The sequence below is a fragment of the Caulobacter sp. Root1472 genome (genome assembly GCF_001426985.1).
GTDB lineage: Bacteria > Pseudomonadota > Alphaproteobacteria > Caulobacterales > Caulobacteraceae > Caulobacter > Caulobacter rhizosphaerae.
This window is the reverse complement of record NZ_LMFX01000022.1, coordinates 1-55128: the sequence shown is the minus strand read 5'-3', so window position 1 is coordinate 55128 and position 55128 is coordinate 1. Positions and strand designations below refer to the sequence as shown.

Here is a 55128-nt window from a genome sequence, read left to right as displayed (position 1 = left end):
GGTCTGGGCGGGGTCGGGCGCCAGGTGGAGGTAGGTGAACAGGATGTGGCGGGGCGTCAGGCGCTCCCACTCGACCTTCTGCGGTTCCTTGACCTTGATGATCAGCTCGGCGCCCGCGAACACCGCGTCGGCGTCGGGCGCGATGGTCGCGCCGGCCTTGACGTAGAGGTCGTCGCCATAGCCGGCCCCCAGGCCCGCGCCGGCCTGGACCAGCACCGCGTGGCCATGGCCCACATACTCGCGCACGGCGGTAGGGGTCAGGCCGACGCGGTGTTCGCCCGGTTTGATCTCGGAAGGCACTCCAACGCGCATGATCGTCTCCTCCAAAAGGTCTTTGACGCTGGTTTACGCCTGGGTGAACGCAGGTTCCCGGGGAGTTTCATGCGCCCGTAACCGTGGTATGCAGGATCCCATCACGATGGAGCCCTTTCGGTGAAGAAACCTGCGGCCAACCTCGACGCCTTCGACCGGAAGCTGCTGAACCTGCTCCAGAGGCGAGGCCGGGCCAGCTATGTGGAAATGGCCGAGGCGGTGAATCTTTCCGAATCCGCCTGCCTGCGCCGGGTGAAGGCGTTGGAAGAAACCGGGGTGATCGGGCGCTACGCCGCGGTGATCGACGAGCGGGCGGTGGGCCTGCCGCTCAGCGTCTTCGTCACCGTCACCCTGTCGTCCCAGGCCGAGGCGACGCTCAGCGTCTTCGAGAAGGCCATCGCCAATGTCCGCGAGGTGGCCGAGTGCTACCTGATGACCGGCGGCTCGGACTATCTGCTGCGGCTGGTGGTGGCCGACGTCGACGACCTGGAGCGGGTGCACGCCCAGGAGCTGACGCGGATCCCGGGCGTGGTGCGGGTCAGCTCGTCGATCGCCCTGCGCACGGTGGTCAAGCGTGTCGAATTGCCGCTTTGAGGCGAGCCCGCCGTTGCGGCGGGATTAACCTTCCCCTGGCAGGACTGTAGGCCACCGCGTTGCACTCGTCGGGGGATGAGATGGTTTCGAGACGTCTGCTGCTGGGCGCCCTGGCGTCCGGCCTCGCCGCGCCGGCCCTGGCCTGGGCCGAGGGCGACGATCCCGCCACGCCATCGATCCTGACCCGCAAGGGCCGGCGCACGCGCCGGGCCCTGAAGTCCCAGCCCACCGACAAGGCCGCGCTGGACAAGGCCCTGGCCCAGGTCAAGCCGCTGGAAGCGCCCGATGCGGTCGAGCCGGCCGAGGTGCATCCGCCCCAGCTGGTCAGCCCCGACGAGGCGCTGGGCCGCCTCAAGCAGGGCAACGCCATCTTCGCGCGCGGCGGCGCCAGCATCGTCCTGCCGACCATGGTCCGCATCGCCGAGCTGTCCAAGGGCCAGAAGCCGTTCGCGGTGATCGTCGGCTGCAGCGACAGCCGCGTCGGTCCGGAACTGGTCTTCGACTGCAATCTGGGTGAGCTGTTCGTGGTCCGCGTGGCCGGCTCGACCGTCAGCCAGGAGGGCCTCGGCTCGATCGTCTACGCCGTCGAGCACCTGGGCGCGCCGCTGGTCGTCGTCCTGGGCCACAGCAAGTGCGGCGCGGTCGGCGCGGCGGTGGACGTGGCCACCAAGCACAGCGAACTGCACGGCTCGCTTTTGAACATGGTGCTGCCGATCATCCCCGCGGTGCTGGAGGCGCAGGAGACCCACCCGGCCGACCTGCAGGACGCGGCGATCCATCAGAATGTCCGCGACGTCGCCGCCCGCCTGAGGGTGGCCGACGGGACCCTGGCCGAAAAGCTGAGCGAAGGCCGGCTGAAGATCGTCTCGGCCACCTACGACCTGGCCAGCGGCGTGGTGGCGTTCGACGCCTAGACCCCGTTGACCCCTTCCCCGGCTTAGGTTCAAGTCCCCCCGACACGCTAAGGTTGGGGAGGCAGGGATGTCGACGGACGAGACGCCGCCGCAAGGCGGCCATGAGCCCAAGACGTCCCGCTGGGCGGCCTTCAAGGCCGGGATCCCGGCCGGGCTGAAGTCGCCGCTGGTCGCGGTCGGCGCAGCCGCCCTGGTGGCCGGCTTCGGCGGCGGTTTCGCGGTCGGCAAGGTCGCCGATTTCGGCTGGTTCGGCCACAAGGCGGCGACGGCCGAGGCCCCCAAGGGCCAGGCCTGGTCGCTGTTCGGCAAGCCCCGCTCGGCCAGCGCCCCGCGGCGCGGTATCCCCAAGCCGGAAGGCTTCGCCGTCTGGCGCAGCCGCATCGACAGTTCCGGCGCCGAGCCGATGGCCTGTGTCCAGATGAGCAAGCCGCTGGACCCGTCCAAGGCCTATGCCGACTTCGTGCTGATCTCGCCGGACCTGGGCCGACAGCCGGCCGTGCGGGTCAAGGACGACGAGCTGTGCATCGGCGGCGTCGGCTTCACCGACCACCGCGTCACCCTGCTCAAGGGCCTGCCCGGTCGAGGCGGCGAGACCCTGGCCGCCAACGCCGACGTCGACTTCACCTTTGGCGAGAAGCCGCCCTATGTCGGCTTCGCCGGCGACGGCGTGATCCTGCCGCGCGAGGAGTCCGACGGCGTGGCCCTGGAGACCATGAACGTCTCCAAACTGGCCATCGAGGTCTGGCGGGTGTCGGACCGCAATCTGGTGCGCAAGTCGATCGGCGCCCCCGACCCGACCGGCGAAGGCGACTACGCCAGCGACTATGGCGATGACAGCCCCGACGACGAAGGCCGCCAGGTCTGGAAGGGCGTGATCGACGTGCAGGGCGCGGCGGGCCAGAAGGCTACGACCGTCTTCCCGCTGGGCGCGGTGCTGAAGGAAATGAAGCCCGGCGGCTATGTGATCAAGGCGCGCGACGCCTCGGGCGGCCGCGACCCGACCGGCGAGGGCGACCCCACCCCGGCCCAGGCTCGCCGCTGGATCATGTTCACCGACATGGCCTTGATCGGCTACGACGGGGCCGAATCCCTGGACGTGGTGGTCCGCTCGCTGAAGAGCGCCAAGACCGTGGCCGGCGTGCGCGTGGCCCTGGTGGCCAAGGACGGCGAGGACCTGGCGGTGGCCAAGACCGACGCCGACGGCCGGGCGCGCTTCGCCCACGCCCTGCTCGAGGGCGACGGGGCGGCGCGGGCCAAGATGGTCATGGCCTATGGCGACCAGGGCGACCTGGCGGTGCTGGACCTGGATCGCTCGCCGGTCGACCTGTCCAAGCAGGGCGTCGGCGGCCGCACCGAGTCCGACGGCGGCCGGGCGCTCAGCAGCGACATCGACGGCTATCTCTACGCCGATCGCGGCATCTACCGCCCCGGCGAGACCGTGCACCTGACGGCCATGGTCCGCGATCGCCTGGCCAAGGCGGTCAACGACCGCAAGGGCTACATTCTCGTCAAGCGGCCCTCGGGCGTGGAGTTCAAGCGCTACAACTTCAGCCGCGCCGACGCCGGCGCGGTGCTGGCCGACATCGCACTCCCCCGGAGTGCTCCGCGCGGCCGCTGGACGGCGGTGCTGAAGATGGAAGGGTCCGACGCCGAGGCCGGGTCGTTCAGCTTCAGCGTCGAGGACTTCGCCCCGCAACGACTGGCGGTCACCGCTACGGGCCAGGAGTCCGTGCCGGTCGCGGCCGGCCAGGAGCGCAAGATCGACGTCTCGGCCCGCTTCCTCTACGGCGCGCCGGGCGCGGGCCTGCAGACCCAGGGCGAGGCGCGACTGCGCACCGACACCGACCCCTTCCCGCAGTACAAGGGCTATGAGTGGGGCGACGACCTGGCGCCCTTCGACGAGAAGTTCATCGAGCTGGGCACGACCGTCACCGACGGCGACGGCCACGCCATGCTGAACCTGGGAACGGGCGAAGCCGGCGACACCGCCCAGCCGCTGGTGGCGGCGGTGACGGCCTCGGTGTTCGAGCCGGGCGGCCGTCCCGTGCGCGAGGGCCTGGAGCTGAAGGTGCGCGGCAAGCCCGTGTACTATGGCGTCAAGGTTGAGCAGGGCGACGCCGGGAACGGCGATCCGCCGGTCAGCCTGGAGATGATCGCGGTCAACGCCGCCGGGGCGCGGATTTCGTCGACGGCGACCTACACCCTGATCAGCGAGAACTGGAACTACGACTGGTTCCAGCAAGACGGCCGCTGGCAGTGGCGGCGCACCAGCCGCGACGCGGTCGTGGCCAAGGCCACGGTCAATATCGGCGCCGGCGCCCCCGCGCGCTTCAACCGCCGCCTGGGCTGGGGCGACTACCGCCTGGTGGTCGAAGGGCCGGACGGCGCCAAGTCCGTGACCAAGTTCTCGTCGGGCTGGGGTTCGCCGGCCAAGGAAGGCGAGGCGCCCGACTTCGTGCGGGTCAGCGCCGGGACCAAGGCCTACGCCCAGGGCGACACGGTGGAGATCACCCTGAAGTCGCCCTATGCCGGCCAAGCCCAGGTGGCGGTGGCCACCGACCGGCTGATCGACTTCAAGACGCTGAGCGTCGGCGAGAACGGCACGACCGTGCGCCTGAAGACCTCGGCCGCCTGGGGCGGCGGGGCCTATGTGATGGTCACCGTGATCCAGCCGCGCGACCCGGTCAGCTCGCCCAAGCCCAAGCGGGCCCTGGGCTTGATCTACGTGCCGCTGGAGCCCAAGGGCCGCAAGCTGACGGTCGACATCGGCACGCCGGTGAAGCTGGACAGCAAGGCCCCGGTCGACGTGCCGATCAAGGTCCAGGGCCTGGGCTTCGGCCAGAAGGCCAAGGTCACCATCGCCGCCGTCGACGAAGGCATCCTGCGCCTGACCCGCCAGGACAGCCCCGATCCGGCCAAGTGGTATTTCGGCAAGCGGGCCCTGACCCTGAACTATCGCGACGACTACGGCCGCCTGCTGGATCCCAACATGGGCGCGCCGGCCAATGTCAATTTCGGCGCCGACGAGCTGGGCGGCGAGGGCCTGACGGTGACGCCGATCAAGACCGTGGCTTTGTGGTCGGGGATCGTCGAGACGGGGATGGACGGCAAGGCGGTGGTCAAGCTTCCCGCAGCCGACTTCAACGGCGAGCTTAGGATCATGGCCGTGGCTTGGACCGACAACGCCGTCGGCTCGGGCTCCAAGGCCATGACCGTGCGCCAGCCGGTGGTGGCCGACCTCAACCTGCCGCGCTTCCTGGCCCCCGGCGACAAGCCGATGGCGACGCTGGAGCTGCACAATGTGGAGGGCAAGGCCGGGGCCTATACGGTCGAGGCCAACGCCACCAACGGCATCGCCGTGGCCTTCAGGAAGGTGATCACCCTGGTCCTGGGCCAGCGGATCGCCGAGAAGATCCCGTTCCTGGCCCCGACCGTGACCGGGATCGGCAAGGTCGGCTTCAAGGTGTCCGGCCCCGGCTTCCAGACGGCCAAGGACTATCCGATCCAGACCCGCCTGGGCTGGGGCGACGTGGTGCGCACGACGACCGAACTGCAGCAGCCGGGCATGAGCTACACGCCCAGCGCCCAGCTGCTGTCGGGCCTGGCGGCCGGCGACATCACCCTGCAGGTCAGCTACTCGCCGTTCCGGGGCTTCGACCCCTCGGCGATCGCCGTGGCCCTGCAGCGTTACCCGTACGGCTGCACCGAGCAGCTGGTCTCGACCGCCTATCCGCTGCTGTACGCCCAGGGCGTCTCCAGCGATCCCAAGCTCAAGCGCAATCCGGCCATCCTGGCCGGGGCGGTGGGCAAGCTGCTGGATCGCCAGACCCTGGACGGGGCCTTCGGCCTGTGGCGGGTGGGCGACGGCGAGGCCGACGCCTGGCTGGGCGCCTACGCCACCGACTTCCTGGTCGACGCCAAGGCCCAGGGGATCGCCGTGCCGGACGAGGCGATGGACAAGGCGCTGAACGCCATGCGCCAGATCAGCCGTCCCGACGGCTGGAGTTCGGTGTCCTATCGCCTGGAATATCCCGAATGGTGGGGCCGCACGCCCGACGACTCCAAGAAGGTCACCGAGCGCATGCGTCGCCGGGCCAGCGCCTACGCCCTCTATGTGATGGCCAAGGCCGGACGCGGCGACCTGGCGCGGCTGCGCTGGTGGCACGACGTGCAGATGAAGGACGAGGACCAGCCCCTGGCCAAGGCCCAGGTGGCGGCCGGCCTGGCCCTGATGGGCGACCAGGCCCGGGCCCGCTCGGCCATGCGCCAGGCGGTCCGCTCGCTGGGCTGGCGCGACGACGCCGACTGGTACCAGAGCCCGCTGCGCGACGTCGCCGCGGTCACCGCCCTGGCGGTCCAGGCCGGCCAGGGCGACATCGCCCGCCAGCTGCAGGGCCGCTTGGAGAACGTGGTCAAGGATCCCGACGCCCTGAACACCCAGGAGCAGGCGGCGGTGCTGTCGGCGGCCTACCAGCTGCTGAAGGCGGCCGGGCCGATGACCATCGACGCCCAGGGCGTGACCGCCTTGCCGCCGGCCGGCGGCGCCCCGCGCTGGGCGGTGGGCAAGCTGGCGGACGCCCGCTTCGTCAACAACGGCAAGGGCGCCCTGTGGAGGACGGTCAGCGTGCGCGGCACGCCGGTCGCCGCCCCGGGGGCCGAGGCCAACGGGATCTCGGTGTCCAAGCGCCTGTTCTCGATGAACGGCGGGGCGATCGACCCGGCCCAGATCCACCAGGGCGACCGGGTGATCGTGCTGGTGTCCGGCCGCTCGATGCAGGCCCGCTCGACCGCCCTGGTGGTCGACGACGCCCTGCCGGCCGGCTTCGAGATCGAGACCACCCTGGGCGCCGACGACGCCCAGAACGGGCCGTTCAAGTTCCTGGGCGAGCTGACCAACCCGGATGTCCAGGAGAGCCGCGACGACCGTTACATCGCCGCGCTGGACCTGGGTGGCGAGAAGCCGTTCGCCATGGCCTATGTGGCGCGGGCCGTGACGCCGGGCGAGTTCTTCCTGCCTGGGGCGATCGCCAAGGACATGTACCGGCCGAGCCTGAACGCACGGTCGGAAGCGGGACGGATTACGGTGGCGGCGGGGCAATAGGGGTGTTCTGACTTGCCCCACCTGGCGGCTTCGCCGCCTGTCCGCCCCCATTGGGGCGCGGAGCCTTCGGGCTTGAGGCTCTTCCCCCTCCGGGGGAAGACGGTCGCGAAGCGACCCGTAGGGGGCAAGGTGAGTCGGCCGTAGCGAACATGACCACGATCCCCCGCCTCACCCGCGTCCTCGTCGCCTTCGTCGCCGTCCAGGTGCTGCTGTTCGCCCTCAGCGCCGCCTTCCCGCCGGACATGGCGCGGGCGAAACGCTCGTCGCCCGTGGTGCTGGACCATCGCGGCGCCTGGCTGCGGGCCCTGCCGGTCGAGGACGGGCGCTGGCGGGTGCGGGCGGACCTCCAGCGCACCGATCCCACCTTCCAGAAGCGACTGATCGCGGTCGAGGACGCGCGGTTCTACGGCCACCTCGGCGTCGATCCGCTGGCCCTGGTCCGGGCGGTCGGCTCGGCGGCGGTCCATGGCCGGGCCACCTCGGGGGCCTCGACCCTGACCATGCAGACCGCCCGCCTGCTGGAGCCCCGGCCGCGCAATCTCGGCTCGAAGCTGGTCGAGATGGTTCGCGCCGCCCAGCTGGAGGCGCGACTGACCAAGCAGCAGATCTTGGCGCTCTACCTGACCCTGGCCCCCTATGGCGGCAACCTGGAAGGCGTGCGGGCCGCCAGCCTGGCCTATTTCGGGCATGAGCCGACCAGCCTGACCGATGGCGAGCAGGCGCTGCTGATCGCCCTGCCGCAGTCGCCCGAGGCCCGTCGCCCGGATCGCCGGCCCGAAGCGGCCCGCGCCGCCCGCCGCGCCGTGCTGGACAAGATGGTGAGAGCGCGGGTGCTGACCGAGGCCGCCGCGTCAGAGGCCGACGCCGAGCCGATCCCCCGCCGGGCTCCGTTCCCGACCCTGGCCTGGCACGCGGCCGGCGAGCTGGCCCTGGCCGCGCCGCCCGGCCAGCCCAGCGTGGTCTCGACGATCGACGCCGACCTGCAGACGCGGCTGGAGCCGATGGCCGCCGCCGTCGCCGCAGCCCAGGGCCCGGACGTCACCGCCGCCATCCTGGTGGTCCAGATCAAGGGCCGCGCCGTGCGGGCCCTGGTCGGCTCGGCCGGGCGCGAGCGGCCTGGCGGCTGGATCGACCTGACCCGCGCCATCCGCTCGCCCGGCTCGGCCCTGAAGCCGTTCATCTACGCCTTCGCCTTCGACGACGGCGCCCTGGCCCCCGATACCCAGATCGACGACGCCGCCACCCGCTTCGCCGACTACCAGCCCGAGAACTTCGACCACGTGTTCCACGACAAGGTCACCGCCCGCGAGGCCCTGGCCTATTCGCTGAACGTGCCGGCCGTCGCCACCCTGGAGAAGATCGGCCCCGACGCGTTCGCGGCGCGGCTGGAGAGCAGCGGCGTGCGGCTGGTGCGGCCGAAGACGGCGATCAAGGCCTCGGGCCTGGCCCTGGCCTTGGGCGGGGCGGGGATCACGCCGCGCGACATGGCCGTGCTCTACGCCGCCCTCGGCGACGGCGGGGTCGCCAAGCCCCTGGCCTTCACCGAGGCCGAGGCGAAGTCGCGCGAGCACATGGGCGGGACCCGCATCGTCCGCCCCGAGGCCGCGGCCCAGGTGCTGGACATCCTGCGCGAGGCCCCCGCGCCGCGCGGCCGCGCGCCCTCGGCCCTGACCCGCGGCGGACCGGCCATGGCCTTCAAGACCGGCACCTCGTACGGCTTCCGCGACGCGGTGGCGGCCGGGGTGGTCGGCGGCTATGCGATCATCGTCTGGACCGGCCGGGCGGACGGCGGGGCCCGCGGCGGCCTGACCGGCCGCGACGCGGCCCTGCCGCTGCTGTTCGACGTCGCCGACGTGATCGACGCCCCGACCCTCGCCCCCCGCGCCATCGCCCCCAAGGCCGCCCCCGGCGCGCTGCAACGGCTGCAACAGGTGTCCGAAGGCCCGCGGCTGATCTTTCCGCCCGACGGCGCGACGGTGCAGGTCGACAGCGTCGGCCCCGGCGCGCGCGGCCTGGTCATGGCGGCCGGCGGCGAGGACCTGACCTGGTACGTGGCCGGCGCGCCCCTGTCGGTCGACCCGGTCAGCGGCAAGGTGATCTGGCGGCCCGCCGCGCCGGGCTTCTACCGGTTGAAGGTCGTGGACAGCCAGGGCCGGGCGGCCTCGGCGCGGGTGCGGATTAAGGCGCCGACCGGCTGAAAGTTGCCATTTGGCAGCGTATGAACTATATTCGGCCAGAGAGGTATTCCGCATGTCCCTGGTCACCCTGGTCGACACCGAGCCCAAGGCCTTCGCCGCCGAGCCGATCTCGGACGAGGAGGCGGCGGCCATGTTCCGCGCCGCGGTCAACCTGCTGAAGCTGTGGGGCGTCACCGACGAGGAGGCCGCCGTGCTGCTGGACATGCCGGTCCGGTCCTACCGCCGCTGGAAGGCCGGCGAGATCGGGCGGGTCGACCGCGACGGCAGGGCGCGGCTGTCGAACCTGATGGGGATCCACAAGGCCCTGCGGCTGATCTTCCAGGAGCCCCAGCGCGGCTACGCCTGGATCAAGGCGGCCAACACCGCGTTCGGCGGGCGATCGGCCCTGCAGGTGATGCTGGGCGGCGAACTGACCGACCTGATGCGGGTGCGCCGCTACCTGGACGCCGAGCGCGGGGCCTGGTGATCGACCTTTCGGCCATCCCGCGCGCGCCGATCGTCTGGCGCGGCGCGGTCCGGATCATCCGCAGCGCCTGGCCGCCGATCGACCTGTTCGAGGACATCGCCGACCCCGCCGACTGGCCGCTGCTGATCGCGGCCGAGCAGAAGACCAATCCGCGCCTGATGGAGACCATCGGCAACCTCGACCTGGTGCCGCAGGACCGGCGGGTGGCCGGGGCGGGGGCCAGCTATCTGATGGCGCCGTTCACCCACGTCAGCCCCGACCGGCCCAGCCGGTTCAGCGCCGGGGCGTTCGGGGTGCTGTATGTCGCCGACCGCTTCGAGGTCGCCCTGTCCGAGACCATCCACCACCACGCCCTGTTCATGGCCGCCACCGCCCAGGCGCCGGGCTGGACCTCGCAGTTCCGCGAGATCCTGCTGGACGTGCGGGCCGCGCTGCACGACCTGCGCGGCGGCGACCCGGCGTTCGCGCCGGCGCTCGATCCCGACGACTACCGGCCGGGCCAGGCCCTGGGCGCGAGGCTTCGCGCCGCCGGTTCGGAAGGCGTGGTCTATCCCAGCCAGCGCCACCGGGGCGGCTGGTGCGTGGGGCTGTTCTACCCGGATCTGGCCGCGAACGCCGTCCAGGGCCGGCATCTGGACTACCACTGGGACGGCGCCCGCGTGGACCTGATCCGCGAGCCGGCGACGGGGAAGGTGTTCCGGGTGGAGGCTCCCGGTCCAACAGCGTCCGAAAGTCTTCCGGACGAGGCGTTCGGGCCTTGACCTTGGCTGGGCGCCGCCCCTCTTTTCCCGCATGAGGCCGCGCCCCGAGACCGTCATCGCCCAATATTCCCTCGCCAAGGTCTCGGCCTGGGTCGGCGGCGTTCTGGGATTGGGCGCCTGTCTTTGGGCCTATGTGGCCGTTTCGGTCGCGTACGGCGTTCGCGAGCGCCATCCCTCGGACTACGCGGTCGCAACGGGCCTGGCGCTGATTTTCGTGACGGCGGCCGGTGTCGTCGCCCTGGGCGTGGCGCTTACGGGCGGGGTCGCCATCGCGGTCGTTGAAGACACTTTCGTGTTCAACTTCCTGTTTTCGCGTCGGCGGGTCTCAAGGGACGACGCCAAGGAAGCCCTGGCGGCGCAATATGTGAATGACACGCCCTTTCGAGGGGGCGCGGGCTATCAGCCGCCGCCAATCATCCTGCCGCAACTGACCTTGCGACGGCGTGGTCAGGCGGATCTGACGATGCGCACCGCCCTTATGAAGGAGACCGCAGAGACGATCGCCGCGCGCATGAACGCGGTGATCCGGCCGACCGAATAGGCGCTGCCCACGTCGCCTCAGCCTGCCCCGCTGGCGACCCGCTCGTAGTCTTCCAGGCTGGAGATCCCGACGTTCAGGTCCGTGACCAGGCCGTTGCCCAGCGCATAGACCCAGCCGTGGACCGACAGCGGTTGGCCGCGCGCCCAGGCGTCTTGGACGAAGACGTCGGAGGCGACGTTGCGCACCTGGCGGATGACGTTCAGCTCGCACAGGCGGTTGAGCTTGTCCTTCTGGGTCGGCAGGGCGTCCAGTTCGTGCTTGTGCTCGGCATGGACCTCGCGGATCGGGTGCAGCCAGTGGTCGACCAGGCCGCGCCGCTGGCCGTCGATGGCCGCCGCCACGCCGCCGCAGCCATAGTGGCCCACGACCATCACGTGCTTGACCTTGATCACGTCGACCGCGAACTGCAGCACCGACAGGTAGTTGGCGTCCTGCGGCGGGGCCAGGTTGGCGACGTTGCGGTGAACGAACAGCTCGCCCGGGTCCAGGCCGACGATCTCGTTGGCCGGCACCCGGCTGTCGCTGCAGCCGATCCACAGATATTCCGGGCTCTGCTGGCCCTCCAGGCGTTTGAAGAACTGGGGGTCGGCCTCGGTCTTGCGCAGCGACCAGGCCAGGTTGTTGCTTTTCAGGTCTTCAAGCATGGATGGCGTCCGGCTGTTGGTTGGGGTGGGCGGCCGCGAAGGCCGGGTGCGCACGGGCGCGCTCGGCGACCGCGCGGATGGCGGGGAACGGCGCCAGGTCGGTCCTGAAGCGCTCGGCGTTGTAGACCTGCGGGACCAGGCAGCAATCGGCCAGGGTCGGCGTGTCGCCGAAGGCGTAGTCGCCGCCGTGGCGGGCGACCAGCGTCTCCAGGGCGCTGAAGCCGTCGGTGATCCAGCGCCCGATCCAGGCCTCGCGGCCCGGCTCGTCGACGCCCAGGTCGGTCAGGGCGCGCAGGATGCGCAGGTTGTTCACCGGATGGATGTCGCTGGCGACGATCTGGGCCATCGACCGCACGACGGCGCGGTCGAACGGATCGGCCGGCAGCAGGGCGGGCTGCGGAACGGTCTCGTCCAGCCACTCCAGGATCGCCTGGCTCTGGGTCAGGGTCCTGCCGCCCACTTCAAGGGCGGGTAAAAGCCGTTGCGGGTTCAGGGCGGCGAAGGCTGGCGCCTGATGCTGGTTGGCGACCAGGTTCACCGGCGCGATGTCATAGGCCAGGCCCTTGAGGTTCAGGCCGATCCGCACCCGGTAGGCGGCGCTGGACCGCCAGGCGCTGTGGAGGGTGAGCTGCATGGCCCGCCTCAGACGACGGTGAAGGCGAGCTTGCCGACGCCCTCGACGGCGCCCTCGACCCGGTCGCCCCGGCCCAGGGCGCCCACGCCCTCGGGGGTGCCGGTGAAGATCAGGTCGCCGGCCGCCAGGGGCCACAGCTTGGAGGCCTCGGCGATGATCTCGGGAACGGTCCAGATCATGGCGGCGATCTGGCCGCTCTGGCGAAGCTGGCCGTTGACCGACAGGGTGATCGCGCCGTCCGGCCTGGCCCGCTCGGCCGGGACAATGGCGCTGATCGGGGCGCTGGCGTCGAAGCCCTTGGCCGCGTCCCAGGGATGGCTCTTGGTCTTGGCGGCGGCTTGCAGGTCGCGCCGGGTCAAGTCGACGCCCACGGCGTAGCCGAACACGTGGCCCATGGCCTCTTCCACCGCGATGTTGGCGCCGCCCGACTTCAGGGCGACCACCAGTTCGATCTCGTGATGCAGCTCGTGGGTGGCGACCGGGTAGGGGACCTTGTCGCCCAGGACGATGGCGTCGGCGGGCTTGGCGAAGAAGAACGGCGGATCGCGCTGGTCGGCGCCCATTTCGCGGGCGTGGGCGGCGTAGTTGCGGCCGACGCAGAGGATCCGGCGCACCGGAAAGACGGAGTCGCCGCCGTCGACCGGAACCGTGGGTTGGGCGGGCGGGGAAAAGGCGAAGGTCGTCATGGCGCCTGATTAGACCCAAACCCGCTTCGCCAAAAGTCACCTTCGTGAGGACATGATCGTGCAACACGCTGGCGATCACATCCGTCTAAACGTTCTTTCACTTGCCCCGACCGGCGGCGACAAGGCATGACGGTCGGGCAATTGTGGCGAAAACCCGCCATGCCGACGTCGAAGGGGCTTGCGACCGACGATGCTGATCATCGAGAACCTGACTCACGTCTACGCCAACGGCGTGAAGGCCCTCGATGAGGTCAACCTGACGATCCCCCGCGGCATGTACGGCCTGCTGGGCCCGAACGGCGCGGGCAAGTCGACCCTGATGCGCACCGTGGCCACCCTGCAGTCGCCGACCTCGGGCCATATCCGCTTCGGCGACATCGACGTGCTCAAGTCGCCCGACCAGCTGCGCCGCATCCTGGGCTACCTGCCGCAGGACTTCGGCGTCTATCCGCGCGTCTCGGCCTACGACATGCTGGACCACATGGCGGTGCTGAAGGGGATCGCCGGGACCAGGGAGCGCAAGGACGTCGTCGAGAGCCTGCTCAACCAGGTCAATCTGTGGAACGTGCGCAAGAAGGCCATCGCCGGCTTCTCGGGCGGCATGCGCCAGCGGTTCGGCATCGCCCAGGCCCTGATCGGCGACCCGCGCCTGATCATCGTCGACGAGCCCACCGCCGGTCTCGACCCGGAGGAGCGCAACCGCTTCCTGAACCTGCTGGCCGAGATCGGCGAGAACGTGGTCGTGATCCTGTCGACCCACATCGTTGAGGACGTCTCCGACCTTTGCCCGGCCATGGCGATCATCTGCGACGGCCGCATCGTCAAGGAAGGCGCGCCCGCCGACCTGGTCCGCCAGCTGTCGGGCCGCATCTGGAAGAAGGTCATCGACAAGGCCGAGCTCGAGGCGGCCAAGGCCCGCCACCAGGTGATCTCCACCCGCCTGCTGGCCGGCCGCACGGTGATCCACGTCCTGGCCGACCAGGACCCCGGCGACGGCTTCGACCTCGTGGAGGGCGGGCTGGAGGACGTCTATTTCTCCACCCTGTCCAACACCCGGTGCGCGGCCTGATGGGCATGGAAACGGGGCGCGCGGGCATGTTCGGAAAAGTCGCCGCCTTCGAATTCCGCTACCAGGCGCGCCAGCCCGTGTTCTGGGTCGGGGTGATCATCTTCTTCCTGCTGGCCTTCGCGACGGTCGCCGCGCCCAATATCGTCCAGTTGGGCTCCACGGCCAATGTGCACAAGAACGCGGCGACGGTGATCGCCAACGCCAACCTGTTCTTCGCCCTGGTCTACATGTTCGTCACGGCCGCCTTCGTGGCCAACATCATCGTGCGCGACGAGGACACCGGCTTCGACGGCATCCTGCGCTCCACGCCGCTGACCAAGTTCGACTATCTGTACGGCCGGTTCGTCGGCGCCTTCGCCGCCACGGCCCTGTCGTTCCTGGCCGCGCCCGCCGGCATGGCGCTGGGCGCGGTGATGTGGTGGGTCGACCCCGACAGCGTCGGGCCGTTCGTGCTGAACCACTATCTGTTCGCCTATTTCGTCCTGGCCCTGCCGTCGCTGCTGCTGACCTCGGCGACCTTTTTCGCGGTGACCACCGTCACGCGGTCGATGATGTGGACCTATGTGGGCGTCATCGCCTTCATGGTGGCCACTTTCATCAGCGGCTCCATGCTCAGCCAGCCCGGCCTGGAGAAGGTGGCGGCGCTGTGGGAGCCGCTCGGCGGCGGCGCCTACGGCCTGGCGGTGCGCTACTGGACGGCGGCCGAGCGCAACACCCAGATCCCGCCCCTGACGGGCTACCTGCTGGCCAACCGGCTGATCTGGATCGGCGTCTCCCTGGCCCTGGTCGCCGCGGCCTACTGGCTGTTCGACCTGCGCAAGGGCGACGGGGCGACCCGGGTCCGGCGCGACAAGTCCGGGGCCGACGCCGCGCCGCGCCCGACCGAGGTCGTCCATGGCGTCCCCCGCTTCGACGCGCCGTCCCGCTGGGCCCAGCTGTGGGCCCGCACGCGCCTGGACGCCCGCCAGGTGTTCGTCAGCCCGGCCTATCTGGTGCTGGTCGGCCTGGCCGCGGCCCTGTCGATCTTCAACCTGTGGCGCGTGGCCGACGACAGCCTCTATGGCGGCGCCATCTATCCGGTGACCCGGGCGATGATCCGGGCCCTGAACGGCATCTTCCCGTTCATTTCGCTGATCATCGCTTCGTTCTACGCCGGCGAGCTGGTCTGGCGCGAGCAGGACCGGCGCACGCACGAGCTGATCGACGTCACCCCGATCCCCGACTGGGCCTTCGTGGTCCCCAAGACCCTGGCCATCAGCCTGGTGCTGCTGTCGACCTTCCTGGCCGGGGTGGCCGTGGCGGTGACCATTCAGCTGATCAAGGGCTACACCCACCTGGAGCTGGTCAACTACCTGGTATGGTGGGTGCTGCCCCAGGCCGCCGACTGCGTCCTGCTGGCGGCCCTGGCGGTGTTCATCCAGGTGCTGTCGCCGCACAAGTTCATCGGCTGGGGCCTGATGGTGCTCTACATCATCGGCACCATCGTCGCCGCCAGCTGGGGGCTGGAGCACAACCTCTACCTCTATGACGGCGCGCCGGTCGCGCCGATCTCCGACTTCAACGGCCTGAGCCGGTTCTGGATCGGGGCCTGGTGGTTCCGCCTCTACTGGGCTGCGTTCGCGGTGGTGCTGCTGGTGCTGTGCCACGTGTCGTGGCGGCGCGGGACCGAGGGCCGGCTGTGGCCGCGCCTGGCCGCCGCGCCCCGCCGGCTGATGGGGCCGCCCGGCCTGATCGCCGCCGGCGCCCTGCTGACCTTCGCCGGCGTCGGCGCCTTCATCTACATGAACACCAACGTCTGGAACGCGTACCGCACCACGATCAGCAACGAGCGCTGGACGGCCGACTACGAGAAGGCCCTGCTGCCGTTCGAGAACACGCCCCAGCCCAAGATCGCCGCGGTCAAGCTGGACGTCGACATCCATCCCTGCGCCCCGCGCATCGACACCAAGGGCGTCTACGAGATCGAGAACCGCACCGACAAGCCGCTGCGCGAGATCCACGTCCGCTTCGACCGCGACCTGAAGGTGCTGGCCCTGTCGATCGAAGGCGCCCGGCCCAAGCGCACCTTTGAGCGGTTCAACTACCGGATCTTCGCCTTCGACACCCCGATGCAGCCGGGCGAGCGGCGCTCGATGTCGTTCACCACCGCCCGCGTGGCCCTGGGCTTCCCCAACAGCGGCCCCGACACCCGCATGGTCGACAACGGGACCTTCATCAACGACCAGCAGCTGGCCCCGTCCCTGGGCATGGACCGCAACGGCCTGCTGACCGACCGCAGCAAGCGGCGCAAGTACGGCCTGCCGCCCGAGCTGCGGCCGGCGAGGCTGGGCGACGTCGCCTCGCGGCAGTTCAACGGCCTGCGCCGCGACAGCGACTGGGTGACCGCCGACATCACGGTGACCACCGACGCCGACCAGACGCCGATGGCCCCGGGCTACAAGGTGGCGGAGCGCATCTGGCGCGAGTCGGCCGACATGAGCGGTCCGGTCGGCAAGGCCGGCGACCGGCGCACGGCGCGGTTCGTGACCGAAGCCCCGATCCTGCACTTCTTCTCGATCCAGTCGGCTCGTTACGCGGTGCGGACCGAGCCCTACAAGGGCGTCCAGCTGGCGGTCTACTACCACCCGGCCCACGCCTGGAACGTCGACCGGATGATCAGTTCGATGAAACGGTCGCTGGACTACGACCAGGCCAACTTCAGCCCCTACCAGTTCCGCCAGCTGCGCTACCTGGAGTTCCCGGCCTACGAGAACTTCGCCCAGTCGTTCGCCAACACCATCCCATGGTCCGAGAACCTGGGCTTCGTGTCCAAGTACGAAGACCCGACCAAGATCGACATGGTCACCTATGTCGGGGCCCACGAGGTCGCCCACCAGTGGTGGGCCCACCAGCTGATCGGCGCCGACCAGCAGGGCGGGGCGGCCCTGTCCGAGACCCTGGCCCAGTACTCGGCCCTGATGGTGATGAAGAAGACCTACGGCGAGCCGATGATCCGCAAGTTCCTGAAGTACGAGCTGGATCGCTACCTGCGGGCCCGGGGCGGCGAGGTGATCGAGGAGCTGCCGCTGCGCCAGGTCGAAAGCCAGCCCTACATCTACTACAACAAGGGCTCGCTGGTGATGTACCGGCTGGCCGACGAGATCGGCGAGGACAAGGTCAACGCCGCCCTGCGCGAGATGCTGGCGACCTACGCCTTCAAGGGCCCGCCCTATCCGACCGCCCTGGACCTGGTCGCCGCCCTGCGCCGCCACGCCCCGGCCGACAAGCAGGCGCTGATCTCCGACCTGTTCGAGAAGATCACCCTCTATGACCTGAAGACCACCATGGCCACGGCCCGCAAGCGGCCCGACGGCCGCTACGACGTCACCCTGACGGTGCAGGCGAAGAAGCTCTACGCCCAGGGCCGCGGCCAGGAGCAGGAGGCGCCGATGAGCGAGCCGATGGCCGTCGGCCTGTTCACCCTGGAGCCGGGCAAGAAGGGCTTCGGCGCCGACAAGGTCATGGCCTTCGAACGCCGGACGATCCGCTCGGGGACCCAGACCCTGACCTTCGTGACCAGGACCTTGCCCAAGGCGGCGGGGGTGGATCCCTACAACATGGTCATCGACCGCAACGGCGATGACAACACCACCAAGGTCGAACTGAGGTGAGCGCCGCGCCCGATCCCGCGACGCTGAAGCTCGACGCGGCGGCGCTCAACGCCTTCCTGGCCAAGGCCTTTCCCGAGGCCGAGACGCACCGTCCCGAGGTGGTCGAGGCCGAGCCGGGCCGGGTGCTGGTGCGCCAGGCCTTCGCCAGCCGAACCCTGCGGCCGGGCGGGCTGATCTCCGGGCCGGCCCAGATGGGCGTGGCCGACGTGGCGGCCTACGCCCTGGTCCTGGCCCATATCGGCGAGGTGGCCATGGCGGTGACCTCGTCCCTGACCATCCATTTCCTGCGCGGCGCCAAGCCGGGCGACCTCCACGCCGAGGGGACCCTGCTGAAGCTCGGCCGGCGGATCGCGACGGTCGAGGTGCTGGTCTGGTCGGAATCGCGCGAGCGAGCCGCCGCCAAGGCGACGGTCGCCTACGCGATTCCGTAGCCAGGCGCGTTAGTCGGCCTTGTCGAAGCCCTTCTTCAGGCCTTCGGCTTCGTTCAGATGTTCCTGCACGGCCGGGGCCGTGGCGGCGGCGAAGGCCTTGATGGCGGCGGTGTCGCCGTCCTGGGCGTAGCGCTGCATCAGGTTCAGCGCGGCCTGGTGAACGTCGACCTGGTCATCGGCATAGGTCTTGTCAAAGTCCTTGTCGTCGGCCTTGTTCAGGTCATCCAGCTTGTCCTGCAGGTCGGCCGGCAGGGCGGTCGGCGGGGTCAGGGCCGCGCCCGAGGCGGCGATGGCGGCCTTCAGGTCCTCGGTGGTCTTGGTGTGGGCCTTTTCCATCATCGCGGCGAACTTCTTCACCTGGGCGTTGGTCGAGCGCTTGGCGGCGACCTTGGCGGCCTCGATTTCGTACATGTCGGTGGCGGCGGCCTTCTCGACGAAGGTGGCGGCCTTGGTCTCGTCGGACGGGGTCGGGACGGTGGCCGACGGGTTGGCGTCGGGGGTGGCGGCCTGTTCGGCCGGGGTGGCGGCGCCCTTGGTCTCGTCGGACTTCTGGCCGCAGGCGGCGACGCTGAGGGCGGCGATGGCGGCGCCGACGATGAGAAGCTTACGGGTCATGGCTTTCTTTCCCTGCGCGTTTTTCTAGAACGTTGATGGTTCGGGGCGCCGCGCGTGCGCCGACGTGGCATAAGAACTTCACGCGACCGTGATCGGTTCCGTGATCGCAGGGGAAGGAACGGCATGGCCGACGCGCCGCTGAAGGGCCTGCGGGTCATCGAAATGGGCTCGCTGATCGCCGGCCCGTTCTGCGGCCAGGTGCTGGGGGATTTCGGCGCCGAGGTGATCAAGCTGGAGGATCCCAAGGCCGGCGACCCGATGCGCCAGTGGGGTCGCACCAAGCCCAAGGGCCACTCGCCCTGGTGGCCGGTGATCGGCCGCAACAAGAGCTCGGTGACCCTGGACCTGCGCGCCCCGGAGGGCCGCGACGTCGCCCGCGCCCTGATCGCCACCGCCGACGTCGTGGTCGAGAACTTCCGGCCCGGCACGCTGGAGAAGTGGGGCATGGGCTATGACGACCTGGCCAGCACCAATCCCGGCCTGGTCATGGCCCGGGTCTCGGGCTTTGGCCAGACCGGTCCCTATGCCCATCGGGCCGGCTACGCCCTGATCGGCGAGGCCATGGGCGGGCTGCGCCACATCACCGGCGAGGCCGACCGGCCGCCGGCCCGGGCGGGCATCTCGATCGGCGACAGCCTGGCCGGCCTCAACGCCGCCCTGGGGGTGATGATGGCCCTGCACGCCCGCCAGCGGACCGGCAAGGGCCAGGTGGTCGACGCGGCGATCTACGAAAGCGTGCTGACGGTGATGGAGAACCTGATCACCGAATACGACCTGTCGGGCTATGTGCGCGAGCGGTCGGGCGCGATCCTGCCCGGCATCGCCCCATCCAACGTCTATCCCACGCGCAGCGGCGAGCTGATCCTGATCGGCGCCAACCAGGACACCCTGTTCAAGCGCCTGTGCGAGGCCATGGGCCGGCCGGAACTGGCGACGGACGAACGCTACCGCGACCATGCGGCAAGGGGACAAAGCCAGCTGCAGCTGGACGCCACCATCGCCGGCTGGACCGTCGAGCACGACATCGAAACCCTGCTGCCGCTGCTGGAGGACGCCGGCCTGGCCGTCGGCCGGGTCTATCGCGCGCCGGACATGCTCAAGGACCCGCAGTTCGCCGCCCGCCAGTCGATCGTCGAGGTCGCCCATCCGGTGTTCGGCACGGTGAAGATGCAGAACGCCTTTCCCCGGCTGTCCGAAACCCCCGGCGGGGTCCGCTGGCCGGGACCGGCCCTGGGCGAGCACACCGACGCGGTGCTGGGCGCGGTGGCCGGCCTCTCGGCCGAGGCGATCGCCGGCCTGCGGGCCAAGGGGGTGGTATGATGACGGACGCCCCCTACACCGGCGGCTGCCTGTGCGGCGCCCTGCGCTACGAGGCCCGCGGCCAGCCGCTGTACATGGGTCATTGCTACTGCGCCGACTGCCGCAAGGCCTCGGGCTCGGGCTTCATCCCGTTCATGGCCTTCGCGGCCGCCGACCTGACCTTCAGCGCGCCTACCCGGACCTTCACCTGCGTCTCGGCGCGGGGCAGCGACGCGGTGCGCAACAGCTGCCCGACCTGCGCCAGCCTGGTGTTCGGCGGGCCGGTGGGCCAGACCGACTCCCACACGATCTATGCCGGCTCACTGGACGATCCCTCGCTGTTCCGCCCCACCATGGCGATCTTCGCCAAGGGCCGCCCCGACTGGGCGGTGATCCCGGAGGGCCTCGAGGTGTTCGAAGGGCTGCCGGACTGAGGCCGGGGACGCGCACTCACGGCAAGGCGTCGGCCGGACGGGCAGGGTGTTTGCGGTGAGTGCGTATCCCCACCTCCCTGTCGGGGACACGCCGCAAGGGCGCGTCCCCAGTCGTGCGCTTATCCTTGGCCTATCGGCGACAGACACGAGCAAAATCAACGCCCTGAACTTTCTCGACCCCAATCTGTCCTCACCCTTCAAACCTCCCTTATCCTGACCCCACCTCGTTGCATGGAAAGGGCGCATGGCCAGCGACCGATGCGGCGGCGGGGGCGATCGAGCGGGACTGGGCTGGAGGGGGTTACTCCAGCGTGTCCGGGGCCTTCCATCGTTGGGAAGCCCGCCCGCCGTCGGCGTCGAACGGGGACNAAAGGGATCGAGACCGGGTCCGGCTAAGCCTCAACAGGGCTGCCCACCGGACGCTGGCGGATAACGAGCGCGCGGAGCGATCGGCTTCGTCGAAACGGTATTTATCAAAGACCTCCGGACGATGTCCGGCGCTCCGCGTCCCTTTCCATACCTTCAGCGGGAGATCGCGTGAGGCGGCCAAGCCGTGCCCATCACATCCTCCCCCTGTGGGGGAGGTGTCGGCGAAGCCGACGGAGGGGGGAGTAATCGGCAGATGGCCACAACCCGGATCTTCGATCCCAAAACTCCCCCCACCGATCGCTGCGCGATCGCCTCCCCCACAGGGGGAGGATCTTCGAAAAGCGGTCCGAAAGTGATGGGAGCCCCTACCGCCCCGTCACCGAGGCCAGGGCCCGGGCGATCTGGTGGACGTTGTAGGGCTTGCGGACGATCGGGGCGTCGAAGCCCATCGGAGCGGCCTTGTCGGCGTAGCCGGTGGCGAACACGAACGGGCGGCCCTCGCGGCGCAGCACCTCGGCGACCGGGGCCACCGACTGGCCGTTGAGGTCGGCGTCCAGGACGGCGGCGTCGAACGTCAGCTCCAGCATCTGCAGCGCCTCGGGCAGTTCCGCCGCGCAGCCCACCACCTCGACGCCGGAATCCTCCAGCCCCGCCTCCAGCTCCATGGCCAGCAGCAGCGAGTCCTCGACGATCAGCACCTTCAGGCCCGCGATATCGCCGGCCCTGAAGGTGTCGTCGCCGCCGCCCACCGTCTCGACGATGCGCTGGTCCGGCGCGGCGGCCGGCTCGTCGGGCTCGGGCTCGTCGACCAGGGCGTCGGGAGCGGCGTGGATCATCGCCGTCACGCCGCTGCGCTTGTATTCGACGGTGGCCCGCCCGCCCAGCTCGCGGCCGACCACGTCCTCGATCAGGGTCATGCCGAAGCCGCGCACCTCCGGCGGCGAGGTCATCGGCCCGCCGGTCTCCAGCCATTCCAGATTGAAGCCGCCGCCGGGCGCCACGCGCCAGACCACCTCGACCCGGCCGCTCTCGACCGACAGCGACCCGTACTTGACGGCGTTGACCGCCAGTTCGTGCAGGGTCAGCGACAGGGCGGCCGCCGCGCGCGGCGTCAGGAACAGCTCCGGCCCGTCCCAGCGCGTCTGGTTCGGAGCCAGCCCGCCCAGCTCGGCCGCCGCGATCCGCGCCAGGGTGGCGCCGCGCCAGCGGGCGGCGCTGAGCAGGTCGTGGGCCGAGCTCATCGCCTTCAGCCGGCCGTTGAACGCCTTAAGGAAACCATCCAGGGACGAGGCCTTGCGGGCCGACTGGCCGGCCACGGACTGCACGGCGGCCAGGATGTTCTTGATCCGGTGGTCCAGCTCGGTCAGCAGGTTCTCGCGCTGGTCGTCGGCGTCCTTGCGGGCGGTAACGTCCTGGACCACGCCGATCAGCCGCAACGGCCTGTCGTCGGCGTCGCGGACCAGCAGCCCGGCCACGCGGTTCCAGATCACCCGGTGGGGATCGGACGACACGCGGCGGAACTCGACCTCGTAGCGGCCCTGGGCCTTCAGCTGAGCCTCGACCTCCTCGCGGACCATCTCGCGGTCGTCGGGATGGATGAAGCCGTACAGCGCCTCGCCGCGTTCGGCCGGCGCCACGCCCTCGGGGACTTCGGTGATCGACGCCATCCGGGCGCTGACCCGCACCGTGTCGGTCGCCATGTCCCAGACGAACTCGCCCAGGTTGGCGGCGTGCAGGGCCAGGGCGATCCGTTCGCTGTCCAGCGCCCGCTCGGCGACGTTGCGGGCGGTCTCGGCGTCGTGCAGCAGCTCTTCCATCGCCAGGGCGGCCAGGTCGGCCAAGGCGTCGGCCAGGCCGGGTTCGACGGCCTCCCGGGGCGCGGGATCCTCGACGGTCAGCAGGCCGACGATCTCGCCCGAAGCGGTCTTAAGGGGCGCGCAGGCGAAAAAGCGGCTGTCGGCGCACCAGGGGCGCAGGGTCTGGTCGGGATCGGCGGCGAGGTCGGGATGGGCCACCACGCCGCTTTCGCGCATCCGTTCGGCCAAGCCGGCGGGACGCGGCTCCTCGATATGACCGAAACCGACCTTGGCCTTCAGCCAGACGCGGTCCTTGCCGACCAGGCGGATCGCCGCCCGCGGCGCGCCGAACAGCCGCGAGGCCAGGCGCACGATTCGATCGAACCGGGGGTCGGCCGGGTCGCCGTCAAAGGCGTGAAGGGCGTCGAGGGCGCGCAGCCGTCGCGCCTCGTGATCGTCCGCCAGCGTTGCGCCCGCATCGTCCATGATTCGACCATAGACCGGGTTCGCCTGACGCGCGAGATCGATAAAGGCGACGCCCGCCGCCCCGCGCCGAAGATCCCCTGTGGTGAAGCTCAAACCTTGAGGCTACAATGGAACTCGTCGCCTCGGCTTCGCGTTGTGCGGGCGCAGCTTTGCAGCTGCCCGCCCCCCGTAAAGTCGAGCCGCGAACCGGAGATCATCATGCCCGATAACGCCCTCAATCCCGCCCTGAAGGAAGCCAACAAGGCCTCGTCGAACGCCGGCGCGGCTCTTGACCATGCCGAGCGCAGCTTCGGCGAGGCGGCCAGCGCCGCCCGCGGCAACTTCGGCGAGGCCGCCGCCGCGGCCAAGGCCAACCTGGCCGACGCCGCCAAGCGCATCGAAGCCTCCCTGACCCAGGGTCTCGAGACCCTGCGCGCCCAGACCCGCACCTATACCGACACCGCCGGCCAATCGGTCGACGAGGCTGGCCGCTATGTCAGCGAGCGGGTCCGCGAGCGGCCGATCACGGCCACCCTCGCCGGCCTCGGCGTCGGCGTCCTGCTGGGCCTGCTGCTGGCCGGAAACCGCGGCGGCCGCGACAAGTGATCTTTGGCAAGACCCTGACGACGCTGGCAGCGGCCGCGGCGATCGCCGCGGCCGCTGCCGTGAGCGTGTTCGCCGCGGCCTTCGCGCTGTTCGCGGTGCTGCAGCCCCATCTCGGCGCCGCCGGCGCGGCGGCGGTGGTCGCCGCGGTCGCCGCCGCCATCGTCGGGCTGGCCGGACTGCTGGCCGCGCTCAAGGCCGAGGAAAAGGCCCGACCCGCACCTGCGCCGGACGCTTTCGCCTTCGCCGAAAAGGCCATCGAGATGGTCAAGGATCGGCCGATCCTCACCGTCGGCGCCGGCCTGGCGGCGGGGATCATCGCCTTCCGCAACCCCGCGCTGGCTGCGATCGTCGCCAAGGCGCTGCTGGATTCGCAGAAACCGCCGCCGCGCTAGCGACAATCGACAAGACGAGCCTTTCCCGCCTCTGGTTTTCTGGGCCTCCCGGCCCATCTTCCGGGGGCGTTTTGCCCTGGAGCGATCATGTTCAAACTCCCCGACCTGCCCTACGCCTATGAAGCCCTGGAGCCGACCATCTCGGCCAACACGCTTCATTTCCACCATGACAAGCACCACGCGGCCTATGTGAACGCGCTGAACGGCCTGCTGCCGGAAGGCGACAAGCGTCCGCTGGAAGCGGTGATCCGCGAAGCCGGCCCCGGCAAGGTGTTCAACAACGCCGCCCAGGCCTGGAACCACGCGTTCTTCTGGGACTGCATGAGCGCCGACAAGGCCGCGCCGTCGGCCGAGCTGACGGCCGCCATCAACGAGGCGTTCGGCGACCTGGCGGGCCTGAAGGAAAAGTTCGTCGCCGAGGGCGTCGGCCATTTCGGCTCGGGCTGGGTGTGGCTGGCCGTGCAGGAGGGCAAGCTGGTGGTGCTCTCGACCCACGACGCCGACGACACCCTGACCAAGCCCGGCGTCACCCCGCTGTTGGTCTGCGACCTGTGGGAGCACGCCTACTACCTGGACCACCAGAACAACCGGAAGGGCTTCCTGGAAGCCTGGTTCGACGTCCTGCCCAACTGGACGTTCGCCGACGCCCAGTTCGCCGCGGCCAAGGGCCAGGGCGCGGCCTGGACCTATCCCGAGCCGGCCTAACCAGCCTCGGCTGTCTAGACCTGCAGCGGCGCGACCTCGGTCGCGCCGCTTTCGTTTGGGCCCTTGGGTACGCAGCGCCGCGGAACCGACCAGGTCCGGAAGGTCACGAACTGGGTGCGCTCGAAGGCCAGGGCCGTGATGCGGATGTCGACATCGTCAACCTCGATCAGGTTGAAGCTGGGCGGCACGCCCCGCTCGCGCACCGACAGCGTCCCCGAGCCGACCGCCTGGGTGCAGCCGTCCGAGAACGGATAGGGATGCACGAACGGCGCGTGGATGTGGCCGGTCAGGACCAGGTCCACCCCGGCGTGGGAGAAGGCCTGGGCGGCCGCCGTGCCGCCATGCACCCGGGCGGTCATCGGCCCGCCGAGCATCTCGATCAGCGGATGGTGGCAGACCACGATCTTCAAGGCCCCGGGGGCGGCGCCCTTCAGGTCGGCGCAGACCTCGCGGACCTGGCGGCGTGAGACCGCGCCCTTCGACCAGTTCAGCCGCAACTGGAAGGCGCGGGCCGAGTTGAGGGTGACGACGGTGGCCCGCGGGTCGTCCCAGTCGCTGTTCATCCGCTCACCGAACCGGTCCTCATACCGCCGCCAAGGCGCGACCAGCCGGGTCAGGATCTCGCGAGGACCCGCGAACGGCGTGTCGTGATTGCCCGGCGTGACCAGTCGCGGGCCCGGCAGGCGGTCCAGCCAGGCCTGGGCGGCGTCGAACTCCTCGACCTTGCCGTCCTTGGTCAGGTCGCCGGCGGCGATCACAAGGTCGGGTCGTTCGGCGTGGATGCGCTCGACCGCCGCCTCGACGGCGGCCTTGTGCTCGCCACCGAAATGGATGTCGGACACCTGGACCAGCTTGAGCGGTCTCATGGGGCGGGAACCAGGGCGCGGAAAGCCTTGGGGCGGAAGCGGATGGCGACGGCGTCGTCCAGCCGCACCGGCTCGCCATCGAGGATGGCCGGGATCCGCCCCCCGGCCCAGACCTTGCCGATCCGGCAGCGGCCGACGATCACCGACGGGTCGTTGCGCCAGTTGCCGGTCACGGTGTTGACCCCAAGGCGGAAGATGTCCAGCGCCCCGGCCGGATCCAGGGCGGCGGCCTCCAGGGCCTGCTCGTCAGCGTGCAGATCGGCCGAGACCAGGGGGCAGAGCAGGCTGAGGGCCTCGGTCTTGCCCTTGGGGCGGCCGTCCAGCACGTAGCGCAGCCGGCTGGAGAAGGCGCGGCGCATGGCCCGGCGGGCGCGCAGCAGCGCCAGGTCGGCTCGCCCCGCCCGCGCCGCCTCGCGAGCCTCGGCCCACAGGGCGGGACTGCCCAGGATGGCGGCGACGAAGAACAGCCGGCCGTTGATCTCGCCGCCGGAGATCATCCGTTCCTGGCCGCTCTTCAGGCAGTTGGCCATGGCCTCTGGCCAGGGGATGGCGCCGTACAGGGCGTGGGGCAGCATGTTCATGGTGCCGCCCGGCAAGGGTGCGATCATGGGACCGTCGGGGCCGGCCATCTCCGCGGCCGCCCGGGCGGTGCCGTCGCCGGCCACCACCAGCAGGGCGTCGGGCCGGGAGTCGAGGGCGTCGCGCAGGCAGGCGGTCAGCTCGCCTTCGCCGGGGGCGTGGACTCGTCCGGTGACTCCGTGTTCGGCCAGGATGGCCTCGGCCTGGGCCGGAGCCTCCCGGCCCACCGAACCGGAAGCGATGTTGGTGACGACTTCCACACGCATGCAGGATTCCAGGGAGCGCGAATGCGCAAGGAAGGTTCGAGACCACAAACGGCGGCGCTTGGCTGGGGTTCCCGGAACCGTTGAGCCGCGCGGCTCGTTTGCAGCGTGGGACAAGCTCGAACGGAGAGCCACGATGAACAAGACCTTGATCGCCCTCTTGGGCGTCGGCGTGCTGGCCAGCGCTTGCACCGCCACCGGCAACACCGAACGCAACGCCGCCGGCGGCGCGGCCCTGGGAGCCCTGGCGGGCGCGATCGTCGGCAACAATGTCGGCGGCGGCAGCGCCACTACGGGCGCGGCGGTTGGCGCGGCCCTGGGCGGCACCGTCGGGGCCGTGAAGGGCTGCCGCGAGGACGGCGGTTGCGGCGCCACCAACGTCAATCGCCGTCAATACTATGACGAGCGCGCCGGACGGTATTACTACTACGACTCGCGTAGCGGTCGTTACTACTGGGAAGACGGCAGCCCCCGTTAAGTCGGGCCAGGCCGAACCCTCGTAAAGGCGGTCGGCGCGCGTCGGCCGCCTTTTGCGCGCCGTGGCGTCAGAGAGGGCAAGATGAAGACGATCGGACGGGCGATAATCGGCGTGGCGGTCCTGGGGGGGCTGGTGGCGGGATGCGTGAGCCATCCCGGACCCAAGTCGCGGTCCCAGATCGTGCAGATGGCTCCGAGCTGCGAAGACTTCTCAGTCCAGATCTATTTCGAAAGCCGCTCGGCCCAGCTAACCGACGAGGCGCGCTCGGTGCTGAAGGGCGCCGACGCCCTGGCCACGGGCTGCAAGGTCGCCTCGGTGAGGGTCGTGGGCCTGGCCGACGCGGTCGGCGCTCCCGACGCCAACCTGGCGCTGTCCAAGCAGCGCGCCGAGGTCGTGACGCGGGCCTTGGACAAGATGGGCTACAGCAACGTAGCTTTCGATGTCGGGGCTGCGGGTGACGCCGGCGCCATGACCAACGACGGCGAGAACCGGCCCCTGCGGCGGCAGGCCGACATCCGTTTTGATCTGGACGGAAAGTTGCGCTAGCGGAGATTTTCCGCAAGCGCGCATGAAAAAGGCGGATCCGATGGGGTCCGCCGAAAGGCCTTACAAGGGATAGGGTGCGGAGGCGGCAGGCTGGCTTTCACCAGCCTCAAGTCGGGGGGGCGTCGCCGCCTCCGCAATTCAAAAACGTCGCGCCCCGAGAGCGGTTCCCGCCGCCCGAAACTTTTTTCGCCCATGCCGCGATTATTTTCGCGGCCGGTCCCCGCGACCTCGGAGAGGCCGGAGGGAACGGCGCGGAGAACGACACGTTGATTTCCCGAAGGCCACCTTGGCCTCGCACAGGGGAGCAACGTTCGTGATCCGCACCTATCAAGCCGAGCATGGTGGACCGATCTTCGACAGCGCGCGAACGCGTCGGCGGAGAGTCCAGCGCAATCGGATGATGGCCTTGGCGGTAATCGTCGCCATAGCGGCGTCAGCGGGCGTTCTCCAGCACTTCAACGACAACCTCGCTCCCAGCGGCCCGGTGAAGTCCGGCTCGGGAGTCTATTCCGCCGCCCGCTAAGGAGGCTATGAGATGCCCGCCGACCTCGAACACCCTCATCCCGCCGTCAACGCAACCCGCGCTCGCCAAGGTCGCTGGGGCAAGCATGTCTTCTGGGTGCTGGTTATCTCAACCGTGCTGGCCGCCGCGGCGCTGTTCGGGGCCTGGGGGTTGCGCTCGGGCGATATCGCCCGGGTCGAGCACACGCGCGGCGCGACGACCACTCAGGAAGCCGAGCATTATTCCACCGGTCAGGCGCCGGTGAAGCAAACGCCCTCCAGCTAGCCTGACGTCACGGCCCCGATGTCGCGTTCAAGAAAAAGGCCCCGGTGAAAACCGGGGCCTTGTCGTTTCGCACCTGAGTTCGGCAAGGGGCGGGATCAGGCCGCCTTCTGCGTCCGGCGCGGGTGGAAGAACAGCGCTTGGCCGATCGCCGCCTTGACCGTCTCCGGCTGGAAGGGCTTGGTGATCAGGAACGTCGGCTCTGGGCGTTCGCCGGTCAGCAGTCGCTCAGGGAAGGCGGTGATGAAGATCACCGGCACGTCCAGGCGGGCCAGGATGTCCTTGACGGCGTCGATGCCAGACGAGCCGTCGGCCAGCTGGATGTCGGCGAGCACCAGTCCGGGTGTACGGCGCGTCACCGCATCGACCGCCTCGCCGCGGGTGGCGGCGATGTCGATCACGTCGTGACCCAGTTCCTTGACGAGCGCTTCGATGTCGGCCGCGATCACGGGCTCATCCTCGATGATCAGGACCTCGGTAGCGAGTTCGGCGTCGATTTCGGCCTGGGCTTCGGCGATCAGCCGCTCGACCTCGGCGAAATCACAATCCAGGATCTGCGAGGCTTCCGTGGGGGTGAAGCCCTCGAGAGCGGTAAGCAGGAAGGCCTGGCGCGACCGCGGCGCGATCCGCATCAGGCGCTGCGAAGCGTCGTCGGCTGCGTTGGCGACATCATCGCGCCGAGCCTCCAACTGAGCGCCCGAAGACAACCAGATCGCATGGAACACGCGATACAGCGCGACCCGCGGCGACAAGTTGACATCCAGCGATCGTTCGCCAGCGGCCAGGGCTTCGAGGGCGACGCGAACATAGTGGTCGCCAGTGGTCTGGTCGCCGGTCAGCGCGCGGGCATAGCGACGAACGTAAGGCAAGTGCGGCGCCAGCCGGGCAAGAAGACTCATGACCCCTCCCGTGTGAGTGTCTTCGGATACAAAAAAAGCCTGCGGTGCGGCAAAGCTACGCCGTTTGGCTATCCGAACATAAACGCGACCCTTGGACGCCGGTTCCATGGCGGCTTCCGGCGCGATAACAATTTTGCCATCATATGCTCAAGCTTGTGGAACCCCATAGGGAATCCGACGTTGTCATCCGGCGTACACTCATTCGGCCAAAGGGGGCGGGCGCCACGTCTTGTCGGCGTCGAGGACATGATCGAACACGTACCCATGGAAGATCACCGCAAAGGGGCGGCCGCGCTCGACGAGGCGCGGCTTCGCCAGCAGGCTATTGGCGTCAAGCTTCGTCAGATGTTCGACGAAGTGGTGAACGAACCGGTGCCCGACGAGTTTCTGGACATCCTGCGCAAGGCCGAAACGCCTTCGGGAGAGCGTTGAGCATGAGCGAAACGCAAGTTGGCCGGTCACCGTTCGATCCGGCCCGTGACGAGACCTTCAAGAAGGAGCTCGTCACGCTGATTCCGCATCTTCGCGCCTTCGCCCGTACGCTGACCGGCGACCCGACTGCGGCGGACGATCTGGCGCAGGACGCCATGATGAAGGCCTGGGACGCCCGCGCCAGTTTCCAGCTCGGCACCAACATGAAGGCCTGGACCTTCATGATCCTGCGCAACCAGTTCTATTCCGAGAAGCGCCGGTCCTGGCGTCAGAGCCAGCTCGACCAGGAGGCGGCCGAACGCACCCTGGTGGCGGTGGACGACCCCGAGGCGCCGGTCGCCCTCGACGAACTTCGGCTCAGCCTGTCCATGTTGCCGCCGGAACAGCGCGAAGCCCTGATCCTGGTCGGAGCCGGCGGTTTCGCCTACGAAGAGGCCGCCGAGATCTGCGGCTGCGCCGTGGGTACGGTGAAGAGCCGGGTCAGCCGGGCGCGGCGAGCCCTGCAGGCGATCCTCGAGGCCGGCGCCTATGACCGCGACGGCGCCGCCGCCGGCGACGCCATGTACGCCATCCTGGCCGACGCGGAGAGACTGAGCACCCTGCGGTGAAGCCCCTCCCCAGGCGAGGAGCCGGAGCGGTCGGGTCCATTCGGGTCCGGCTTGCCGGCGCATTGTTTCTCGCCCTATTGCCGGTTCTGATCCTCGGCGTGCTGCAATCGGTCTTCGCGTTCAAGGCGGAGGCCGATTCGCGCCGCCAGAGCCTGGAACTGGCGGCCGGCCGAAGCGCCGCGATCGCCCGCGCCCGCATCGAAGCCGCCGGCGTCCTGCTCCAGACCCTCGGACCGGGTTCCGTCGGGCTGGAATGCACCCAGCGCCTGGACACGGTGAAGCAGCGCCTGCCCGGCTACGCCAATCTGATCCGGTTCGACGCCTATGGCCGGGTGTCGTGCGCGGCCGCCACGACGCCGCCCGACGCCATGCGGGCCAATCGGCGGTGGTTCCAGCGTCTCGCCGCCGGGTCGCACATGGTGGTGGCCAGCATCCCCGGCGTGACCTACGCCGACGAGCCCGCCGTCCTGACCGCGGTTCGAGCCGAAAAGCGCGATGGCCGCTTCGACGGGGCCATGGCCGCCGTGCTCACCCTGTCGACCATCCAGCCCGAGACCGCCAACCGCTATCTGCCGGGCGGGGCGGAGGTGGCCCTGGCCGATTCCGAAGGCCATGTGTTCGCGGCCACCAACCGGCGAGCCTTCGGAACGCCGTCCACGGCCTGGCGGGACCAGACCCTCAGGAGCGGCTCGGCGCTGTGGTCGGGTCGCGACGCCGACGACCGTCCGCGGGACTTTTCGGCCGCGCCTTTGGTCGGGCAGGAGGTGTTCGTGATCCTGTCGGCCAAGGCCCCGGGCCTGGCCTCGTGGGCCTGGCTGAACCCGATGCTGCGCCTGCTGGCGCCGCTGCTGGCCTTCGTCCTGGCCCTGGCGGCGGTGCTCTACGCCACCGAGCAGGCGGTGATCCGCTGGATCGTCTATCTGCGGCGGGTCGCGGCCATCTACGCCCGGGGCCGGTTCACCGTGCGGCCCCTGCAGGCCGAGCGCGCGCCGCCCGAGATTCGCGAGCTGGCCGCCACCCTGGACGACATGGCCGCCGGCATCGTCGCCCGTGACGCCTCCCTGCGCGACAGCCTGGGCGAGAAGGACGCGCTGATGCGCGAGATTCACCATCGGGTGAAGAACAACCTGCAGATCATCTCCAGCCTGCTGAACATGCAGCAGCGCGCCCTGACCGATCCCGCCGCGCGCACCGCCCTGAACGACACCCGCCAACGGATCACCGCCCTGGCCCAGATCTACCGCGCGCTCTATCAAGGCCCCGACCTCAAGCGGGTGGACCTGCGGCCGTTCCTGGAGGAACTGACCGCCCTGCTGCTGGCCGGGGACATGTCGAGCGGCGGGGCGATCCGCACCGAGGTCCACGCCGATCCGCTGGTCATCGACCCGGACCGCCTGGCGCCCCTGGCGCTGTTCGCGGTCGAAGCCATCACCAACGCCCAGAAGCACGCCCTGGCCGAACGCGGCGGCACGCTCACCGTCGACTTCTTCGTCCGCGGCGAGGAGGCGGAGCTGGCGATCGGCGACGACGGCCCGGGCGCGCCCAAGGGGCCGGTGGAGGGTGTCGGCCGAACCCTGATGACCGCCTTCGCCCGGCAACTGCGCGGCAAGCTACTGTTCGACACCTCGCCGGCCGGCGGCCTGCTGGTGCGCCTGGTGTTCCCGACTCCGGAAGCGCCGCCGGCAGAGCCCGCCGCCGCCGGAACCTAGGCGGGAGCCCCACGTTCAAGAGGGGCAATACCTTGGACGCCCATTCGGGCGATCACCGGAGAAGACCCATGCGCAAGCTCATCATTCTGGCCGCGATCGCCGCGAGCCTCACCGTCGCCGCCTGTAACACCGTCGAGGGCGCCGGCAAGGACGTCTCGTCGGCGGGCGCCGCCGTCAGCGACACCGCCAAGGACGCCAAGTAGTTCCTGGCCAAAATCCAAAGACACGGTCCTGAACGAGCCCGCCGATCCTGGATCGGCGGGCTTCTTCATGGTGCCGATCATCAGACCCGCTTTCGTTTCGGCCATGCAATTTCGAGTCGATCTGGCGACTCATGGCCAGGGTTGGTGACAAGCCAGCCCAGTTGTGGCGTCCGGGTTACAAATCTCCCCTAAACTTGACCTGAACCGATATCGGCAAGCCAAGCTGGCCCTTCAGCCTGTGGTCGTCTGTCCCACGGGTGTGATCTCCAATTGCCGCGTTCCTCGTCCGCGCCGATCTTCGTCCATAGCGGCTGGCGGTGTTCCAGCACCTATGTTTGGCACCGCTTCCGGGCCGTCCCCACGGTGACGGCCTATTACGAGCCGTGGCACGAGCAACTGGCAGGGCTGACGCCGGAACGGATCGAGCGCGAACGGCCGGCTACCAGCGGCCTGCGCCACCCAAACGAGGGCTTGCCCTACCTGTCGGAATTCGCCGGCTTGCTGCGGCCGGATGGCGGCGTCCACGGCTTCGAGACGCGCTTGGCGCTGGACGAATATTTCCTGACCGCCGACCAGGAGGACCCAGGCCAAGCCGCCTATGTCGAAACGTTGATCGCGGCGGCGCGGCGTGAAGGGCGAACGCCGCTGCTGGCCTGCTGCCGGACGCTGGGCCGGATCTGCTGGCTGCGGCGGCGGTTCGGCGGCACTCATATCGTGCTGATCCGCGATCCGGTGCAGCAGTGGCGATCGTTCTACTCGCTGCGCAAACGGCCCCGGCCGACCTATTTCGAGCTCTGCCAATACGTGATCCTGTCCGAGGCGGCGGGCGGCGAAGCGGCGGCCCGGCGGCTCGGCCTGCAGGCCGGAAAGGGCGATCTGGCCGACCGCATCCACGCGACTCGCAAGCGGCTGAAGCGGGCCCCCGCCCGGATGTCGTTCGCCGCGTTCCTGGCGGTCTATGTGCTGTCCTATGTGGCGGCCCTGCCGCGCGCCGACCTGGTGATCGACGTCGACCGGCTGGGCGGCGATCCCGAATACGCCCGCACCATGGCCACGGCGATCGAGGTGCTGACCGGGGTGAAACTAGACTTCGCCGACTGCCGCACGCCCCCGCCGCACGCCGGCAGGCTGCCGGTCGACTACCGCAAGGAAGCGGTGGCGATGATCGAGGCGCTGGACCTCTCGGAGGTGCTGACGGCGCCGGGACCGATCCAGACCCTCTATCGTAAGCTGCTCAGGGCGCTGCCGGAGCGCGAGACGGTCACGCCCTGGCGGCGCCTACTGGCGTTCTGGCGCGGCAAGAGGTTGAGCGTCGCCGAGGCCTAGTGGAACGCGACGGCTCAGGCCGCGGCGCGGGTGAACAGGCCTGAGGGTCCCGCGATCGCCTGCACGGCGCTGGTGACGCCCTCCAGGGATTCTCCGCTGCCGACCAGCAGCACGCCGTCGTCTTCCAGGCGAGCGGCGAGGCTTTCGATGACCCGGCCGTGCACGGCCGGGTCCAGGCCCGGCAGGACGTTGCGCAGCAGGATGACATCGAACCGACCCATCGACGACAGGTCGGCCAGCAGGTTGATCCGCCGCCAGCGCACCGCCTGACGGATGCGCGGGGTGATCGCCCACATCTCGTCCTGGTTTTCGAAATGCTTGACCAGCAGCCGGATCGGCAGGCCGCGCTGGACCTCGAACTGCGTGTAGAGCCCGCTCTGGGCCTTCTCCAGGCAGCGGTCCGAAAGATCCGAGCCGAAGAATTCGAACCGGGCGCTGGGGGCGATGTCGCGTCCCTCGGCGGCGGTCATCGCCAGGGAATAGACCTCCTGGCCGGTCGAGCAGGCCGCGCTCCAGATCCGGATCGGACGGTCCCGACCCAGCCTGGACAGGCTGGGCAGCAGTTCGTCGCGCAGGTGGGCGAAGACCTCGCGATCACGGAAGAACGCGGTCTCGTTCAGGGTCAGGGCCTCGACCACGGCCCAGATCAGCCGGTCCTCGCGATGGGCGCGCAGGGCGGCGATCATCGCCTCGATCGACTCGAAGCCTTCCCGGCGGGCCAGGGGATTGAGCCGGCTTTCGACCAGATAGGCCTTGTCGCTCTCGATGCGCAGGCCGGCGCGTTGGCGGGCCAGGGCGGCCAGCAGCTCCATGTCCTCGGGCGTCACAGCAGGCCCGCCTCGGCGAACTTCGCCGCGATGATGTCGCCGTCGAACGGCTTCATGATGTATTCGTCCGCGCCGGCGTCCAGCGCCTCGCGGATGGCCTCGATCCGGTTCTCGACGGTGCAGAAGACCACGGTCGGCCCCTGGCCGCCTGGCTCCTGGCGCAGATGGCGCAGGAACTCGATCCCGTTCATGACCGGCATGTTCCAGTCCAGGAGCACGGCGTCGGGCATCGCCGCCCGGCACCAAGCCAGGGCTTCCATGCCGTCGGCGGCCTCGGCGATCTCGAAGCCTATGTCTTCCAGGACGCGCCGGGCGACTTTGCGGATCACCCGGCTATCGTCGACGACGAGACAGGTCTTCACGGCACGCTCCAATCCAACCCCGCCAGCTTGCGGCGGAGGGAGTTAAGGACCGGTGACGGCGATCGCGTTCTTCGAAGGTTTATGCCTGGAAAGACTCAGGCGGGGACCCAGGCGGCCAGGACGACCTGGTCCTCGCCCAGCTCGACCCCGACCTGGCCGCCAGCCGCGCGGACGAGGGCGTTCAGATAGGCCGCCTGCACCCAGGGACCGCCCAGGCCCTCGGCCAGGGCCTCGCCCTTCAGGCCAGCCAGAACTTCCGGCCGGAGACGGGCGCGTGGGCCGGCGGCGTCGGCGGTGATCGCCACCCGGTCGTCGGCGACCACGGCCCGCAGCGTCGCCTTGCCGCCAGCCGGCAGGGCGCTGGCGGCGATCTGGGCGATGTTGAGGATGGCGCGCGCGGTGGCCTTGTTCATGGTCGAGGGCGGGATCGCCCATTCGAGGGTCGGACGCACATGGGCGAACACGCCCTGGGCCAGCTTCTCTAGCTCTCGCGAGTCGAAGTTCTCGGCCGAGGCGGAGGCGCCGAACGCGACCCGTGTGAACTGCAGCAGGTCGGCCAGCTTGCGGGCGCTGGACGAGATCAGGCTCATGGCGTCATCGCGCATGTCCTGGGCGGAGGGATCCTCCAGCAGGTCCAGGCCCGAGACGATGGCGCTGGCCGGGCTGATGAAGTCGTGGCAGAGGCGCGCGGCCAGGAGGGCGGCGAAGTCGGGGCCTCCGATATCGACCTTTGGGGCGTTCAATTCGGGCGCGGCGGCCTGCGGCGCGGATGCGGCTTCGTCGGTCATGGCGCGATCTTTGGCGTGATTTGGGACTTTGGCAAACGCTGCTGGCGGCCTATCAGGAGCGCGTCATGGATCCGTTTCTCGAGCCGGGCGTCCTCGTGCGCCATCCCGACCAGCCCGATTGGGGCCTGGGCCAGGTGCAGTCGGTGATCGGCCATCGCGTGACGGTCAATTTCGAAGACGCTGGCAAGCAGACGGTCGACGCCACGCGCGTCGCCCTGGTGTTCGTCGGCGACGATCCCCGAGGAAGCTGAATGGCCCATACGAACCCGGCGGACTACGGCCGCGAGCTGGCGACGATCGTCGAGGCGGCCGCCGAAGTCATCCTGCCGTTCTGGCGCACCGAGCTGGACGTGGTCCGCAAGGCCGACGAGAGCCCGGTCACCGAGGCCGACAGGGCCGGGGAGCGCCTGATCCTGGCGCGGCTGGCCGAGTGTTTCCCGGAGATCCCGGCGATCTCGGAGGAGCACGCCTCCGAGTTCGGGACGCCCGACGCCATCGGCCCGCGCTTCTTCCTGGTCGACCCGGTCGACGGCACCAAGGCCTTCGTGCGCGGCGATCCCAACTTCACGGTCAATATCGGCCTGATCGACAACGGCGCGCCGGTGGCCGGCGCCATCTGCGCCCCGGCGACGGGCGAGGTCTGGTTCACCAGCGCCGAAGGGGTGCTCAAGCGAGAGAGTCCCGGCGGCGCCGAGACCCGGGTCCGGGCGCGGGCGTGGCCGGAAGGCCAGGCCCTAGCCCTGGTCAGCCACACGATGAAGGAAGAGCGGGCGGCCGAACTGGCGGCCCAGTACGGCTTTTCCCTGCGCGCCCCGATGGACAGCTCGATCAAGCTGGTGCGCATCGCCGAGGGCGCGGCCGACATCTATCCGCGCCACGGGCCGACCATGGAGTGGGACACCGCCGCCGGCCACGCCATCCTCGTCGCCGCGGGCGGTCGCTTCACCACGCCGGAGGGCGAGACCTTCACCTACGGCAAGGCCGATCAGGGCTTCCGCAACGGCTGGTTCGTGGCTCGCGGGGCCTAGGCCTTACGGTTCAAGGCGCCGCCCAACTCCGAGGTTAATTGGTCGCTCAGGCTCCGCAGGGTCGAGCCCAGCAGGCGCGCCAGCAGCGCCTGGCTGTTCGAGGGCGGAGCAGGAAGCTCACCGATCTGGTCCGGCCGGAACGCTGGCGGTCGCCGTTGGCTGGCGGCGCGCAGTTCGTCGGCGGAGAGTTTCATATCGCTGTCGCGGTCGGCCGACTTGATCAGGTCGCTGACGGCGGTCGGATCGAGATTTCGGGACTTGGCCGCCGACGTCAGTTCGTCGGCCGAAAGGACGCCATCGCCGTCATCGTCATGGCGCGCGGCCAGGACGTCGATCGCTTGGCTGCCGTCGCCGAAACGGAAGATCTGGGGAGCGGCTTCGAGCTTGGCCGCAAGCTCCGCCGCCGACAGTCGGCCGTCCCGATCCGCGTCCGTCCCGCCGAACATCTCGGCGTTGACCTGTTCGATTGAGTCCCAAGCGCTCTGGCCATCTGCGCCGATCCGGCTGGAGCGGATGCTGGGCGAGGCCACGCCGGCATACTCGTCAGTGGACAAGGTCCCGTCACCGTCGGTATCGGCCCGAGCGATCAGCCAGTCGGCGACGCCCGCCTCGTCCTGCACCCCGAGCAGGGCCTTGAGGTTCTTGCCGTCGAGGAGCCTGGAGGCGCCGAACTCGCCGGAATCCAGCGCGCCGTCGCCATTGCGATCGAACGCGGAGGCCACGGCCTGCTTGTCGGCAAGCTTGCCCGGGTCGTTATTGCCGAGCTTGGCGATCTCCTGCGCTGAGACCTTGCCATCCTGGTCGGCGTCGAAAGCCTTGAACACCTGGTCCTTGACGGCCGCCAGTATCGCGGTTCCGGCCCTGTCGAAGGGCTGCGCGGTCAGCAGAAGGCCTTCGCCCGTGAAGGACCGGTAGGCCGCCGCTGTTCCGCTGCTCGCGCCGATGTCCATGCATGACCCTCCTGTTCGAAGGTCATGCAGCAAGTTCGGCGCCAGAGGTTGCGTTGAACCCTAGGTGTCTTGGTCCGCCAACGCCTTGCAAAAGGCCGCCGTCTCGTCGTCGGCGGGGAACATGCACTCCACCCTCAGCTCCTCCAGCGTGATGTCGCGCGAGGTGCCGAACGTGGTCAGGGTCGAGAAGAAGGTCAGGCGTCGGTCGCCTTTGCGGAAGGTGACGGTCATCAGGGGCAGGGGCGTGGCGCCCAGCTCGCGTCGCTCCCAGCGGGCCGGTACGTCCGGATAGGCCAGCACCTCGTCCAGCAGGGCGCGCGACGTCCGGTCGGTGGCGGCTTCGTGATGCAGGTGGCGGATCAGGTCGCCGGCCACCTCCTCCCAGTTCTCGACGAAGGGCCGCATGTCGGCCGGGTCGAAGACCTGATGCATGATGTTGCCGTGCGGCTGGACCCCGTCGCGCAGCCAGCCGAACACCCGCCCCAGGCCTTGGTTGGCCATCAGCACGTCCCAACGCCGGTTCACCACGAAGGCGGGATAGGGCTCCTGCTGGGCCAGGATGAACGCAATGGCCCGCCGCATCAGGGCCATCTGTGGATCCGTCAGGGCGGTTTCGCGATAGGCGGGCGCGTAACCGGCCACGACCAGCAGGGCGTTGCGGTCGCGCATGGGCATGTCCAGCGCCCCCGCCAGCAAGGCGATCAGCTCGCGGCTGGGCCGGGCCTTCCCCGTTTCGACATAGCTGAGGTGGCGGGTCGAGATCCCGGCCTCCAGCGCCAGGTCCATCTGGCTCATCCGGCGCGCGCTTCTCCATTGACGCAGCAGGTCGCCGAGAGGGTGGGCGGCCAGGGCGGGCGCAGGGCTAGACGGCGGCGAAGTCAGCGTATTCATGGCGCGACACTAACCGCCCGGGACATGATCGCCATAACCTTCCAGGTCATGGAGTCGGTGATCGAGCGGCCCTAGTCCTCCGTCATCGGGGCTTTCGTCCCGCCCGGAGGATCGAACGATGCAAAGACGACAGTTCCTGACCGCCGCCGCCGGTCTTGCCGCCTGGGCGGCCGCCGAGGCGGCCCCTGCTGCAGGCGCGTCGCCTCGGGCCGAGGACGACGTGCGGGCCGCCCGCGCCTGGAACGCGTCGCGCCGCCATCAGGCCACCCGGTTCGGCGACATCGCCTATGTCGAGCGCGGGACCGGCCCCGTGGCCTTGTTCCTGCACGGCTTTCCGCTGAACGGCTTCCAGTGGCGCGGGGCCTTCGACCGACTGTCCGGCCAGCGTCGCTGCATCGCGCCGGATTCGATGGGCCTGGGCTTCACCCGGGTCGCGGCCGGCCAGGGCGTGACCCCGTCCGACCAGGCCGACATGCTGGCCGCGTTCCTCGACAAGCTGGGGATCGCCTCGGTCGACCTGGTCGCCAATGACAGCGGCGGGGCGGTGGCCCAGATCTTCGTCACCCGTTTTCCGGACCGGGTGCGCACCCTGCTGCTGACCAACTGCGACGTCGAGCCCGACAGCCCGCCGCCGGCCCTGCAGCCGGTCCTGGCCCTGGCCCGCGAGGGGACCTATCCGGACCAGTGGCTGGTTCCCTGGTTCAAGGACTCGATGCTGGCGCGTTCGCCGCAAGGTTTCGGCGGCATGTGCTTCTCTGACCCGAGCCAGCCCACCGACGCGGCGGTCGCCATGTATTTCGGCCCGCTGGTCGCCGCCCCGGCCAGCAAGGCCCTGGTCAACGCCTACGCCCTGGGCCTGGACCCCAATCCCCTGGCCGGGATCGAGGCGGCCCTGCGCCGGTGCAGGGTGCCCACGCGCATTGTCTGGGGCATGGCCGACGACATCTTCGCCAAGGAAAGCCCGGATTATCTGGACCGTGTACTGCCGAACTCGCGCGGCGTGCGCCGTCTGCCCAGGGCCAAGCTGTTCTGGCCCGAGGAATATCCGGATGTCGTCGCCGACGAGGCCCGGACACTATGGGGCGTATGAGAGCGGCGTCGCCGAAACCGGACGCCAGACATGGAAACGGCCGCTCCCTTTAGGGAAGCGGCCGTCTTGGTGGAGCTAAGCGGAGTCGAACCGCTGACCTCTTGAATGCCATTCAAGCGCTCTACCAGCTGAGCTATAGCCCCAAGGTTTTCCCAAGTTTCCCAATGGGAAGCGTTGGTATTCCTCAGTCTCTCCAGCGGTTCCGAGTGGGTGGCCCCCGAAGAGGCGCGGAACCTATGCCGGGAGGATTTTTGGATCAACCCTCCCGGCGAACTTTTTTCGGAAAAATTTTCGAACCATTGTTCTGCAAAATTTCCGAGAGATGCGGACGAGCTTTAGTCGTCGTCGTCCGCGCCCGGCAGGCCCTCGATCTCGTCGTCCAGGACGTCTTCGTCGTCTTCGTCCTCGAGGAACGGAACGTCGTCGGCTTCGTCCTCGGCCAGGTCTTCGTCTTCCGAGAAGTCGACGCCCAGGTCGTCGGCGGCCGGGGCCGGGGCGACGGTCGGATCGGTGTCGTCGTCGTCGGGCTCGACGACCTCCTCGGCGGCCTCATCGATTTCCGGGGTCTCGTCGACCTCGTCCTCGTAGCCATCCTCCTCCTTGGGAGCGGGGGCGGGCTTCTCGTCCTCGGCGTCGTAGTCCGGCGTGACGGCGCGAGCACGGACGCGGCGCGACTTCAGCGCCTCTTCCGGATCAAACGTCTCCCCGCACTTGGGACAGACGGCCGGGCGACGGCCCAGGTCGTAGAATTTCGATTGGCAGTTGGGGCAAATTTGTTTTGCGCCCAATTCGGGATTGGCCAAGGCGGCGACCCTTTGATCCAGATGGGAAAAGCGGCCGGTCACTTGCCATGACGAAGGGCCGCTGTCAAAAGCAATCCCCTCGCGAAAACCACCATGACCAAGGAGCCGGTTTCGGCATGACGGCGGCTGGACTGAAGAGCACGCCCGGCGGGGCCTTGCGGGGAACCGTCCGGGCCCCCGGCGACAAGTCGATTTCCCACCGTTCGATGATCCTCGGCGCCCTGGCTTCGGGGACCACTACGGTCGAGGGCCTGCTGGAGGGCGCCGACGTGCTGGCGACCGCCCAGGCCATGCGTTCCTTCGGCGCGCGGGTCGAGCAGGAGGGCGTCGGCCGCTGGCGGATCGAGGGCCATGGCGGCTTCGCCGAGCCGTCGGACGTGGTCGACTGCGGCAATGCCGGCACCGGCGTGCGGCTGATCATGGGCGCGGCGGCGGGCTTTGCGCTGTGCGCCACCTTCACCGGCGACAGCTCCCTGCGCGGCCGACCGATGGGCCGAGTGCTGGATCCGCTCGCCCGAATGGGCGCCACCTGGCTGGGCCGTGACAAGGGTCGCCTGCCGCTGACCCTGAAGGGCGGCAATCTGCGTGGCCTGTCCTACAAACTGCCGATGGCCTCGGCCCAGGTGAAGTCCGCCGTGCTGCTGGCCGGCCTGCACGCCGAGGGCGGCGTCGAGGTGATCGAGCCGGAAGCCACCCGCGACCACACCGAGCGCATGCTGCGGGCCTTCGGGGCAGAGGTGATCGTCGAGGATCGCGCCCACGGCGACCATGTCGTGCGTCATATCCGCTTGCCGGCGGGCCAGAAGCTGGTCGGGACTCACGTCTCCGTGCCCGGCGACCCGTCGTCGGCGGCCTTCCCGCTGGTGGCCGGCCTGATCGTGCCGGGCTCGGAGGTGACGGTCGAGGGCGTGATGCTCAACGACCTGCGCACGGGCCTGTTCACGACGCTGCAGGAGATGGGCGCGGACCTGACGATCGCGAATGTTCGGGAGAGCAGCGGCGAGCAGGTCGGCGATATCACCGCCCGCTACTCGCCGAGCATGAAGGGCGTCGTCGTGCCGCCCGAGCGCGCGCCGGCGATGATCGACGAATATCCGATCCTGGCGATCGCGGCCGCCTTCGCCACGGGCGAGACGATCATGCGCGGCGTCGGCGAGATGCGGGTCAAGGAGAGCGACCGCATCGCCCTGACCGCCGCCGGCCTGGAAGCCTGCGGCGTCGACGTCGAGGAGGAGCCCGAGGGGTTCATCGTCCGCGGCACGGGCCAGGCGCCGCGCGGCGGGGCCATGGTCGAGACCCATGGCGACCACCGGATCGCCATGAGCCACCTGATCCTTGGCCTGGCCGCCCAGGCGCCGGTGTCGATCGACGAGCCGGGCATGATCGCCACCAGCTTCCCCGGCTTCGCCGAGATGATGCGCGGCCTGGGCGGCGATCTGGTCGAGGCCTGATCGTGGCCTTCGTCATCGCCGTCGACGGTCCCGCCGCCTCGGGCAAGGGCACGATCGCCTCTCGCTTGGCCGAGTTCTACGGTTATCCGATGCTCGACACCGGCCTGCTGTATCGCGCGGTTGGCGTGCGCCTGCTGGACTCCAGCGGCGACCTGGACGACGCTGTCGCCGCCGAGGCCGCCGCACGGGGGCTGGCGCTGGCCGAACTGGAAAAGGCCGAGGTGCGCACCCGCGCCGCTGGCGAGGCGGCCAGTCGGGTGGCCGTGCATGCGGGGGTGCGCGCCGCCCTGTTCGACCTGCAGCGCGACTTCGCCTTGCGCGAGCCCGGCAGCGTCATCGACGGTCGCGACATCGGCACGGTGATCGCTCCCGACGCCCAGGCCAAGCTGTTCGTCACCGCCAGTCCCGAGGTCCGCGCCGACCGCCGCTGGAAGCAGCTGCTGGGCCAGGGCGAAAGCGTCGCCTTCGATGAAATCCTGGCCGACATCCGCAAGCGCGACGAGCGCGACAGCGGTCGCGCGTCGGCCCCGCTGACCCAGGCCTCCGACGCCGTCTTGCTTGATACGTCGGAAATGACTATATCCCAGGCCTTCGATGCGGCCCGCCGCATCGTCGAGACGGCGCGCGCCCGGTGGGGAAACCCCAAGGGCTAATCCACCGCCCGCCTCGCCGCCGTTCAGGACACGGCGGTCCGCATCAGAAATCCATATCACCGGAATCCCGAGAACCGTCACATGGCGGCGCTCATCGCAGGGTTTCCCACAACCTAGAGACCGAAGATCAGCATGGCTGACGATATGAGCTTCAACCCCACGCGCGACGATTTCGAAGCGCTCCTCAACGACTCCATGGGCGGCCGCGACTTCGCTGAAGGCACCGTCGTCAAAGGCAAGGTCGTTGGGATCGAGAAGGACTTCGCGATCATCGACGTCGGTCTGAAGACCGAAGGCCGCGTCCAGCTGAAGGAATTCGGCGTCGACGAAGCCGGCAAGGCCACCGTGAAGATCGGCGACACCGTCGAAGTCTTTCTGGAACGCCTCGAAAACGCCCTGGGCGAAGCGGTCATCAGCCGCGAAAAGGCCAAGCGCGAAGAAGCCTGGACCCGTCTGGAAGGCGTCTACGCCAAGAACGAACCCGTGCTCGGCGCCATCGTCGGTCGCGTCAAGGGCGGCTTCACCGTCGACCTGGGCGGCGCCTCGGCGTTCCTGCCCGGCTCGCAGGTCGATATCCGCCCGGTGCGCGACGTCGGCCCGCTCATGGGCAAGGAACAGCCCTTTGCCATCCTCAAGATGGACCGTCCGCGCGGCAACATCGTCGTCTCGCGCCGCGCCATCCTGGAAGAAGCCCGCGCCGAGCAGCGCACCGAACTGGTGTCGCAGCTGCAAGAGGGTGAAATCCGCGAAGGCGTCGTCAAGAACATCACCGACTACGGTGCGTTCGTCGACCTGGGCGGCATCGACGGCCTGCTGCACGTCACCGACATGAGCTGGAAGCGCGTCAACCACCCGAGCCAAGTGCTCGCCGTGGGCGACACCGTGAAGGTCCAGATCGTCAAGATCAACCCGGACACCCAGCGCATCAGCCTCGGCATGAAGCAGCTGCAGTCGGATCCGTGGGACGGCGTCGAAGCCAAGTACCCGGTCGGCGCCAAGTTCACGGGCCGCATCACCAACATCACCGATTACGGCGCCTTCGTGGAGCTGGAAGCCGGTGTCGAAGGCCTGGTGCACGTCTCGGAAATGTCGTGGACCAAGAAGAACGTCCACCCCGGCAAGATCGTGTCGACCTCGCAGGAAGTCGACGTGGTCGTGCTGGACGTCGATCCGTCCAAGCGCCGCGTTTCGCTGGGCCTGAAGCAAGCCCTGGCCAATCCGTGGGATTCGTTCCTCGAAACCCACCCGGTCGGCTCGACCGTCGAAGGCGAAGTCAAGAACGCGACCGAATTCGGTCTGTTCATCGGCCTCGACAACGACATCGACGGCATGGTCCACCTGTCGGACATCGACTGGAGCGCGTCGGGCGAGGAAGCCATGGCTCGCTACAAGAAGGGCGACGTCGTCAAGGCCAAGGTCCTGGACGTCGACGTCGAGAAGGAACGCATCTCGCTGGGCATCAAGCAGCTGGGCGGCGATCCGATGTCGGGCGACACCTACCGCAAGGGCCAGACGGTCACCGTGACCGTGACCGAAGTCACCACCGGCGGTATCGAAGTGCGCTTCGGTGAAGACGACGCCCTGATGACCGCGTTCATCCGCAAGTCGGATCTGTCGCGCGACCGTCAGGAACAGCGCCCCGAGCGCTTCGCCGTGGGTGACCGCGTCGACGCTCAGATCACCAACATCGACAAGGCGGCTCGCCGCGTCTCGATGTCGATTAAGTCGCTGGAAATGGCCGAAGAGAAGGAAGCCATCGAGCAGTTCGGCTCGTCGGACTCCGGCGCTTCGCTGGGCGACATCCTCGGCGCCGCCCTGCGTGAGCGGGCCACCAAGGACTAAGCCTTCGCCTCACTGCGAAGACCAAGAGCGGCGGCCGGAGCGATCCGGCCGCCGTTTTCTTTTGGGCCGCCGTTAACCGGTCCGGTCGCAAACCCGACGCCGATATCAAGCTTTCCCCTTGAAGACTCAGGCTTGCTTGGGCAAAGGTCGCACGCGCGTCGGGTCCTGCCTCCCCAGGACCGCCAAGTCGCGTCGGGGATATCGATGATCAAGTCCGAACTCATCGCCAGGCTCGCGAACGAGAATCCGCACCTGACCCAGAAGGATGTCGAGCGCGTCGTCGGCGTCATTCTCGAGCGCATGATTGGTTCGCTCGAAGAAGGTGGAAGAGTGGAGCTCCGGGGCTTCGGCGCCCTGTCGGTGCGTTCGCGTCCGGCTCGCGCCGGCCGCAATCCCCGCACCGGCGAGACCGTCGACGTGCGGGCCAAGCACGTGCCGTTCTTCAAGAGCGGCAAGGAACTGCGCGGTCGCCTGAACGCCGACGAGTAGGCCGGTCGAGACTTGACCGCCGGGGGCGAACGCGCTCAGCCTTTCGCGCCAGTCGGAAGAGGTTCAGCATGAGCATCGTCAAGGAATTCCGCGAGTTCATCGCACGCGGCAACGTCATCGACCTGGCGGTCGGCGTCATTATCGGCGCGGCCTTCAACTCGATCGTCAAGAGCCTGGTCGACCAGGTGATCATGCCGCCGATCGGCCTGCTTATGGGCGGGCTCGACTTCTCCAAGCTGCAATGGGTGCTTAAGCCCGAGGACCCGGCGACCCCGGCGGTCGAGTTGGTGGCGGTCCAGTACGGCGCCTTCATCAACACGGTGATCCAGTTCCTGATCGTGGCCGTGGTGGTGTTCCTGCTGGTCAAGCTGGTCAACCAAGTCCGCCGCGCCGACGCCGACGAACCGGCTCCGTCCGCGCCCACGCCGGAAGAAAAGCTGCTGACCGAGATCCGCGACCTGCTGGCCAAGCCGGCGGCGGCCCCCAAGGCTGCGGTCGCGCCAGCAGCGAAGGTCGTGGCCAAGGCTCCGGCTAAGCCCAAGGCCTGACCCTATTTCTGCTCATCCCGGCATTCACCGGCTGAGCGGAGCTTGAGGGCTTAAACTCCCAAGGTCGTCATCGCCTCGCGCGCCGCCAGCTCTCCCGTCTCCCAGGCCCCATGCGCGGTCGAGAAGGCATGGGGCGAACAGGCTTCGCCGGCGAAGAACAATCGGCCGTCCACGGGCGTGGCCAGCACGGCGCGCTCGCCGGCCCGGCCGGGCAGGGCGTGGGAATAAGATCCCCGCGCCCACGGATCGGCCGCCCAGGCGGTTCGCGCCAGTACCGAGACCCGCCGCCGAAGCCCGGTTCCATAGATCCCCGCCAACTCGTCGATGGCGAACGCCGCCGCTGCGCCGGGACCCTCGGCCTCCAGGGCGCGGGCGTGGGCCCCGCCGAAGAAGGCTTCGATGATCGGGCGACCCAGCGGGCGCAGGTGATAGGAGCCCGTCGCCGCCCGGTCGACGGCGCCATAGACCATCGCCTCTACCGCGAAGGCCTCCGGTTCGTCGAGCTTGAGGAACACCTTGTCGGCCAGGCCCAACGGCAGGCCCTCGGCGGCGGCCAGCTTGGCGGGGAGTTCGGGCAGGATCCGCAGGGCGCCGGCGGCCAGCACGGCCGTGGGCACGCAGACGATGGCTGCCCGGGCTTGGACCACGCCCCGGGGCGTCTCCAGCGCCAAGCGGGGCCCGTCATGGCGCAGCAGCCGGACCGGACAGTCGCCGACGATGCGGACGCCTGTCGGCGCTAGGCCGGCGATCGCCGCGCCATAGCCCTCGGCCACCCGCCAGTTGACCTCGCTGTCGTCATAGGCGGCGTAGTCTCGGACCGAGACCTGGTCGAATTCCGCGCCGTTGTAATAGGCGCTGAAGGCGTTCAGCAGCGGGTTCCAGCGGTTGCCGGCCTCCATCAGATCCGAAGCGGGCCGGTCGATCGCGTCGCCGCCCGCCGCCTCGACCCGTTCGTTGAACGCCGCGAACGCCCGGCCATAGGCCTCCCGCTCGGCGGCGCTGAAATTGATCGTGGTTTCCGGATTGGCCCAAGGCGGCGGGGTCTTGTCGATCGTCAGGCCCGAGGTGGCGATCGGTGTGACCAGGGGGTTGCGGTCAGCCGAATGCAGCCACTCGCAGCCGAGGTCCAGCGGCAGGCTGGCCAGCGAGACGGTGTGCGCCCGCCCGCCGATCCGGCCCTGGGCTTCCAGCACCACCACGCTCAGCGGCGCGGTGGCCAGGGTGGCGGCCGCGGCCAGGCCAGCGGCCCCGGCTCCGATGACGGCGACGTCGACCTCTGTCATTGGGCGAGGCTCATGGCGCGACCGGCTCGGTCGGCGGCGCCTGCTCAGGCTCCAGTTCGATCGACTCGCCGGGCTTGAGGCCGCAGGCCAGCAGGGTGGACCACACCGTCTCGGCGCTCTCGGCGAAGCGGAAGAGTTCCAGATCGGCGGGATTGACCATGCCGTGCTCGACCAGGCTGTCGAAATTCACGACCGAGCGCCAATAGGCCTCGTCGAACAGCACGATGGGGATGCGCGGAGCCTTGTCGGTCTGACGCAGGGTCAGGATCTCGAACAGCTCGTCGAAGGTGCCGAAGCCGCCGGGGAACACCACCAGGGCGTTGGCCCGCATCGCCAAGTGCATCTTGCGCATGGCGAAGTAGTGGAAGCGGAAAGACAGGTCGGGCGTGGCGTAGGGATTGGGCCATTGCTCGTGCGGCAGGGTGATGTTGAAGCCCACCGACGGCGCGCCGGCGTCCCAGGCCCCGCGGTTGGCCGCCTCCATCACGCCAGGGCCGCCACCGGTGGCGATGACGTTGTCGCGGACCCCGTCCGTGGCGTGGATCGCTCCGCCGCGCTCCGAGGCGATGCGGCCGAAGCGCCGGGCCTCGGCGTACCAGTGAGGCTGCCGTCCGGGACCGTCCTCGCGCACGCGGGCGCTGCCGAACACCACGATGGTCGAGCGTACGCCCCAGGCCCGCAGAGCCTCGTCGGCCTTGGCGAACTCCAGCAGGAACCGCACGCCCCGCATCGACTCGCCCAGCAGAAAGTCCTGGTCCAGCACCGCCAGCCGATAGGAGGCGGAGGCGAGTTGGGCGGCGCTCGGCGATGCGGGCGGCGGCTCGGACATTTCAACGCTCCACTCAAATACAGCGGCCGAACGCAGCTGACGGGGACATGCTCATGGCATGCCCCCAACCCGCGCGCGTCCGTCTAGTTGCCCTTGCGCAGCGTCGGACTGTCCAGGTCGAGCTGGTCGATCGGAATCTGCAGGGCGGCCGGGACGGCGGTCTTGACCCCTTCGCCCATCGCCTTGGCGTCGCCGACCACGATGACGCTGGTCTGGGCGGGATCGAGCACGGTCTTGGAGAAGGCTTGCACGTCGGCGGCGCTGACCGCCTCGACCTTGCTGGTATAGGCCTGGATCTCGTTCAGCGGGACGCCATAGATCGCCAGGTTGCCCAGGATATCGGCCAGGCCGCCCGAGGTGCCCAGGTCGCGCCCGAAGCCGCCGACCAGCACCGACTTGCGCGCCGCCAATTCGGAGGCCGAGGTCGGCTCGGCGGCCAGCCGGGTCAACTCGTCCTTGATCAGCCCGACCACCTGGGCGGCGGACTCGTTCTTGGTCTGGACGCTGGCCGAAAAGCCGCCGATCGCCGCGCGCGGCGTGAGGCTGGAACTGGCGCCGTACGACAGGCCGCGCTTGATGCGGATCTCCTGGTTGAGGCGGGAGGAATAGCCGCCGCCCAGCACGCCGTTGGTGACGAGGCCCGCATAATAGCGCGGGTCGGCGCGCAGGATCGCCGGCTTGGTCACCACGACCGCGGCCTGACCGGTGCCGGGCAGGTCGACGATCACGTTCCTGGCCGCGTAGCCCATCGGGCCCTTGGCCGAAGCCGGCGGCGGGCCGGCCGGCTTGGCCCAGCCGCCGAACGCCTTTTCCGCCAGGGCGAAGCCCTGCTCGGGCGTCAGGTCGCCGGTCAGCACCAGGATGGCGTTGTCCGGACGCCAGTTCGTGGCGTGCGTCTTGACCAGGGCGTCGCGCTGAATCTTCGGCAGCGAACCCGGCGTACCGCCCGCCACGTGGCCATAGCCCGAGCCCGCATAGATCACGGTCGGTACGACGAAGCCGGCGACCGAGCCCGGCTGCTGGAATCCGACGGACAGACCGTCCAGGGTCTCGGTCTTCACGCGTTCCAGCTCGTCGGCCTTGAAGGTCGGGTTCTGGGCGACGTCGGCCATGATCGCCAGGCCTTGGGCGGCCTTGTCGGCGATGACGCTGAGGGTCAGGGAGGTGGCCTCCCAGCCGGAACCGGCTTCCAGATTGGCGCCGAGCGCCTCGGTGGCGGCGGCCACCTGGGTGGCGGTGCGGGTCTTGGTGCCCTCGGTCAGCAGTTCGGCGGTCAGGCTGGAGACGCCTGCCAGGCCGGCGGGGTCCGCGCCCGAACCGCCGCGCACGGTCAGGTCGGCGGTGATCAGCGGCAGGTCGCTGCTCTTGGCGACGATGACCCGCAGGCCGTTGGCCAGCGTCTTCTCCACGGGCGAGGGAAGCACGGGCGACACCGCCGCGCCCGGCGCGGGCGGAGCGACGCGCTCGGCCGCCGGAGCCAGGGCGGTGACTGGGCCGCTGTAGGTGACGGACGGAGTGGGCTTGGGCCCCTCGAACGGGTCCTTGGCGCCCGCCGGTCTGGTCGATTCGGGCAGATAGCGGATGGTCACCTTACGGTCGTCGGCCAGGTACTTGGCCGCTACGCGCTGGACGTCGGCGGCGGTCACCGCCTGCAGGGCGGCCAGGTCGGTGTTGGCGCGCTGGGCGTCGCCTTCGGTCCGCAGGGCGTAGCCGATCGCGAAGGCGCGGCCGTCGATGGTCTCGCGACCGCGGACGGCGTCGGCCAGCAGGCCGGCCTTGGCCTCGGCCAGCTCGGCGACGGTGGGCGGGGCCGTGCGCAGCTTGGCGACCTGGGCGCTCAGCGAGGCCTCGCCCTGTTCGACGGTCTTGCCGCCCGCCATGATAGCGCCGACGTAGAACAGGCCGGGCTGGGCGTTGTCGGGCGCCGACGAGAAGATCTGCTGGGCGATCTTCTGGTCGTAGACCAGGCTGTCATAGAGACGCGAGGACTTGCCGGCCGACAGGATGGCGTCAAGAACCGCCAGGGCCGGAACATCGGGATCGGCGGCGGCAGGGGCCAGCCAGGTCATGGCCACGGCCGGCAGGGGCACGTTCGGACCGTAGGTGGTGACCACCTTGGATCCGGTGCGGGCCGGCTCGACCGTTGTCACCTGCTTGATCGGCGTGGCGGGGGCCTTCAGCGGGCCGAAATACTGATCGACCCAAGCGTTCAGCTGCGCCTCGTCGAAATTGCCGACCACGATCAGGGCGGCGTTGTCGGGGCGGTAATAGGCCTGGTGGAAGGCGCGGACGTCGTCGACCGTGGCGGCGTCCAGTTCCTCGATCGAGCCGATCCCCGGCCGTTTGTAAGGATGGTCGGCGAACGAGGCTTTTGTGATGTTCAGGGCGAAGAATCGGCCGTAGGGATTGGCCAGGACCCGCTGACGCAGCTCTTCCTTGACGACGTCGCGTTCGGACTTGAACACCGCGTCATCGATGACCAGCGAACCCAGGCGCTCGCTCTCGGCCCACAGCAGGCGCTGCAGGTGGTTGGCCGGCACCACCTCGTAATAGTTGGTGAAGTCGTCGTAGGTGGAGGCGTTGTTGAAGCCGCCGACGTCCTCGGTCAGCCGATCAAAGAACTCGTTCGGCATGTTGCGCGTCGACTTGAACATCAGGTGTTCGAACAGATGCGCGAAGCCCGAGCGACCCTCCGGGTCATCCTTGCTGCCCACCCCGTACCAGACCTGCACCGTCACGTTGGGCGTCGCGGCGTCCCGCGAGCTGAACACCTTGAGACCATTGGCCAGGGTTCGCTCCTTGTAGACGATCGGCGGAACCGCCACGCCGGCCGCCGCTGGAGCCGGCTTCGTCTGGGCTTGAGCCGATCCCGCACCGATCAGCGGCGAAAGCGCGGTGGTCGAAAGGGCCAGCGCGACGAGCGCGGCCTTGGCGGCGGGACGGATCATGAGGACGGCGCTCCGAAAGCTTGAGGGCGCGACCCTAGCATCCGGGCCGAAGGCGCCAAGATTACCGTCTTGTCATGAAAGCCGGCCAGCATAGCCGAAGATCACGCCCAGCCACGGATGGGCGACCAGAACGCGGAAGCGATAGATGTCGGTTCCGTCCTGACCGTCCCGCGCGAACGTCCGGGCCCGAATGCGCGGCGCCCAGGCGCGGGGCAGAGGGATTGGGCCGAGACGCCATCCTTCGAAAGTCCACGAGAAGCCGCCGGGATAGGGCGCGGCGCCAAAACGGAAGGTCAGGACGCCGGCTGTCTCCTCGAACGTCCATGGATCGTGTCGGTCCGCGGTGATGGACGAGGCGAAGGTGCGGACGCCGAAGCGGCGGACCCAGCGTTCGCCGTCCGCCGTCGGCGTGATCGTCACCGCCGTCGCGTGCCGGCCGGTCGGCGGCAGGCCCTGCAGGCGCCGAACCAGGGCGGGGAGGCCGGACGCGCCGCGAGCGCGGGCCTTCCCCCTCAGGGTGACGGGGGTGACACCGGCGTGGACTTGGCGAACGGAGCTGGGCTGGGTGTCCCAGGTGTCGCCCAGCAGACGGGGAAACAGGCCAGGAATCTCTGGGCGCTGGCTTTCCAACCGGGTGCGGATCGGCAGGTCGTCCAACTCGCGGACGATCGCGTCAAGGTCGACCAAACCGACGCAGGGCGTGGCGTGGGGCTCGCCCAGCCGGCCGTCGAGCAGGGCGCGCAACGTGGCGGCCGCAGGGGCGACCGGGGTGTGGGGGCCCGCGGCGGCCTCCGCGACCAGACTCCAGCGCGCCAGGCGTCGCACGCCATTGGCGTCCCGCCCCTCCACGCTCACCACCATGCCGCCGCGATCCGAGCCCAGCGGCGCGACCCAGCCCGCCATCTCTCCCAGCAGCACCGCCAGGGGCTCTAGGGTCGAAGCCAGCCGGCTTCTCCGAAGCAGGCTCAGCGCCCAGAGGCCCAGGTGGAGGATCGGAAGCTCCAGCCCGGCCCGGAAGATCGCGTCGCGGCGGGGGTGAAAGCGGGCGGGCAGCAGGTCGAGGTCCGGCGTCTCGGCGAGGCTGGTCCAGCGACGCCCCAGACCTGGGAAGGGCGTGCGACGCGGTTCGCTCCAACCGGATCGGATGGTCCACCGGCCCTTTTCGAACACCCGCACTGGCGCGCCTGCCCACCCCAGGATGGCGCGGATCACCGAGAGGCCGCGCGGCGCGCGGGCCCCCGGCGAGATCGCCGCCTCGATTCGGTCGATCCGTGTCCAGCCGGCGGTCATGGCGTCGAGGGCGGCATGGCTGAGGGCGGGGGTCGAGCTGGCGCCGGTGATCGCCCAGCGCTGGTCGACGCGGGCCTGGCCGTCGAGCGCGGCCTCGAAGCCGGCCACGAAGTCGCGGGCGTCGGCTAGGTCGACATAGTGGGCTCGGGCCGCGAGCACCGCGCGGGGAAAGGCGTGGTCCTGACCCTGGAACGGCCCGGCCGCGTCGACCACCGCCCAGGCCCCAGTGCGGATAGCCCGACGGGATTCAGGCGATCGAGCTGGGCAACCTCGATCGTCGCGGCCGGCCCAGTCTTGGCCAGCTCGGCCGCCACTGCATCCAGGCGGACGAGGTCGCGGGCCGCCAGCACCAGCACGACGTCGGACCAGCGGGCGATCATCGCCGCCAGTCGCTGTCCGAAAACGCCGCTGGCGCCGACCAGGACGATGCGCTTGCGGTCGTCGCTCATGAAATCGGCGGATCGAGGATGAAGCGGGCCCGCTGCTCGGGCGTCGGCAGCATGCAGGTCGCGCGTCTGCCCATCAGTCGGTAGCGGTTGGCGGCCAGCCAATCATAGGCGCCGTCCAGCCACGCGCGCGGCAAGACGTCGACCACCGCCAGCCACGACCAGGGCGCGCCCAGCCGCCGCAGCAGCGCCAGGACCGCCGCGCTCTTCTCCAGCGCTCGGCCGGAGTCGAGGAACAGGAAGCTGGTCGGCTGGTCCGGGTCGATTCCATGGTCCTGGGCCAATTGTCGTCCATAGGCCGACTGGATCGGGGTGAAGCGGATCAGGCCCTTGCGATCGAGGGCCATCACCGTTCGGACCGAGCCCGAACACAGGTTGCAGATCCCGTCGAAGAGCCAAAGCCCGTCGGGCGATCCGCTCATCGCGCCGCCGCCACGCTTTCGCGGCGCAAGGCTCGCAGGGCGGCGGGGACGTCGCGGCGCATGGCCATGGTGGTCACGCCGCTGGGCAGGCCGAAGGGCGCAGTGGCGCGGTTCTCGTAGGTGACGCGGGTGGTTCGTCCGCCGTCCAGCGGCTCCAGCAGCCACTGGCCCTCGCAATCCTTGATGTCGCCGGTTTCGCAACGGAAGGCGATACGCCGGTAGGGCTCAAGGGTCAGCCGCGAGGTCGAGTGCAGGGCCGGAAGCAGGAAGCTCCACTTGACCACGTGTTCCCGCAGCTCCACCCGGCCGGCTTCGTCGCGCGACAGCACGGTGCACCGCTTGACGCTGGGCGTCATCCGCGCGGCTCGTTCGCAGTCGAGGATCGTGGTCCAGACCACCTGCGGCGGCGCGGCGATGTCGATCATCGCCCGCACCTGGCCGCCGCGGCCCCCAGGGTCGGCGTGGGCCTCCAGGGCGACGTCGCCGCTTTCGATCCGCCGTAGCCAATCGGGGTTGGCTTCTGGCGGTCTGGCGAGCGCGGGGGTCGCCAGCATCACGAACGCAACGACAAGGGCTCGGCCACGCATGGGCCCAGCCTAGCCGAGTTTCAGTGTGCGGCGCATCAGCCCCCTGCGCGATTCTTCACTAGGTCGTCGACCACGGAGGGGTCGGCCAGGGTCGAGATGTCGCCCAGGCTGCCCAGTTCGTTCTCGGCGATCTTGCGCAGGATGCGGCGCATGATCTTGCCCGAGCGGGTCTTGGGAAGGCCGGGGGCCCATTGCAGGACGTCCGGCGCAGCGAACGGGCCGATCTCCTGGCGCACCCAGAGGATCAGGTCCTTGCGCAGCTGGTCGGTCGCCTCGATCCCCGCCTTCAGTGTCACATAGGCGTAGACGCCCTGGCCCTTGATGTCGTGCGGGTAGCCGACCACGGCGGCCTCGGCGACGGTGTCATGGGCGACCAGGGCGCTTTCGATCTCGGCGGTGCCCAGGCGGTGGCCCGAGACATTGATCACGTCGTCGACCCGGCCGGTGATCCAGTAATAGCCGTCCTCGTCGCGCCGGCAGCCGTCGCCGGTGAAGTACTTGCCCGGATAGGCCGAGAAGTAGGTGGCGAAGAACCGCTCGTGGTCGCCGTAGACGCCGCGCATCTGGCCCGGCCAGCTGTCGGTGATCAGCAGGTTGCCCTCGGTGGCGCCCTCCAGGACCTTGCCGTCGGCGTCGACCAGCTGCAGCTTGATCCCGGGCAGGGGCTTGGTGGCCGAGCCGGGCTTCAGGGCGGTGGCGCCGGGCAGGGGCGAGACCAGGATGCCGCCGGTCTCGGTCTGCCACCAGGTGTCGACGATCGGCAGGCGGTCCTTGCCGACCACCCGGTGGTACCAGAGCCAGGCTTCCGGATTGATCGGCTCGCCGACGCTGCCCAGCAGGCGCAGGGACGACAGGTCGTTCTTGGTCACGTGGTCGTCGCCCTCGCGCATCAGGGCGCGCAGGGCCGTAGGGGCGGTGTAGAAGATCTCGACCTTGTGCTTGTCGACCACCTCCCAGAACCGGGCCGGAGTCGGATAGTTGGGTACGCCCTCGAAGATCAGGCTGGTCCCGCCGTTGGCCAGCGGGCCGTAGACGACATAGCTGTGACCGGTCACCCAGCCGACGTCGGCGGTGCACCAGAACACCTCGCCGCGGCGATAGTCGAACACCGCCTCGTGAGTCCAGCTGGCCCAGGCCAGGTAGCCGCCGGTGGTGTGCATCACCCCCTTGGGCTTCCCCGTCGAGCCGGAGGTGTAGAGGATGAACAACGGGTCCTCGGCGTTCATCGGTTCGGGCGCGCAGGTCGCCGAGACGGCGTCCTTGACCTCGTCCCAGACCACGTCGCGGCCCTCGACCACGGGAACCTCGGCGCCGGTCCACCGGATCAGCAGCACCTTGTCGACCTGCGGGCACTGCTCCAGCGCCTTGTCGACATTGGCCTTCAGCGGCACGCGCTTGCCGCCCCGACAGCCCTGGTCTGCGGTGATCACCAGGCGGCTTTCGCAATCCTGGATGCGGCCGGCGATCGAGTCCGGCGAGAAGCCGCCGAACACCACCGAATGGATCGCGCCGATCCGCGCGCAGGCCAGCATGGCCACGGCCGCCAGCGGGATCATCGGCAGGTAGATGGTGACCCGGTCGCCCTTTTTTGCCCCCAGGTCCTTGAGGACATTGGCCATCCGGCAGACCTGCTCGTGCAGCTCGCCATAGGTCACGGTGTAGGAATGGCCCGGCTCGTCGCCCTCGAAGACCAGAGCCACGTCGTCCTTGCGGTGCGGCAGGTGCCGGTCCAGGCAATTGGCCGAGGCGTTCAGCACGCCGTCGGCGTACCAGTGGATATGGAAGTCGTCCTTGGCGAACGAGACGTCCTTGATCTTGGTCGGCGCCTGGATCCAGTCCAGCCGGCCGGCCAGGTCGCGCCAGTAGCCCTCGGGATCGGCCTCGACCCGGGCCACGGCGGCCTCGTAGCCGGCGGCGTCGATATGGGCCTTGCCCGCCCAGTCGTCGGGAACCGGAAAAACCTGTCCGTCGCTCACGCCGCATACTCCCATGATCTCGTTGCGGCGGAGTTATGCGCGGCGAGATGTCCCGCGCAAGAAGACCACTGCGATTTCTCCGAAACGATTGTCCGTGTGTGGACGCCCCGGTCGAAGCAAGTGGTTTTTCGAGATTTCTGACGCTGTCGGTTCAGGTGCTTCCGTGTGTCCGGCCTGTTGATGCGGCTGTTCACACGCCGCTGGCCTGTATGGAGATCGCGGATCGGGTCCAGACCGCTCAGGCGCGCTC

General features: G+C 69.4%; 54 protein-coding genes, 1 tRNA gene and 1 pseudogene (1 of these 56 only partly in view). 32 read left to right on the top strand and 24 right to left on the bottom strand.

Annotated features, from left to right (window positions below):
• Positions 1-312: the beginning of an alanine dehydrogenase gene (gene ald / locus ASD47_RS14950; protein WP_056758102.1), read on the bottom strand. Its footprint begins 801 nt before the window's first position; 312 of the gene's 1113 nt are visible here — the first part of the coding sequence; its start codon is at positions 310-312; the stop codon falls past the left edge of the window.
• 120 nt (positions 313-432) lie between these two features.
• Between ald and ASD47_RS14945 the strand changes: the two genes are divergently transcribed.
• From ASD47_RS14945 to ASD47_RS14915, 7 genes are all read left to right on the top strand, one after another.
• On the top strand, positions 433-906 hold the full coding sequence (locus ASD47_RS14945; protein WP_056758081.1) for an Lrp/AsnC family transcriptional regulator: 474 nt from the start codon (positions 433-435) through the stop codon (positions 904-906).
• Positions 907-986: 80 nt separating this feature from the next.
• Entirely contained in the window at positions 987-1820 is an 834-nt protein-coding gene (locus ASD47_RS14940; protein WP_056758077.1) for a carbonic anhydrase, read from the top strand.
• Between the two features lie 67 nt (positions 1821-1887).
• Positions 1888-6921, top strand: coding sequence for an alpha-2-macroglobulin (locus ASD47_RS14935; protein WP_056758074.1), 5034 nt, complete (start codon positions 1888-1890; stop codon positions 6919-6921).
• Between the two features lie 149 nt (positions 6922-7070).
• Positions 7071-9119: a penicillin-binding protein 1C gene (gene pbpC / locus ASD47_RS14930; protein WP_056758071.1), complete on the top strand. Its 2049-nt coding sequence runs from the start codon at positions 7071-7073 to the stop codon at positions 9117-9119.
• A 52-nt stretch (positions 9120-9171) separates the two neighbouring features.
• The gene (locus ASD47_RS14925) at positions 9172-9585 is read left to right on the top strand and encodes an MbcA/ParS/Xre antitoxin family protein (protein ID WP_056758067.1); all 414 of its coding nucleotides are present in this window, start codon (positions 9172-9174) and stop codon (positions 9583-9585) included.
• A complete protein-coding gene (locus ASD47_RS14920; RefSeq protein WP_056758063.1) occupies positions 9582-10346 on the top strand; it encodes an RES family NAD+ phosphorylase in 765 nt (254 codons plus the stop codon). Before ASD47_RS14925 ends, ASD47_RS14920 begins: the two co-directional genes overlap by 4 nt.
• Positions 10347-10479: 133 nt before the next feature.
• On the top strand, positions 10480-10887 hold the full coding sequence (locus ASD47_RS14915; protein WP_156402258.1) for a hypothetical protein: 408 nt from the start codon (positions 10480-10482) through the stop codon (positions 10885-10887).
• A gap of 17 nt (positions 10888-10904) precedes the next feature.
• Here the strand turns inward: ASD47_RS14915 and ASD47_RS14910 are convergent, their stop codons facing one another.
• From ASD47_RS14910 to ASD47_RS14900, 3 genes are read right to left on the bottom strand one after another with little or no spacing between them, the layout of a single operon-like run.
• Positions 10905-11531 carry a carbonic anhydrase gene (locus ASD47_RS14910; RefSeq protein WP_056758054.1) on the bottom strand — a complete coding sequence of 209 codons (627 nt, stop codon included), beginning with the start codon at positions 11529-11531 and terminating at the stop codon, positions 10905-10907.
• Positions 11524-12165, bottom strand: a complete 642-nt coding sequence (gene maiA / locus ASD47_RS14905; RefSeq protein WP_056758051.1) for a maleylacetoacetate isomerase — start codon at positions 12163-12165, stop codon at positions 11524-11526. Before maiA ends, ASD47_RS14910 begins: the two co-directional genes overlap by 8 nt.
• Before the next feature lie 8 nt (positions 12166-12173).
• Entirely contained in the window at positions 12174-12851 is a 678-nt protein-coding gene (locus tag ASD47_RS14900) for a fumarylacetoacetate hydrolase family protein (RefSeq protein ID WP_056758050.1), read from the bottom strand.
• A gap of 190 nt (positions 12852-13041) precedes the next feature.
• On the opposite strand from ASD47_RS14900, the gene ASD47_RS14895 reads away from it, so the two are divergent.
• Genes ASD47_RS14895 through ASD47_RS14885 form a run of 3 tightly spaced genes read left to right on the top strand, consistent with a single transcriptional unit; the run spans position 13042 to position 18001 of the window.
• On the top strand, positions 13042-13920 hold the full coding sequence (locus ASD47_RS14895) for an ABC transporter ATP-binding protein (protein ID WP_056758047.1): 879 nt from the start codon (positions 13042-13044) through the stop codon (positions 13918-13920).
• A gap of 26 nt (positions 13921-13946) precedes the next feature.
• Positions 13947-17570 (top strand): ABC transporter permease subunit, encoded by a 3624-nt coding sequence (locus tag ASD47_RS14890; RefSeq protein ID WP_056758099.1) that lies wholly within the window; start codon positions 13947-13949, stop codon positions 17568-17570.
• Positions 17567-18001: a PaaI family thioesterase gene (locus tag ASD47_RS14885; RefSeq protein WP_056758043.1), complete on the top strand. Its 435-nt coding sequence runs from the start codon at positions 17567-17569 to the stop codon at positions 17999-18001. Before ASD47_RS14890 ends, ASD47_RS14885 begins: the two co-directional genes overlap by 4 nt.
• 9 nt (positions 18002-18010) lie before the next feature.
• On the opposite strand, the gene ASD47_RS14880 is transcribed toward ASD47_RS14885, so the two are convergent.
• Positions 18011-18616, bottom strand: a complete 606-nt coding sequence (locus ASD47_RS14880; RefSeq protein WP_056758040.1) for a DUF4142 domain-containing protein — start codon at positions 18614-18616, stop codon at positions 18011-18013.
• A gap of 123 nt (positions 18617-18739) precedes the next feature.
• On the opposite strand from ASD47_RS14880, the gene ASD47_RS14875 reads away from it, so the two are divergent.
• Together ASD47_RS14875 and ASD47_RS14870 are read left to right on the top strand one after the other, a co-directional pair.
• On the top strand, positions 18740-19936 hold the full coding sequence (locus tag ASD47_RS14875) for a CaiB/BaiF CoA-transferase family protein (protein WP_056758036.1): 1197 nt from the start codon (positions 18740-18742) through the stop codon (positions 19934-19936).
• Positions 19936-20349 (top strand): GFA family protein, encoded by a 414-nt coding sequence (locus ASD47_RS14870; protein WP_230983735.1) that lies wholly within the window; start codon positions 19936-19938, stop codon positions 20347-20349. The genes ASD47_RS14875 and ASD47_RS14870 overlap by 1 nt, the downstream gene beginning before the upstream one ends.
• Positions 20350-21083: 734 nt before the next feature.
• Here the strand turns inward: ASD47_RS14870 and ASD47_RS14865 are convergent.
• Positions 21084-23000, bottom strand: coding sequence for an HWE histidine kinase domain-containing protein (locus tag ASD47_RS14865; RefSeq protein WP_056758030.1), 1917 nt, complete (start codon positions 22998-23000; stop codon positions 21084-21086).
• Positions 23001-23198: 198 nt separating this feature from the next.
• Here ASD47_RS14865 and ASD47_RS14860 point away from each other — a divergent pair, with 198 nt between their 5' ends.
• The 3 genes from ASD47_RS14860 (at position 23199) to ASD47_RS14850 (ending at position 24682) form a co-directional block, all read left to right on the top strand.
• Positions 23199-23585 (top strand): hypothetical protein, encoded by a 387-nt coding sequence (locus ASD47_RS14860; RefSeq protein WP_056758028.1) that lies wholly within the window; start codon positions 23199-23201, stop codon positions 23583-23585.
• On the top strand, positions 23582-23977 hold the full coding sequence (locus ASD47_RS14855; RefSeq protein ID WP_028040095.1) for a hypothetical protein: 396 nt from the start codon (positions 23582-23584) through the stop codon (positions 23975-23977). Before ASD47_RS14860 ends, ASD47_RS14855 begins: the two co-directional genes overlap by 4 nt.
• Before the next feature lie 87 nt (positions 23978-24064).
• Positions 24065-24682, top strand: coding sequence for a superoxide dismutase (locus tag ASD47_RS14850; RefSeq protein ID WP_056758024.1), 618 nt, complete (start codon positions 24065-24067; stop codon positions 24680-24682).
• A gap of 14 nt (positions 24683-24696) precedes the next feature.
• Here ASD47_RS14850 and ASD47_RS14845 read toward each other — a convergent pair whose 3' ends face one another.
• Positions 24697-25548 carry a metallophosphoesterase gene (locus tag ASD47_RS14845; RefSeq protein WP_056758021.1) on the bottom strand — a complete coding sequence of 284 codons (852 nt, stop codon included), beginning with the start codon at positions 25546-25548 and terminating at the stop codon, positions 24697-24699.
• Complete coding sequence (locus tag ASD47_RS14840; RefSeq protein WP_056758019.1) at positions 25545-26393, bottom strand: diacylglycerol kinase family protein; 849 nt, start codon at positions 26391-26393, stop codon at positions 25545-25547. Before ASD47_RS14840 ends, ASD47_RS14845 begins: the two co-directional genes overlap by 4 nt.
• A gap of 133 nt (positions 26394-26526) precedes the next feature.
• Between ASD47_RS14840 and ASD47_RS14835 the strand changes: the two genes are divergently transcribed.
• From ASD47_RS14835 to ASD47_RS14820, 4 genes are all read left to right on the top strand, one after another.
• On the top strand, positions 26527-26868 hold the full coding sequence (locus ASD47_RS14835) for a glycine zipper domain-containing protein (RefSeq protein ID WP_028040099.1): 342 nt from the start codon (positions 26527-26529) through the stop codon (positions 26866-26868).
• An 81-nt stretch (positions 26869-26949) separates the two neighbouring features.
• On the top strand, positions 26950-27414 hold the full coding sequence (locus ASD47_RS14830; protein ID WP_056758016.1) for an OmpA family protein: 465 nt from the start codon (positions 26950-26952) through the stop codon (positions 27412-27414).
• A 313-nt stretch (positions 27415-27727) separates the two neighbouring features.
• Positions 27728-27937: a hypothetical protein gene (locus ASD47_RS14825; RefSeq protein WP_230983736.1), complete on the top strand. Its 210-nt coding sequence runs from the start codon at positions 27728-27730 to the stop codon at positions 27935-27937.
• 12 nt (positions 27938-27949) lie between these two features.
• Positions 27950-28201 (top strand): hypothetical protein, encoded by a 252-nt coding sequence (locus tag ASD47_RS14820; protein ID WP_056758011.1) that lies wholly within the window; start codon positions 27950-27952, stop codon positions 28199-28201.
• A gap of 95 nt (positions 28202-28296) precedes the next feature.
• On the opposite strand, the gene ASD47_RS14815 is transcribed toward ASD47_RS14820, so the two are convergent.
• Positions 28297-29097: a response regulator gene (locus ASD47_RS14815; RefSeq protein ID WP_056758006.1), complete on the bottom strand. Its 801-nt coding sequence runs from the start codon at positions 29095-29097 to the stop codon at positions 28297-28299.
• Between the two features lie 246 nt (positions 29098-29343).
• On the opposite strand from ASD47_RS14815, the gene ASD47_RS14810 reads away from it, so the two are divergent.
• The 5 genes from ASD47_RS14810 to ASD47_RS14790 all read left to right on the top strand — a co-directional run bounded on the left by ASD47_RS14810 (position 29344) and on the right by ASD47_RS14790 (position 33375).
• The gene (locus ASD47_RS14810) at positions 29344-29529 is read left to right on the top strand and encodes a NepR family anti-sigma factor (RefSeq protein ID WP_028040104.1); all 186 of its coding nucleotides are present in this window, start codon (positions 29344-29346) and stop codon (positions 29527-29529) included.
• 2 nt (positions 29530-29531) lie between these two features.
• Positions 29532-30137, top strand: a complete 606-nt coding sequence (locus tag ASD47_RS14805) for a sigma-70 family RNA polymerase sigma factor (protein WP_056758004.1) — start codon at positions 29532-29534, stop codon at positions 30135-30137.
• The gene (locus ASD47_RS14800; RefSeq protein ID WP_056758001.1) at positions 30134-31846 is read left to right on the top strand and encodes a sensor histidine kinase; all 1713 of its coding nucleotides are present in this window, start codon (positions 30134-30136) and stop codon (positions 31844-31846) included. Before ASD47_RS14805 ends, ASD47_RS14800 begins: the two co-directional genes overlap by 4 nt.
• A gap of 68 nt (positions 31847-31914) precedes the next feature.
• A complete protein-coding gene (locus ASD47_RS14795; RefSeq protein ID WP_056757999.1) occupies positions 31915-32049 on the top strand; it encodes an entericidin A/B family lipoprotein in 135 nt (44 codons plus the stop codon).
• A gap of 270 nt (positions 32050-32319) precedes the next feature.
• Positions 32320-33375 (top strand): hypothetical protein, encoded by a 1056-nt coding sequence (locus tag ASD47_RS14790; protein ID WP_056757994.1) that lies wholly within the window; start codon positions 32320-32322, stop codon positions 33373-33375.
• Between the two features lie 14 nt (positions 33376-33389).
• Here ASD47_RS14790 and ASD47_RS14785 read toward each other — a convergent pair whose 3' ends face one another.
• From ASD47_RS14785 to chpT, 3 genes are all read right to left on the bottom strand, one after another.
• The gene (locus ASD47_RS14785; RefSeq protein WP_056757991.1) at positions 33390-34202 is read right to left on the bottom strand and encodes a protein-glutamate O-methyltransferase CheR; all 813 of its coding nucleotides are present in this window, start codon (positions 34200-34202) and stop codon (positions 33390-33392) included.
• Positions 34199-34576: a response regulator gene (locus ASD47_RS14780; RefSeq protein ID WP_162251648.1), complete on the bottom strand. Its 378-nt coding sequence runs from the start codon at positions 34574-34576 to the stop codon at positions 34199-34201. The genes ASD47_RS14785 and ASD47_RS14780 overlap by 4 nt, the downstream gene beginning before the upstream one ends.
• A gap of 83 nt (positions 34577-34659) precedes the next feature.
• Complete coding sequence (gene chpT, locus ASD47_RS14775; RefSeq protein WP_056757985.1) at positions 34660-35352, bottom strand: histidine phosphotransferase ChpT; 693 nt, start codon at positions 35350-35352, stop codon at positions 34660-34662.
• Between the two features lie 65 nt (positions 35353-35417).
• On the opposite strand from chpT, the gene ASD47_RS14770 reads away from it, so the two are divergent.
• On the top strand, positions 35418-35603 hold the full coding sequence (locus ASD47_RS14770) for a DUF3553 domain-containing protein (protein ID WP_028040112.1): 186 nt from the start codon (positions 35418-35420) through the stop codon (positions 35601-35603).
• Positions 35604-36380: a 3'(2'),5'-bisphosphate nucleotidase CysQ gene (gene cysQ / locus ASD47_RS14765; protein WP_056757982.1), complete on the top strand. Its 777-nt coding sequence runs from the start codon at positions 35604-35606 to the stop codon at positions 36378-36380. It abuts the gene before it with no gap.
• Here cysQ and ASD47_RS14760 read toward each other — a convergent pair.
• On the bottom strand, positions 36377-37330 hold the full coding sequence (locus ASD47_RS14760; protein ID WP_056757980.1) for an EF-hand domain-containing protein: 954 nt from the start codon (positions 37328-37330) through the stop codon (positions 36377-36379). The genes cysQ and ASD47_RS14760 overlap by 4 nt on opposite strands.
• A 60-nt stretch (positions 37331-37390) precedes the next feature.
• Complete coding sequence (locus tag ASD47_RS14755) at positions 37391-38221, bottom strand: helix-turn-helix domain-containing protein (RefSeq protein WP_056757975.1); 831 nt, start codon at positions 38219-38221, stop codon at positions 37391-37393.
• A gap of 118 nt (positions 38222-38339) precedes the next feature.
• On the opposite strand from ASD47_RS14755, the gene ASD47_RS14750 reads away from it, so the two are divergent.
• Entirely contained in the window at positions 38340-39311 is a 972-nt protein-coding gene (locus ASD47_RS14750; RefSeq protein WP_056757972.1) for an alpha/beta fold hydrolase, read from the top strand.
• Between the two features lie 67 nt (positions 39312-39378).
• On the opposite strand, the gene ASD47_RS14745 is transcribed toward ASD47_RS14750, so the two are convergent.
• Positions 39379-39454 (bottom strand) — tRNA-Ala (locus ASD47_RS14745).
• A gap of 192 nt (positions 39455-39646) precedes the next feature.
• Complete coding sequence (locus ASD47_RS14740) at positions 39647-40114, bottom strand: TIGR02300 family protein (RefSeq protein WP_056758097.1); 468 nt, start codon at positions 40112-40114, stop codon at positions 39647-39649.
• Between the two features lie 116 nt (positions 40115-40230).
• Here ASD47_RS14740 and aroA point away from each other — a divergent pair, with 116 nt between their 5' ends.
• The 5 genes and pseudogenes from aroA to mscL all read left to right on the top strand — a co-directional run.
• Positions 40231-41565 carry a 3-phosphoshikimate 1-carboxyvinyltransferase gene (gene aroA / locus ASD47_RS14735; RefSeq protein WP_056757969.1) on the top strand — a complete coding sequence of 445 codons (1335 nt, stop codon included), beginning with the start codon at positions 40231-40233 and terminating at the stop codon, positions 41563-41565.
• A 2-nt stretch (positions 41566-41567) separates the two neighbouring features.
• Positions 41568-42218 (top strand): (d)CMP kinase, encoded by a 651-nt coding sequence (gene cmk / locus ASD47_RS14730; protein WP_056757966.1) that lies wholly within the window; start codon positions 41568-41570, stop codon positions 42216-42218.
• A 132-nt stretch (positions 42219-42350) separates the two neighbouring features.
• Complete coding sequence (gene rpsA / locus ASD47_RS14725) at positions 42351-44060, top strand: 30S ribosomal protein S1 (protein ID WP_056757963.1); 1710 nt, start codon at positions 42351-42353, stop codon at positions 44058-44060.
• 204 nt (positions 44061-44264) lie between these two features.
• Positions 44265-44549, top strand: coding sequence for an integration host factor subunit beta (locus ASD47_RS14720; protein ID WP_056757961.1), 285 nt, complete (start codon positions 44265-44267; stop codon positions 44547-44549).
• 68 nt (positions 44550-44617) lie between these two features.
• Positions 44618-45019, top strand: a pseudogene (mscL, locus tag ASD47_RS14715) (large-conductance mechanosensitive channel protein MscL); the annotation flags it as partial.
• Positions 45020-45147: 128 nt separating this feature from the next.
• Here the strand turns inward: mscL and ASD47_RS14710 are convergent.
• The 8 genes from ASD47_RS14710 to acs all read right to left on the bottom strand — a co-directional run bounded on the left by ASD47_RS14710 (position 45148) and on the right by acs (position 54893).
• Positions 45148-46380, bottom strand: a complete 1233-nt coding sequence (locus ASD47_RS14710) for an NAD(P)/FAD-dependent oxidoreductase (protein WP_056757957.1) — start codon at positions 46378-46380, stop codon at positions 45148-45150.
• A 10-nt stretch (positions 46381-46390) separates the two neighbouring features.
• Positions 46391-47209 carry a TIGR00730 family Rossman fold protein gene (locus ASD47_RS14705; protein ID WP_056757954.1) on the bottom strand — a complete coding sequence of 273 codons (819 nt, stop codon included), beginning with the start codon at positions 47207-47209 and terminating at the stop codon, positions 46391-46393.
• An 83-nt stretch (positions 47210-47292) separates the two neighbouring features.
• Positions 47293-50157 carry a pitrilysin family protein gene (locus tag ASD47_RS14700; protein WP_056757951.1) on the bottom strand — a complete coding sequence of 955 codons (2865 nt, stop codon included), beginning with the start codon at positions 50155-50157 and terminating at the stop codon, positions 47293-47295.
• Positions 50158-50229: 72 nt separating this feature from the next.
• Entirely contained in the window at positions 50230-51660 is a 1431-nt protein-coding gene (locus tag ASD47_RS14695; RefSeq protein ID WP_235525890.1) for a DUF4166 domain-containing protein, read from the bottom strand.
• On the bottom strand, positions 51573-51896 hold the full coding sequence (locus tag ASD47_RS27660) for a hypothetical protein (RefSeq protein WP_056757945.1): 324 nt from the start codon (positions 51894-51896) through the stop codon (positions 51573-51575). The genes ASD47_RS14695 and ASD47_RS27660 overlap by 88 nt, the downstream gene beginning before the upstream one ends.
• Positions 51893-52315: a thiol-disulfide oxidoreductase DCC family protein gene (locus ASD47_RS14685; RefSeq protein ID WP_056757943.1), complete on the bottom strand. Its 423-nt coding sequence runs from the start codon at positions 52313-52315 to the stop codon at positions 51893-51895. Before ASD47_RS14685 ends, ASD47_RS27660 begins: the two co-directional genes overlap by 4 nt.
• A complete protein-coding gene (locus ASD47_RS14680) occupies positions 52312-52902 on the bottom strand; it encodes an SRPBCC family protein (RefSeq protein ID WP_056757940.1) in 591 nt (196 codons plus the stop codon). The genes ASD47_RS14685 and ASD47_RS14680 overlap by 4 nt, the downstream gene beginning before the upstream one ends.
• A 35-nt stretch (positions 52903-52937) precedes the next feature.
• The gene (acs, locus tag ASD47_RS14675; protein WP_056757936.1) at positions 52938-54893 is read right to left on the bottom strand and encodes an acetate--CoA ligase; all 1956 of its coding nucleotides are present in this window, start codon (positions 54891-54893) and stop codon (positions 52938-52940) included.
• Positions 54894-55128: the final 235 nt, after the last annotated feature.

Bases quoted from the DNA above. Each gene is read 5' to 3' on its own strand.
- ASD47_RS14940 (WP_056758077.1), top strand. From the start codon at position 987: ATGGTTTCGAGACGTCTGCTGCTGGGCGCCCTGGCGTCCGGCCTCGCC.
- ASD47_RS14935 (WP_056758074.1), top strand. From the start codon at position 1,888: ATGTCGACGGACGAGACGCCGCCGCAAGGCGGCCATGAGCCCAAGACG.
- pbpC (WP_056758071.1), top strand. From the start codon at position 7,071: ATGACCACGATCCCCCGCCTCACCCGCGTCCTCGTCGCCTTCGTCGCC.
- ASD47_RS14925 (WP_056758067.1), top strand. From the start codon at position 9,172: ATGTCCCTGGTCACCCTGGTCGACACCGAGCCCAAGGCCTTCGCCGCC.
- ASD47_RS14910 (WP_056758054.1), bottom strand. From the start codon at position 11,531: ATGCTTGAAGACCTGAAAAGCAACAACCTGGCCTGGTCGCTGCGCAAG.
- maiA (WP_056758051.1), bottom strand. From the start codon at position 12,165: ATGCAGCTCACCCTCCACAGCGCCTGGCGGTCCAGCGCCGCCTACCGG.
- ASD47_RS14900 (WP_056758050.1), bottom strand. From the start codon at position 12,851: ATGACGACCTTCGCCTTTTCCCCGCCCGCCCAACCCACGGTTCCGGTC.
- ASD47_RS14895 (WP_056758047.1), top strand. From the start codon at position 13,042: ATGCTGATCATCGAGAACCTGACTCACGTCTACGCCAACGGCGTGAAG.
- ASD47_RS14890 (WP_056758099.1), top strand. From the start codon at position 13,947: ATGTTCGGAAAAGTCGCCGCCTTCGAATTCCGCTACCAGGCGCGCCAG.
- ASD47_RS14880 (WP_056758040.1), bottom strand. From the start codon at position 18,616: ATGACCCGTAAGCTTCTCATCGTCGGCGCCGCCATCGCCGCCCTCAGC.
- ASD47_RS14875 (WP_056758036.1), top strand. From the start codon at position 18,740: ATGGCCGACGCGCCGCTGAAGGGCCTGCGGGTCATCGAAATGGGCTCG.
- ASD47_RS14870 (WP_230983735.1), top strand. From the start codon at position 19,936: ATGACGGACGCCCCCTACACCGGCGGCTGCCTGTGCGGCGCCCTGCGC.
- ASD47_RS14865 (WP_056758030.1), bottom strand. From the start codon at position 23,000: ATGGACGATGCGGGCGCAACGCTGGCGGACGATCACGAGGCGCGACGG.
- ASD47_RS14860 (WP_056758028.1), top strand. From the start codon at position 23,199: ATGCCCGATAACGCCCTCAATCCCGCCCTGAAGGAAGCCAACAAGGCC.
- ASD47_RS14850 (WP_056758024.1), top strand. From the start codon at position 24,065: ATGTTCAAACTCCCCGACCTGCCCTACGCCTATGAAGCCCTGGAGCCG.
- ASD47_RS14845 (WP_056758021.1), bottom strand. From the start codon at position 25,548: ATGAGACCGCTCAAGCTGGTCCAGGTGTCCGACATCCATTTCGGTGGC.
- ASD47_RS14840 (WP_056758019.1), bottom strand. From the start codon at position 26,393: ATGCGTGTGGAAGTCGTCACCAACATCGCTTCCGGTTCGGTGGGCCGG.
- ASD47_RS14835 (WP_028040099.1), top strand. From the start codon at position 26,527: ATGAACAAGACCTTGATCGCCCTCTTGGGCGTCGGCGTGCTGGCCAGC.
- ASD47_RS14830 (WP_056758016.1), top strand. From the start codon at position 26,950: ATGAAGACGATCGGACGGGCGATAATCGGCGTGGCGGTCCTGGGGGGG.
- ASD47_RS14820 (WP_056758011.1), top strand. From the start codon at position 27,950: ATGCCCGCCGACCTCGAACACCCTCATCCCGCCGTCAACGCAACCCGC.
- ASD47_RS14815 (WP_056758006.1), bottom strand. From the start codon at position 29,097: ATGAGTCTTCTTGCCCGGCTGGCGCCGCACTTGCCTTACGTTCGTCGC.
- ASD47_RS14810 (WP_028040104.1), top strand. From the start codon at position 29,344: ATGATCGAACACGTACCCATGGAAGATCACCGCAAAGGGGCGGCCGCG.
- ASD47_RS14805 (WP_056758004.1), top strand. From the start codon at position 29,532: ATGAGCGAAACGCAAGTTGGCCGGTCACCGTTCGATCCGGCCCGTGAC.
- ASD47_RS14795 (WP_056757999.1), top strand. From the start codon at position 31,915: ATGCGCAAGCTCATCATTCTGGCCGCGATCGCCGCGAGCCTCACCGTC.
- chpT (WP_056757985.1), bottom strand. From the start codon at position 35,352: ATGACCGACGAAGCCGCATCCGCGCCGCAGGCCGCCGCGCCCGAATTG.
- ASD47_RS14770 (WP_028040112.1), top strand. From the start codon at position 35,418: ATGGATCCGTTTCTCGAGCCGGGCGTCCTCGTGCGCCATCCCGACCAG.
- cysQ (WP_056757982.1), top strand. From the start codon at position 35,604: ATGGCCCATACGAACCCGGCGGACTACGGCCGCGAGCTGGCGACGATC.
- ASD47_RS14760 (WP_056757980.1), bottom strand. From the start codon at position 37,330: ATGGACATCGGCGCGAGCAGCGGAACAGCGGCGGCCTACCGGTCCTTC.
- ASD47_RS14755 (WP_056757975.1), bottom strand. From the start codon at position 38,221: ATGAATACGCTGACTTCGCCGCCGTCTAGCCCTGCGCCCGCCCTGGCC.
- ASD47_RS14750 (WP_056757972.1), top strand. From the start codon at position 38,340: ATGCAAAGACGACAGTTCCTGACCGCCGCCGCCGGTCTTGCCGCCTGG.
- aroA (WP_056757969.1), top strand. From the start codon at position 40,231: ATGACGGCGGCTGGACTGAAGAGCACGCCCGGCGGGGCCTTGCGGGGA.
- rpsA (WP_056757963.1), top strand. From the start codon at position 42,351: ATGGCTGACGATATGAGCTTCAACCCCACGCGCGACGATTTCGAAGCG.
- ASD47_RS14720 (WP_056757961.1), top strand. From the start codon at position 44,265: ATGATCAAGTCCGAACTCATCGCCAGGCTCGCGAACGAGAATCCGCAC.
- ASD47_RS14710 (WP_056757957.1), bottom strand. From the start codon at position 46,380: ATGACAGAGGTCGACGTCGCCGTCATCGGAGCCGGGGCCGCTGGCCTG.
- ASD47_RS14705 (WP_056757954.1), bottom strand. From the start codon at position 47,209: ATGTCCGAGCCGCCGCCCGCATCGCCGAGCGCCGCCCAACTCGCCTCC.
- ASD47_RS14700 (WP_056757951.1), bottom strand. From the start codon at position 50,157: ATGATCCGTCCCGCCGCCAAGGCCGCGCTCGTCGCGCTGGCCCTTTCG.
- ASD47_RS27660 (WP_056757945.1), bottom strand. From the start codon at position 51,896: ATGAGCGACGACCGCAAGCGCATCGTCCTGGTCGGCGCCAGCGGCGTT.
- ASD47_RS14685 (WP_056757943.1), bottom strand. From the start codon at position 52,315: ATGAGCGGATCGCCCGACGGGCTTTGGCTCTTCGACGGGATCTGCAAC.
- ASD47_RS14680 (WP_056757940.1), bottom strand. From the start codon at position 52,902: ATGCGTGGCCGAGCCCTTGTCGTTGCGTTCGTGATGCTGGCGACCCCC.
- acs (WP_056757936.1), bottom strand. From the start codon at position 54,893: ATGGGAGTATGCGGCGTGAGCGACGGACAGGTTTTTCCGGTTCCCGAC.